We start from the raw sequence: 56938 nt of genomic DNA, 5'->3' as shown, positions 1-56938 counted from the left end.
GGCAGCGTGCGGGCCGCCACCAGCATGGTGGCGGTGTCCATGATGTCCTGGCTCGTCGCGCCGCGGTGTACGTAGGGCGCAGCATCGGCGGGAAGGGCGGCGGTCAGGTCGGCGACCAGCGGGATGACCGGGTTGCCGCCCTTGCGGGCGCGTACGGCGATGCCCCGTACGTCGAACCGGTCGGCGTGCGCGGCGGCCGTCACGGCGTGCGCGGCCTCCGCGGGTGCGTCACCGAGCGTGGCCTGGGCCCGGGTCAGGGCGGCCTCGGCGTCCAGCATGGCTTGCAGGAAGGCGCGGTCGCCGGTGGCCGCTTCGACGTCCGAGGCGACCCGGACCGGAGAGAGCAGGCCGACGTCCGCGACGGCGTCCAGAGGCGCGTCGGCCGGCCTGGTGGGAGCGTCAGTGGAAGTCAAGGAAGACCGTCTCCTCAGGGCCCTGCAGCCGGATGTCGAAGCGGTGGGTACGCGGGTCCTCCTGGGCCGCGAGGAGCGTCGCACGCCGGTCGGGGGTGAGGGCGGCGAGCAGCGGGTCGGTGGCGGCCGGGTGGAGATAGGCGCGGGTGTAGAGGTGGTGGAGCAGGCCGCGGGCGAACACGCAGACGGACAGGTACCGCACGTCGCCGGGCGGGAGCGTACGGATCGCCCAGTGTCCGTCGGCGGCGGTGGCGACGCGGCCGAAGCCGGTGAAGGTGACCCCGTCGCGGCCGGCGAAGCCACCGGTGACCGGATCGCGGCGCATCGAGCCGGGCTTGCCGGCCCGCCCGTGCCCCGGCTGCCAGAACTCCAGCAGCGCATCGGGGATCGGCGCGCCCGCGCCGTCGTAGACGTAACCGTGCACGGTGAGCGCGTCGGGCCGGCCGGCCGGGGCCATGTCGCCGCCGCCGGGGAAGGGCAGGGCGTAGCCGTAGAACGGTCCTACGGTCTGGGAGGGGGTGGGGAGCATCAGCGGCCCTCCTCGGTCCAGGTGGCGGTGGGGCCGTCGAGGACGATGTCCCAGTGGTAGCCGAGCGACCACTCGGGAACGGAGAGGTCGTGGTCATAGGCGGCGACCAGGCGGGCGCGTGCGGCGGGGTCGGTGACGGACTGCAGGATCGGGTCGTAGGGGAAGAGCGGGTCGCCGGGGAAGTACATCTGAGTGACCAGCCGTTGGGTGAAGGCGGTGCCGAAGAGCGAGAAGTGGATGTGGGCCGGCCGCCAGGCGTTGTGGTGGTTGCGCCAGGGGTAGGCGCCGGGCTTGATGGTGGTGAAGGCGTACCGCCCCTGGTCGTCGGTGAGGCAGCGGCCGACTCCGGTGAAGTGGGGGTCGAGCGGGGCCGCGTGCTGGTCACGCTGGTGGGCGTACCGTCCGGCGGCGTTGGCCTGCCAGATCTCGACGAGCTGTCCCCGTACGGGCCGTCCGCCGCGGTCGAGGACGCGGCCGGTGACGGTGATCCGCTCGCCGAGCGGTGCGCCGGTGTGCCGGCGGGTCAGGTCGGCGTCCAGCTCGGTGACGTCGGTGACGCCGAAAGCGGGGCCGCACAGCTCCGCCGCTTCCGGGTCCCGGACGGCGACGAGCGGCTGCCCGGGGTGACGCAGCCGGCTGCTGCGGTAGGGGGCGTAGCCGCGGGCCGGGTGGTGGGCGGCCTCGCCGGTGGCGGCGTGGGCCGTGGCCTGCTGGTCGATCTCCTGCGAGATGTCGTGCTGGGTGAGGGGCATCGGGTCTACCCTTCGAGAACGATCGCGAGGCCCTGTCCGACGCCGATGCACAGGGCGGCGAGAGCGGTGCCGGAGCCCGCCACGGCGAGTTGGTGGGCGGCGGCGCCGGTGATCCGGGCGCCGGATGCGCCGAGGGGATGCCCGAGGGCGAGCGCGCCGCCGCGCGGGTTGACCACCTCCGGGTCGAGGCCCGGCCAGGCGCGCAGGCAGGCCAGGGCCTGGGCGGCGAAGGCCTCGTTCAGCTCGAAGGTGGTGAGGGTGTCGATGTCCCGGCCCGCCTTCGCGAGGGCTCGGCGGACGGCCTCGACGGGGCCGGTGCCGAAGTACTGCGGTTCGACCGCGCTGACGGCGCAGGCGCTGATCCGGGCGAGCGGTTCGCGCGCGGTGGCCGCGAGTCCGGCGGCGTCGGTGAGCAGCAGCGCGGCCGCCCCGTCGCTGAGCGGTGAGGAGTTGCCGGCCGTGACGGAACCCGCCTGCCGGAAGGCCGTCGGGAGTGCGCCGAGGGCTTGGAGGGAGGTGGCTTCACGGATGGATTCGTCGCGGGCCAGGTCCACCCCCTCGACCGGGACGACCTCCCTGTCGAACAGGCCGTCCTGCCAGGCCCTGGCAGCCTTGCGGTGGCTGGACAGGGCGAAGCTGTCCTGGGCCTCGCGGGTGACGCCATGGCGGTCGGCGACCAGTTCCGCCCCCTCCCCCAGCGCGACCGTCCACCTGTCCGGCATCTTGGGGTTGACCATCCGCCAGCCCAGGGTGGTGGAGGAGAGCTGCTGAGGGCCGGCGGGGAAGGCACGTTCGGGCTTGGGCAGCACCCAGGGGGCGCGGCTCATCGACTCCACACCGCCGGCGAGGGCGACCGAGGCGTCCCCCACGGCGATCGCGCGGTAGGCCTGGATCACGGCCTCCATCCCGGAGCCACAGAGCCGGTTGACGGTCACGCCGGGTACGGAGACGGGCAGTTGGGCCAGCAGCGCCGCCATCCGGGCCACATTGCGGTTCTCCTCGCCCGCGCCGTTGGCGTTGCCGAGGAACACGTCGTCGATCCGGGCCGGGTCGAGCCGCGGCGTACGGTCGAGCAGCGCACGCAGCACACCGGCGCCGAGGTCGTCGGGGCGGACGGTGGCGAGTGCTCCGCCGTACTTGCCGACGGGTGTGCGCACGGCGTCGACGACGTAGACGTCGTTGAGGCGCTCGGTCATGGAAGCTCCTGTAGCTGTACGGGCTCGTCAGGGCGCGTGAGCCCGCGATCTGTCGGTGGTTCAGCTGCTCAGCGGCCCGGTGGGCAGGGCCACTCGGACGGGCGCGGCCGTCTTCGCCAGCACCTCGTCAGGGCTGACGCCGGGGGCGGTTTCGGTCAGGGCGAGGCCCTCCGGTGTGATGTCGAGAACGCCGAGGTCGGTGATGACCCGGTGGACGCAGGCTTTGCCGGTGAGCGGCAGGCTGCACTCGGCCACGAGCTTCGGCGAGCCGTCCTTGCTGGTGTGCTCCATGACGACGATGACCCTGCGGACGCCGTGGACGAGGTCCATCGCGCCGCCCATCCCCTTGACCAGCCGCCCGGGAACCATCCAGTTGGCCAGGTCTCCTCGCGCGGAGACCTGCATGGCGCCGAGGATCGCCGTGCCGATGTGGCCCCCACGGATCATGGCGAAGGAGAGCGCGGAGTCGAAGAACGACGCCCCGGGCACGGCCGTCACGGTCTCCTTGCCGGCGTTGATGAGGTCGGGGTCGACCTCGTCCTCGTACGGGTACCGGCCCACGCCCAGCAGCCCGTTCTCCGACTGGAGCACCACGTCCACGTCGTCGGGCAGGAAACCGGGCACCAGCGTGGGCAGTCCGATCCCGAGGTTGACGTAGGAGCCGTCGGCGAGTTCGGCCGCCGCGCGGGCAGCCATGTCGGTGCGCGTCCAGGCCATCAGGCTCGCGCCCCCTCTCGTGCTTCGGGGACGGAGACCGTCCGCTTCTCGACGTGCTTGTCGGCCGCCTGAGCGGGGGACAGCGCGAGGACCCGCTGCACGAAGACGCCCGGCAGATGGATCTCGTCGGGCCCCAGGACGCCGGGCTCGACCAGCTCTTCCACCTCGGCGACGGTGATCCGGCCGGCCATCGCGGCCAGCGGGTTGAAGTTGCGCGCGGCCTTGTTGAAGACGAGGTTGCCGTGCCGGTCGCCCCTGGCCGCGCGGACCAGGGCGAAGTCGGTGGTGAGGGCGCGCTCCAGGACATGGCTGCGGCCGTCGAACTCGCGGACCTCCTTTGCCGGGGAGGCGAGCGCCACGCCGCCGCCCGGGTCATGGCGCCAGGGCAGGCCGCCGTCGGCGACCGGGGTGCCGACGCCCGCGGGAACGAAGAACGCCGGAATGCCCGCGCCTCCCGCGCGCAGCCGCTCGGCGAGTGTGCCCTGCGGCGTCAGCTCGACCTCCAGCTCGCCGCTCAGGTACTGCCGGGCGAACTCCCGGTTCTCGCCGATGTACGAGCCGGTGACCCGGGTGATCCGCCCGGCGGCCAGCAGGATGCCGAGCCCGCTGCCGTCGACTCCGCAGTTGTTCGACACCACGCTCAGACGGCCCGATCCGCGCTCGTGCAGTGCCTGGATCAGCACGTTCGGCACGCCGCTGAGACCAAATCCGCCCACGGCCAGCGATGACCCGTCGGCGATGTCGGCAACGGCCTCGGCAGCGGTCTGCCGGACTTTGTCCATGGAGAACCCTCAACTTGTTCGCACAGTGAATCTTCGTTCATAATTCGAGGCGCCGAGAGTGTGCGCCCGAGTGCGGTGTTTGTCAACGCCGGCCGCGTCCGCCCGCCAGTACGGTTGCCCGAAGCCCGCTACGGAGAGCAGAGCACCATGCCGACCACCGACCTTCCCGCCCCCGCCGAAGCCGTGGGACCACTGATCCGCGGCATCGGCGTGCTGCGCGAACTCACCGAGGCGGACGGCCGCCAGAGCCTCGGCGGCCTCTCCCGCGGCACCGGGCTCGCCCGCTCCACGGTGGACCGCATCGCCGCCACTCTGACCCGCATGGGATACGTCCGGCAGATAGGCCGGGACGTCGCGCTCACTCCCCGTCTGATGGAACTGGGAAACGCCTACCTCGGTGCCACCGGGCTGCCCGACCTGCTCGGTCCGCACGCGGACCGGCTCGCCGACACGCTCGACGAGTCGGTGTCCCTCGCCGTGCCGGACCGGGACGGCATCCGGTTCATCCACCAGGCCACCCGCCGCCGCGCCCTGTCCCTCACCTTCCGCATCGGCGACCTGCTGCCCGCCGAACGGACCGCCCACGGGCAGGTGTTCGCCGCGGACTGGACCGAGGAGGAATGGGCGCGGTGGCGCGAGCGGTGGGAGGCGGACCCCCAGAACCTGCGCTTCCCGGCCATCCCGCCGGTGCGCCGGCCCGCCGACTTCCTCGCCGAGGCATCCGCCGCCGCCCGTACGCGGGGATGGGCGGTGGACGACCAGATGATCGAGCCGGGCCTGATCGCGCTGGTCGTGCCGGTCCGCGACTCCCAGGGGCGGCAGCTCTGCGGGGTCAGCGTGGTCAGCCACACCAGCCGGCACAGCGCCCGGTCTCTGCGTGAGGCCGTACTGCCCACCCTGCGCGAGACAGTGGCCGCCATGGAGCACGACCTGCGCCACGCTCCACCGGCCGAGCCGGCCCGGCGGAGCGCGGACGCCGCCGGTTCGGCGGCGTGGACGGAGGCGTCGAAGCAGGAACTCGGCAGGGAGTTCGTGGAGGCGCTCGCGCGGGGGCTGACCGTACTGACCGCGTTCGGCCCCGGGCGCGCCGAGTTGTCGCTCACCGCCGTCGCCGAGGCCACGGGCCTGGCGCGGGCCACCGCCCGGCGGGCCCTGATCACGCTGGAGCACCTGGGCTATGTCACCGCACACGGACGGGAGTTCAGCCTCACCCCCCGCGTGCTCGACCTCGGCTTCGCGCCGCTGGCGGACCAGCCGCTGTCACGGATCGCGGAGCCCCACCTCGCCGACCTGGCCGTCGCAGCGCAGGACTCCGCCTCTCTTGCCGTGCTCACGGGCGACGACATCCAGTACACCGCCCGCATCGCCGTCCGCCGCGTCATGAGCGTCAACATCACCGTCGGCACCCGGTTCCCGGCCTTCGCCACCTCGCTGGGACGCGTCCTGCTCGCCGGCCTTCCGCCCGCCGAACGCGCCGCCGGGCTGCAACGAGCCGACCGCCGGCCCCTGACCAGCCGCACCGTCACCGACCCGGCACGGCTGGCCCAGCTGCTCGAATCGGTCGCGCGGGACGGATACGCCCTCGTCGACGAGGAGGTGGAGGAAGGACTGCGCTCGATCGCCGTCCCGGTCCGCGACCACACCGGACGGGTGGTCGCCGCCGTCAACGTCGCCACGCACGCCGGCCACCGCAGCGTCGCGCAGTGCCGCGAGGAGCTGCTCCCCGCACTGCGCACCGCCGCTGCCCGGATCGAGCAGGACCTGCACACGTCCGGACGGTTCGTACGGATCGCCACCACCTCCTGACCCCGCCCGCGCAGCCGTCGGCAGTGGACAAGGCTCAGTGCCGGCCGGCTTCGTCAGGCCCGCGCCCCCGCGACCGTCACGGTGCCCTTCCGGGCGACGAGCGGTATCAGCGAGATGGCCATGGCACCGAGGAGGCCGGCCATGGCGAAGGTGGTGAAGCCCCAGCCCTGGTGGCCGCTCGCCGCGAGGACACCCCCCAGCCAGGGGCCGACGACCGCGCCGGTACGGCCGACACCGGTGACCCAGCCGAGCCCCGCGGCCCGCTCACTCTCGCGGTAGACGGTGTTGGCGGTGGCGTACACCATGACCTGCGCGCTGAACAGCCACACGCCCGTGACCGCCACCACCACGTACGTCAGCCCGAGCGACAGGTGCGACTTGAGCAGCAGCGCGCCGACGGCAGTCAGCACGAACCAGATCGCCGAAACCCGCACCGGCCCGAAACGGTCGGCCACCCGGCCCGCGAGCAGCAGGCCGACGATCCCACCCGCGTTGATCACCAGCAGGAAGCTGATGGAGGAGGTGAGACCGTAGCCGGAGGCCCGCATCAGCTGCGGCAGCCAGGTGCTCACCCCGTACACCAGCAGCAGCCCGCAGAAGCTGGCCAGCCACAGCAGCGGTGTCGCCCACCGCGCCTCGTGCGCGAACAGCGCCCGCACCACCGCCAGCCGCCCCTTCGCGCCCGCCGCCGGAGCCGCGTCCGCCGTCGGCCGGGGCAGTCCGTACCGCGCGGCGACGGCGAGGGCCCGATCAGGCTCACCCCGCGCGAGCAGCACACCGGGCGACTCGGGCAGCAGCTTCAACAGCAGGGGTACGGCAACAACGGCCGGCAGCACACCCGCCCAGAACGCCGCGCGCCAGCCCGCCGCCGGAGCAACCGTCAGGCCGAGCACCGTCGCGGCCATGCCGCCGGCGTGGTACGAGGTCATCAACAGCCCCGTGGCCAGGGCCGCCCGGCCGCGGGGCGCGAACTCCATCACCATGGCGAGCCCCAGCGGCATCAGTCCACCCAGACCGAGGCCCCCGATGAACCGCCCGGTACCGAGCATCACCGGACCGCTCGCCATCGCGCAGACCGCCGAGCCGAGCGAGAACACCGTCACGCTGCCGGCCAGCAGCGGCCTGCGCCCGAGCCAGTCAGTCAGATTGCCTGCTCCCAGCGCGCCGATGAGCATGCCGAAGGTGGTCCAACTGCCGATGGTTCCGGCGCCGGCCGAGCTCAGCCCGAACCCGGGCTCATCGAGTATGTGCGGCATGACGGCGCCGTAGATGTTGACGTCCATGCCGTCGAAGAACACGGCCAGCCAGCACAGGGCGAGCACTGGGAAAACCGTGCGGAAGGAGCGGGGAGGTGCGCCGGAGGAAGTCATGTCTGTCCCGGGGAGCGAAGGGAGAAGAGGAGCTGTTCGCCTGGTGAACTGACATTCACCGCGCGAGTCGCATGAGTGTCCGGCTGGGGCGTACGGGTGTCAATGGGCGGGCATCTGGAGTTTTCCGTGGGGGCGGCCGCGCCGGATCGGTCTTGTTGAGCGTCCGAGGGTGCTCAGTCCGCGTCTTGGGTTGGGCTGGGGTCGGGGTGGGGCAGACACCAGCCCCGACCCAGCCCCGCCATCGCCATCGCCATCGCCATCGCCATCGCCATCGCCATCGCCATCGCCATCGCCATCGCCATCGCCATCGCCATCGCCATCGCCATCGCCATCGACCGCATAGTCGCCGCGATTCCCGAACGCACCGGCCAACTTGCAGACAGAGCGGCCGGCCGACACCACCCACTTCGCCACCGGTCACCGGCCGTGCCCGCCATGGACTGCCGCACGGCACGGAGTTCCACCCCTGACCCATACGGGGATCTGCATAAGACAGTGGCTGTCGCATACCGCAGACTCGAAGGACAGTTTCTGTCACGCGTCCTTGCGAGGCCGGTATGCACGAGGTGCCACTGTGGCTGTGGCTGGTGTTCGCCGCCACCGTGGTGGTGTCCCTCGCGGTCGACCTACTGGCCCACCGGCAGGCTCACATCATCGGCTTCAAGGAAGCCGCCGCCTGGAGCGCGGTGTGGGTGGGTCTGGCAATCGCCTTCGGCGCCCTGGTCTTCCTGGTCGTCGGCACCGACGCCGGCGTGGAGTACACCACCGCCTGGCTGCTGGAGAAGAGCCTGTCCGTCGACAACCTCTTCGTCTTCGCGCTGATCTTCGGATACTTCCGAGTGCCGCGCGCCTATCAACACCGGGTGCTCTTCCTCGGGGTGCTGGGCGCACTGGTCTTCCGCGGAGTCTTCCTCGCCGCCGGCGTCGCCGTGGTCAGCCGCTTCACCGCCGTGCTCTTCGTCTTTGCCGCGATCCTCTTCTACAGCACGTACAAGATCCTGCGCGAGGAGGACGACAGCTTCGACCCGGGCAAGAGCTTCGCCGTACGCCTGCTCCGCAAGATCATGCCGGTCCGGGACGAGTACGCCGGAGCGCACTTCTTCGTCAAAGAGGCCGGCAAACGCGTGGCCACCCCCCTGCTGGCTGTCGTGGCCGCGATCGAGGCGGCAGACCTGGTCTTCGCCGTCGACAGCGTCCCGGCGGTCCTCGCCGTCAGCAATGACGCCTTCATCGTCTACACCAGCAACGCCTTCGCCATCCTCGGCCTGCGCGCCCTGTACTTCATGCTCGCCGGGCTACTGGACCGCTTCCACTACCTGAGCAAGGGCCTGGCCTTCATCCTCACCTTCATCGGCATCAAGCTGATCCTGCAGGCGTCCCACAAGATCATCAGCCCGGCCATCCCCGAGATCCCTTCCCTGGTCAGCCTCGCAGTCATCGTGGTCGTCCTGGCCGCCTCCGTCGCACTGAGCATCTGGAAGCCCCCACACACGGAGAAGCCCCCCGCACAGCCCCCGCCCGCAGCCTGACGTTCATACGGACGATGCAGCGGGCCGATACGAAGCACAAGCAGGACCCACCACAGACAATGGATCAAAGCCCGCCCCAAGCGCTGGTCAAATTGAGGTAAAATTGCCTGTATGTCCAGAGATGAGGCGTCCGCAGGCCGTCTGGGCGATCATGTCTGCCCAGCGTGCAAAAGGCCCGTGTCCGATGTGATCGAACGCCGCAAGTCGCTAGGGGTCGTCTTTCCCGTCTGGATAGCAGGCCCCTGCCACAACCCCGAGTGCCCCGACTACGTGCCGGAACAAGCACCCATCACCTCCGCACGCGCCAGCACATGGCGCCATGCAGCAGGCTGGAAACGCCACTGACCTGCACGACCACTCCCCCACAGACCTCGGGCGAAAGCCCGTCGGCCACCCCGCCTGCCCCTTAAGAGCGTTCCGGGGCCCCGAGGCCTGCCTGGCCGGGGCAATCGCTTCTTGGTCCCGGTGTGCCGTTACCAGACGCGCAGTGGACGCGGATCGAGCCGATACTCCCGACCGGACACCGAGGCGGGGCGGCCGCTGGCGGGATCACCGCCAGGCGATCGACGCGAGCGCCTTCAAGTTCCAGACCGGAAAGCAGTGGGTGCACCTGCCGGAGAAATACGGCAGATGCTCTGCGATCTGTCCAGTTCCGGCTCTATGCTCCTGGCCCTGGCCCGGCGGTCGAACGGGAAGGTAAATGTCCGACGAAGGTGGCTCAGAGGGCAGCGTCGCGTCAAAGGTTGCGGCGCGGGCAGGGACCTGGCTCGGGATCACGGTTTCCTTGCTGGCGGTGTTCGCGTTCTTTGGCATCAACAGCATTGGTGACTTCGTGACGACCGACAAGGAAGCGGACCGGGAAGCGTGCCGGATCGCTGATGAGGCAGCCAAGCATACGCTGTCAGTGTCGTTGGATCGGGAGAGCGCCTCTGAATACTCAGAGCAGATGAGTAGGGCAGCAGAGGAGGCTGAGAACGCAGAGCTGAAGGAAATCCTGGCCACTGAGGCTGAGGAGCTCGGTTCAAACGGGGGGGCGGACCCGCGGAGCAAAGTCGAGGACAGTATCAATGCAGACGTCCGTGACGAGTGGGAAGACTATTTCCGCCCCGGCTACTGGGGCGTTGAGACGCCTGGTGAGGAGCACTTCTAGGGGTCTTCGTACGCCGTCGGGGAACGCGCAGGCGAGCCATGACGTCCGTGAAGGCGGGCGCATCACCGGCCTGGCCTGCGGCGAGGAAGAACGCCAGAAGCCGGCAGCGGGCATCGGCGGCATGGTGAATCTTCGTAGTCCGTCCGCCACGGCAAGATCCTGCTTCGGCCGGTTCGCCGTCCGGGGTCCCCTTTTTGCCAGCCCCGGCTGCGTGCTGGTGAGCCCGCACCATCGTGGAGTCCACCGACACGGCCCGGGCCAGATCCTCGTCGTCGGCGGCGGCCTGGCCATCAACGCGGTGAACACCCGCTCCCAGGTACCGCCAGCGGCCCACATCCGCAGCCGATTGTGATGCCTGGCCAATTGCCCTACCTCTCCGGCAGGTTCACCCACTGCGTTCCGGTCTGGAATCGACGGGATCGGCCGCCTCGGACACTTGACCTTGACGCCCGTGTCAAGGTTCTAATGTCCGAACCATGTTGAAGGAGATCGAGATGCGGATCGGAGAGCTGGCGAACCTGACCGGCGTCAGCACCCGGTCACTGCGCTACTACGAGCAGCAGGGCCTCCTGGCACCCCTCCGCGCCGAGAACGGCTACCGCCTGTACGGCAAGTTGGACGCCGTACGGGCCGCGAACATCAAGGACGCCCTCGATGCCGGTCTCACCCTAGACGAAGTCCGTCCCCCGCTGGTCAACGGTTGCCTGGACGTGCCGCTGCGCGAAAGCCCTTACTGCGCTGAGGAGTTGCGGCGAGCCACCGACCGGCTCGCCGCGCTGGACGACCGGATCGCCGCGCTCCAGGAGCTGCGTGGCCGACTCGCGAAGCACATCGACGAGACCGTCACCCGCCGCCCCGTGGAGGGCACGGGCTGACGGCCGCCGCCGAAACGCGGGGCCCGGAACCTACGGTGCCACGCCGATCAGCCGTGTCCTACCACTGGCCCCGGGCCGCCTTCGACACCGACACTCACACCGACGACAGCCTCATCGCCCGGGCACTCCCCGAGACAAGACATCGTTGATCACGCGACCAGGCAGTCGGTCCCGACTCCGTCGGGAGCATCCAAGTGACAACGAGTCAAGCCGTGTTCGGCCTCAAGGCCGACGCCAGATGGACAACTACGTCTGGGTCAACTTCCCGATGGTGTCCTTCCAGGACCGCCGTCTCGCCCGACGACACGGCATGAGGCTCGATCGAGTTCGCGTCACAACCCTGAGCACCCATGAATCCGACAGGCGCTCAACAACCATTGGAGTACGAAGTGACACTTCTTGACACGGAACCAGGAACGGGAGCCCCGGATGCCGGCGTGCCCGCAGGTCGACGCCGGTGGGCGCTCGTCCTCCTTGCCGGAGCGCTTGCGCTGGATGTCAGCGGAGTTGCGGTCATCAACGCCGCGTTGCCCTCCATCGGTGATGAGTACAACATCGACGGCTCCACGTTGCAGTGGACGATGACGGCTTATGCCATTGCCTTTGCCGGGTTCCTCCTGTTCGGGGGCAGGGCCGCAGACGTCTTGGGCCGCAGGAAGATCTTCGGAGTGGGCATCGCGCTCTTCGCCGCGGCCTCACTGGGCGCTGCGCTCGCCCCGACCGTTGGTGTGCTCATCGCGGCTCGTGCACTGCAGGGGATCGGTGCAGCACTGTCCGGCCCTGCGTCGCTTGCTCTGCTCAGCCAGATCTTTCCTGAAGGGCCGCAGCGGAACCGGGCGCTCGGGGTCTATGCGGCGACCGGCGGGTCCAGCTTCAGCGCCGGGCTGGTCGCGGGCGGGGCCCTCACCGACTTCCTTGGCTGGCGCTCGGTGTTCGCCGTTAGTGTCCTAGCCGGAATTCTGATCCTGGCAGCGGTCCGGGCACTGCTTCCTGCGGGCCGGCGCCAGCCGTGCTCCCTGGACATCCCGGGCGCGATGCTGGTCACCCTGGGGATGGGCCTGGTCGTGTACGGCGTGAGCGAGGGCAGTGAAGTCGGTTGGACGTCCGTACAGGTCCTGATCTCACTGGTGTTAGCCGTAATCGGGCTGGCCGGCTTCGTCGTGTGGGAGAAGGGGCGTACGGAGCCACTGCTTCCGATGAGTATCTTCCGCAGCCGCCCGGTGAGGGTCGCCTCCCTCACCGGTGCTGTCTTCTACACCGGTGCCGGTGGTCTGCTGTTCTTCTCGCCGCTGTACGCGCAAGGGATACTCCATTACTCGCCGTTCGAGTCTGCACTGGCAGTCCTGCCCGTAGGCGTAGTCGTGATCATCAGCTCGCAGATCGCCGGACGGCTGATGTCGCCAGCGGCTTACAAGCCCCTGATGGCTGCCAGCCTGCTTCTCATCGGAACCGGCGTCACTCTGTGGGCGGGCACACCTGAGGACGGCTCGTACTGGGTGCACATGCTGCCCGGCATCGTGGTCATGAGCACCGGCCAGGGTTTGGGGTTCGGCGCGATGACGGCCGCCACGCTTGAAGGCCTGCCGACCCACCAGCACGGAGTCGCTGGTGCGGTCAACGTGACCGCGCAGCAGATCGGCAACAGCGTCGGCTTGGCCATCTTGGTTGCTGTTTCGACCGGTGTCAGCGGTGGTGCGACAGATCCAGCCGATCAGCTGTCAGGTTTCCACGCGGCATATTGGGTGGCGGGCGCTATCGGGCTCCTGGGTGGGCTGACCGTTCTGCTCACCAGGCTTCCCAAGGTGGACACCGCGCCGTCAGCCTCCGGGGAGAGACCGTGACAGCGCCGGCCGGACGTATCTGAACATGCCCGGCAGCCGTGCCCCTTCCCCTCGGATGAGGGCAGGGACACGCGTCACACTCCGCTTCGACTGCGAGGCCGGCTATCGCGACGTGGGTTTGACTCTCGGGGAGTAGCCGAACGGAAAGTAGCGGTAGGCGTCAGGTGGGCCCGGCAGGAGACCCTGTGCCGCTTCCGACTCCTGATCGTCAGCCGGGACGCCTGGCCATGACGACCACACCCGGCCCGCTGTACTCCTCCGGAGGGAGTCGGAGTTCGGCGACCGGTTGCAGGCCGGCCTCCTCGATCAGGTGGACGAGTTGTTCCGGCCGCCATTTGTGTGTCGTCCAACGAACGGGTAGACCCCCGTATGCCTCGGTGCGCACTGCATCCTCGTCACCGACGTGTGTCGCGGTGATGAAGTGCCCACCTGGCTTCAACGCGCGCGCGAACAGGGCGAGGACCTGAGGAAGGACGTCACGGGGGAGGTTGAACAGCGACCACCACCCGAGCACGCCGCCAAGGGACGCTTCGCCGAGGTCGAGGTCGGTGGCGGAGGCGACGCTGAAGCGGCAGTGCGGATGAAGACGGCGCGCGTTCTCAATCATGCGGGGAGAGAGATCGACCCCAGACACGTCGAGTCCGCGTTCGGCGAGGTAGGCGGTCACCGTTCCGGGTCCGCAGCCGACATCGAGGACGGGCCCGAGCTCGCTCACGGTGTCGGCGAAGGCGTCCAATGACGCCTTGTGCCAGGGGTGGCGACGGACGTCGCCGACTCCCGTGGTCACCACCATGTCGGCGTAGTTGTCGGCCACGCGGTCATAGGAATCACGGACCACGTCGAGGTCGGCTGGGCGATCAATAGGATGTACGCGCATCAGGCAACGATAGGACCATTCAGGGGACTTGGGGCTGGTAAGGCACTTAACTCGAAGCCGTTGATCATGGCTCGGCTTACTCGTGAGGGTGTTGACTCGGTTCTCGTACTCGCGGTGGATCTTGCGCTGTGCCGGTCCCGCCGGAACACCTTGGACGCCGTCGAGGGATTGGCAGCATACGAGGAGTTGGCCGTGTACCACTGCCTCACCTTGGAGCTGGGCCTCAGGCCTCATACATATGCAGGACCAGATCGCCGAGAGGGGAAGAGTTTGACGTCAGGCGCAGAGAGATCCGATGAACCGAGACAGGTCCACGCATCGGAGCCTGGTGAAGTAAGCGGGAATTCTGGAATATTTCACTGGATCGTCGATCCGCGAGGCATACTTGCGCATGAGGCATTCGAGCCTCGTCAATGGCCGGAGGTGGCATTGCGTGCGTGAGGTATGACCCAAGTTCAAGGCAGACATATTCCTGGATACTGGATTCCCCCATCCGGGAGAGCTGCGTGCGGGCTCGCAATGGGCTCATTGACGCGCAACTCCTAGCCAAGGTGATCGATGGGCTGGAACGCAATGGGATTCCCTTGGTTCCGGAGGAACTGGAGATCACTTCACTTCTTTCGGATGAGGTGGACCGCATCCGGGACTTGGCGCTTCAGCTGTCCAGGCATGAGCGCGACGGCTCAAGCGAAGTCTGGCAGTACTACTTCACGACTATCGCCGCGAATGAAATTCTCGACCCGGTAGCGAAATTTGAGATCCTCGACTCGATCTGGTCGGATCTGGGACATCCAGACGGAATGACTCGGACAATCTATCCGCAAGAGGGGCTGCCAGCGCATTTGCACCCATCGCTAGGCGAAAGAGCTCTCTCGGACTTCCTTGCAGAATGGGGCAACGCCCTTACGCAAAGGGGCCTTAGAGGCCGCTTGTTCGCCGGGGCGTGATGCCCAAGCCTGGAGGTCGCCGCTATCAGTGGCGACCCCCAGGTGTCTGACGGCGCCCGCGGCGGACCGACACAGCTGCATTCGTGCCGCGGCAGGTCAAGCCCACCGCGGCACGAGAGGTCAGCGGCGCCTGAGGTAGTAATGGGTGAGGCGTGAACGGGCGTCCTTCGCGGTTAAGCCGAGTGCCGTTCCGATCGCGTCCCATGACTCCGCATCCGCCTCAGCGGCGCAGGCGGCCTCACGGCCGGCGCGGCCGGTGGTGCGTTCCAGTGCCGCTACGGCTTTCAGTGCGGCCAGCGGTGCCTGGTCAGCCAGAGTGCTCAGCTGCTCCTCCAACTTGTCCAGCAGATCGGCCAGTTCAAGGGGAAGCGGCACCGAGCGTGACTCGACCTCGTCGAGGTGCGCCATCCAGTCCTCGTACGGCCCCGGGGGTTCGACGTCGTAGGAGCGGAAATCGCTCATCCGCTCCCAGTCGATCGGGTAATGGCGCGCACCGCGCCAACCGCATGAGCACGCACCCCGCATGAGGTCCGCCCGCTGCCTGCCCGGCCTTCCGTCGTAGGCCCACCACTGGCTGGTCTGATACACGTTGCTGCCGCTGCCGGCGTCCAGATACACCGGTCTGGGCTCGCTGCCATCAGCGAGAACCGCCCCCGCCATGCCTTCATGGGAAGACCCGAACTCCTCGCTCTGCCACTCCATGACATCTCCTTCGCAGACCATGGCGGCATATGCCAAACAGAAGATGCCCGAGCCGTGGAGCCAACAACCGACACATCCCCAAATGGGACACGCTCGTGTGGACTTCCGTCATTGTCGAGCGGGGGGGCGGGAGAGGGCCCAGTCGTAGCCCAAGGACATGGGGTGGGCGGATGTGGTGTGCGCCAGGGGATCGGGGGCTCCGCCAGGCCGCCGAGCGCATGCCGTCGACCCCGTAGGAAGCGGGCGAGGGCGTGATGGGAACAGGTAGGCGGGACCGTTGGCGCCACGGTCGCGTAAGCCTGTATGATCATGACGTAACTCCGCAGCAGCACACGGAGTCACGCGTCTGTGGTCCAAGGAAAGACGCCCACCAGCCGGTGGGAAATGCAGGTGCAAGGCCTGCCGGGCGCTCCACCAGTAAGGGTCCCTGTCTCGGGTGAGGCAGGGACCCTTCGACGTTCAGGGCAGGCCCCTCGTGAGTGGGGGCGGGTCCATACAGCCCACGACGCTCCCGTAGGCAGCTGGATGGGCGCGCGCCGGTAAGCGAGGACCTGAGCAGCCATGCCCCTTGCGCCCATGACGCGCCACGGTCCCGCACCCGAGACCTAAGGCCGCCATACCGCCCGGAACGAAGCCGCGAAAAGCCGGGTGGAGCGAGCCACCCAGCGGCCGACGGACACCCCCTAGAGAATGTGAGGCCGGGCGAGAAGGTCCTTCTGGGGGAACGGCCGGTGCAGTACGAGGAGGGCCTGATCGTCCTGGGGGGCGCCGCCGCTGTGGCGGCTGACGTCGCGTGCCAGGAGGTCGAGGACGGTCGAAGGGTCCGGGAGGTGGCCCGTCTGGCGCCGGTACGACTGCACCATGTGCGGGACCCGGTCCGCGGGGTTGTAGAAGACGCCGCCCGGGTCGCGCGCCTCGGTGACGCCGTCGGTGAAGCACAGCAGCATCGCACCGGGCAGGAAGGGGTACGTCTCGACCGGTGAGGCCCACTCCCCCAGGCCGGAGATGCCCAGCGGCGGCGCCTCCTGCTTCGGCTCCAGCACTCGCGCCCGGCCGTCCGCATGCAGCAGCACAGGGGCAGGGTGGCCTCGGTTGACGATGTGCACCTGGCTCAGATCGTCGGCGAACTGCACGATCAGGGCAGTGGTGAACCCCTCCGTCGCATCCAGGCCTTCCCGACGCTGACTTTCCCGCAGCAGTGCCTCTTCCATGCAGCCCACCAGGGCGGGAAGGTCATGTTCATGATCGGCGGCGTAGCGGAAGACACCGATGTCGACGCTGACCGCTGTCACGGCGGACAGCCCCTTCCCCCGTACATCGCCGACCATGGCGCGTACCCCGAAGGGAGTCTCCTGGATCACGTAGAGATCGCCGCCGATCAGCGCCATGTCTTCGGCCGGCACGTATCGGGCGGCGATCCGCAGGTCACCCAGCCGGCTCGGGGGGCTGGGCAGCACGGCGCGCTGAGCCACCTCCGCGGCATAGCGTGCCCGGCTCGCGCTCGCGTGTTGCATGCGCAGGGAACGGTTCAGGCCCACCGCCAGCACGGTGACGGACGCCAGCGTGATCTGCACGGCCGCGTCGCCCTGCCAGCTGTAGGACCCGTCGGCGAACGCCAAGCCCGCCTGCACCACCATCGCCGCAAGGCCGACTCCAATGACCCCCACCTGGCTGAGCAGCGAAACCGCCGTCACCGGCGCCACGGCCAACAGGGGCGCGGACGACACCGAGGTAGGCGTCAGCAGATCCACCAACGCCGCTAGAGCGATCACCAGGGCCGGAACCCCACGGCGCACCCGTGACCACACCGGCATCACCCTCATCAGACCATGATGCCTCCCGGCACGCCACGACGACGGATCTGGTCGCGACGACACCTCCGCCGCAGCCAAACAGCCGACAGTGCGGTGGGGTCGCACCCGGCGGTTGCCGCAGGTCGGGGGCACCGTCCTGGCGCAGTGGGCGGGGCAGGGATGCGGGTGGCTTTGTCTGCGGGGATGAATTGGCGGTGCAGGCGGTGCTGACGTGGCTCTTGGTCTGCGGGGCTTCAGTCAGGTCCCGCTCGGCGCGCTGCTGGGCCGGTAGGCGTGATCACGGCGCTCCGGTACAGCGGCGCGGGGGCGTCGCAAGGGCACTGGCGTGGACCGCACGGGCGCGGCGACCGCAGTGGCCGCGGTGGCCGCCGGAGCGTCGCGGGCCCCGCTCCAGAGGGCACGAGAGGAGCCCGGTGTGCGGCAGGCAGCCCGCGCCAGCCCCGTGCGCCCTCACCGACGGCGTACGGGGACACACCTGCGACCTCCGGAAACGAACTCAGCGGGCACAACCACCGGCCTCGATTCCGGTCGCCCCCTCGGCTCCATCTCCTTCGCCGCCTTCGTCGGCTCCATCGGCTCCATCGGCTCCATCGGCTCCATCGGCCGCAAGAACGACGTCGTCGACGTCCTCGACATCGCCATCCACGTCAGCGACGTCAAGGCCGACCAGCAGCCCAGCCAGCACCCGCCTCATAGCCCGCTCGAACAGCACCTGCAGGCCCTCCGCAGGGGCCGATCCCGCCTGCTCCGCCATAGCGGCCGCGACGTGTGGATGATGCCCTTGGGCAGCCGTCCGGCCCAGGTAGGCGGCCTGTGCGGCGTGGCGGTCGGTGGTTGCGTGGCTGCCCTGGACTTCCGTCCGGGCGAACTGTGCGACCAGGGCATTCATCATGGCGACGACTTCCAGCTTGGCCCGGCCCGGCAGACGGGTGGGGGCCATCGCCCGTAGCGCGTATTCCAGGTAGTCGACGCCTCGCGGGCCCAGGCGCAGAGGTTCCGGCGGGACGTCGGGGAGCCAGGGGTGCCGCAGATGGACGGCCTTCGTACGGGTCGCGAGGGCGAGCAAGTCCTGAACGGGGTCGCCGTGGAGCGGGAGGCTGAGGTCGATCTCCCCCGTCACCGCGTCCGTCATCAGGTCGAGGAGGTCCTCGCGACTGGAGACGTAGCGGTAGAGGGATGCCTGGCCGGTGCCCAGGCTCTTGGCCACCTGGCGCATGGACACCGCCGACAGGCCGCCCCGGTCCGCCAGCTCGACGGCGACGGCGGCCAGCTCCGCGTGACTGTGCACGCCTACGGGGCCGCGGGCACCGCGTTCGGCCCGCGCCCAGACCGTCACTGGTTCCTGAGCCACTCGTCCACCTGCCTCCTCCGCCTCCCTGACGTATGCCCTACCCTAAACTGCGAACAGTGGTCGCAGTTTTAGGAGGTTCTTGTGTACGCAACCTCGGAGCAGCTGTGGAGCCCGGTGCGCTGGGCTGAGAACGGTGCTGTACGGCTGGCCTTCGACTCGCTGACCGAAGGGGCCGGCGGCGAGCCGCTTCTGCTGGCCACGGGGCTGGGCGTCAACCGGTTCTGGGTTCCGGACGGGCTGTGCCGGATGTTGGCGGCGCAGGGCTTCGCCGTGACCCGGTACGACCAGCGCGACAGCGGGGAGTCGACCCACCTGCCGCCCACGCCCACCCGCAATCCCCTCTCGGCACTCTTCGGCAGGCGCGAAGAGGCCTACACGGCCGAGGACATGGCAGATGACACCGTCGCGGTCATGGACGCACTGGGCTGGCGGTCGGCACATCTGCTGGGCGTCTCCCTCGGTGGCGCCGTCGCACAACGCGTGGCGCTGCGGCACCCCGGACGCGTCCGGTCCCTCACCTCCATGGCTGCCGTCCCCGGAGACACGTCGGGGCTGCGGACCATGCGATACATACGGATGAGGACCCTGGCGAAGTTCGCCCGGTTGAGGTTTCCCGACACCCCCGATGGGGCCGTCGAGGCCGGGATCGCCGTCTCCCGCCTCCTGGCCTCGCCCCGCCGCCCCTTCGACGAGCCGGCCGCGCGCGACGCCGCCGTACGCAACGCCGACCGCGGCGTACACGACCAGCAGGCGCAGAGCCGCCAGATCGGCGCCCAATGGCACGGCCCGCCGATCAGCGCCATCGCGCGGCCCACGCTCGTCCTCCACGGGGAGGACGACCCCCTCATCAAGCCCGGCGCGGGAAAGGCGATCGCCGCACGAATCCACGATGCGCGCCTGGTCCTCCTGCCGCGCGTCGGCCATGAATTCCCCGAGTGCGCATGGCACCGCGTCGCCACCGAAATCCGCGGCCTGGCCGACAGCTCCCGTCAACTGCCGCTGCCGCCGGACAACTGAGTGCCTCAGGCCGCCTGCCCGTACCCTCCCGCCTGGAAGGTCAGGCAAGGACCCACGTGCCGAAATCGGATGGCCTGGCCGTGCGGTGCCCTCTGCTCTCGCGGCCGTGAGACTGGATGACCGGCACCCTCGTCTACTCCGACACCTTCTGGGCGCTGGACTGTGTGGGGCTTCGTGACAAGGAGGAGTTCAGCGGCTGAGTTCGCGTACTGACCGCGCACTCCCACGTGCAGACGATGTGGAGGCTTCGCGCACTCATAATTGCGTTGTGGGTCCGACGTGGTTCCGTCAGGCTCTCGGCCATGGAACAGCCCGCTGAAACCCTCCGCTCTGACCAGGTCGAACTACGCCGCTGGCGTGGGCAGGACGCCGAGGTCCTGCACCGGCTGATCACCGAGTCACGTGATCACTTGCTCCCCTGGATGCCCTTCGCCGCCGGCCATGACCGGAAGCAGGGCGCGGCGTTTCTGACCCTGTGTGAGGAGCAGTGGGCCTCGGAGCAGGGCTACTACTACGCCATCACCACGGGCGGTGTGGCGGTGGGCAGTTGCAGTCTGATGCGGCGCATCGGTCCGGGCGGGCTGGCCATCGGCTATTGGCTCCACCCCGCATGGACCGGGAAGGGGCTGGCCACCATGGCTGCGACCGCCCTGGTGCAGGTGGGGCGCCGGATGCCTGGTGTCGATCGCATCGAGATCCAGCACGACGAGGCCAACCCCGCCAGCGGAGCCGTCGCCCGGCGCCTGGGGTTCACCGAAGTTGAGCGCGTACGGGTGCCGGGCGGGCCAGTGGCGCCGGGTGAGACGGGCATGGACGTGATCTGGCGACTGGAGGTCGGTTGCTCGCCAGGATGCTGACGGAGGTGGGATACATCGACCGGTACGACCCCAACGGCTGGGTCCACGCCGCAGGCTGCGCGGGCGAGGCGCGAACCTCCCCAAAGCGCCGGCGGGCGGTCCCCGCGGTGTCAGCCGACCGGCACGACGTTGGTGGCGTCCACCGCGGGGCGCAGGGCGCGGGCGAGCCTGACGGCGTCGCCGACGGCCCAGAAGTGGACGAAGAACAGGCGGGGTTCGTCCGTCAGGCCATGGTTGTGCAGTTCGACGAGTTCGGCTCCGGCGCACCGCAGGGCCGCCAGGACTTCTTGGACCTCGCCGGCGATCATCGCGCAGTCGCCGCTGATCGCGGCTCGTCCGTCGCCCAGCGGCTGGAAGTTGAAGGCGCTGGTCGACCCCAGGCCCGCGGGCAGTACGAGGTGACCGTCGGCGATGGTCTCGCGGCGAACGAAGACGGACTTGTAGATGCCGTCGTCGACGGAGCCCTTGGCGCCCATCACGGCATCGATGCCGGCGGTGTCCAGGTCGACGGGCTTCCGTCGGGAGGGCGGCAGCGGGGGCGGGGTGCCGGTGCGGTTGAACGCGGCACGCAGACCACGGGCCAGGGACACCGGGTGGTGACCATGCGCATGGACGTGAATCCACCAGATGTCGGGAGTCTGGGAGAGCAGGTGCTTGTGGATCGCGGTCAGCCCGATCTTGTGCTGGTGCAGCACGTCGATGAAGGGCTGCATCTCCTGCTCGGTGACCACCACGTCACCCATCAACAGCGTGCTCTTGTCGGCGTATCGGACGAAGGAGACATGCGAGCCGAGAGCGAGCGCCGGTTTGACGAGGACGCGGTGCGAGCGCACCCGGAGGTCTCGGCGTGGGAACGCGGTGTGATACATCAGCTGCCGCTTCATATCGCCCTTCCGCCCGAGCACGTTCGCCACCTCCTCCCAGTCCGACAGGGCAGTGGTGACCGGCTTGACCAGCTGGCGGCTCCTCGTCCCGTGCGTGCCGGTGGACAGCGCACGCGCAGGGGTCGCGGCACCGGCGAACATCGGGGTCAGGGCAGCCGCGGCCAGTACCCGCCGCCGCGGCGCACCCATGTGCGGATGGCTGTCGTGCTGTGTGTCTGCGGAGCTCACGTAAGCACCTCCATGCCGAGATGGAACACGACGAACGGGCAGCAACGCGGTCTCCGCCACCCCCGTGGGGGCCAGGTGGGCTAAGCAATCAGCCCGGCCCGCCTACGGCGTCGGGTCAGCCCCCAGGACCGCGGCCGGCAAGTCGGCACGCACTTCTCACGACCCCATGCGACGCGGCCTCCGTGACCGCGGGAGCCTGGTGGTCGCCCCCGAAGAAAGGTGATCATGTTGAAGATCGTGGTGGATGACCTCTCCGGCCCTGAGATCGCCGCATTCCTCCAGGAGCACGTTGAGCAGATGCGGTCCCTCACGCCGTTGGAGAGCAAACACGCCCTCGACCTCGACAGTCTCCGTAGGCCCGGCATCACGTTCTGGTCGGCTACGGATGACGGCGCCCTGGTGGGCTGCGGCGCGATCAAGAGACTGGACACGGGCCACGCGGAGCTGAAGTCGATGCGTACCAGTCCGACGCGGCAGAGGAGTGGAGTCGCCTCCCAGCTGCTGCAGCACATCATCGCCGAGGCCCGGCGCATGGGGTTCACCCGGCTGAGCCTGGAGACCGGCGCCGCCGAGTTCTTCCTGCCCGCCCGGAGGCTGTACGAGAAGTTCGGGTTCCGGTACTGCGCCCCCTTCGCGGACTACCGGCCCGACGCCAACAGCGCGTTCATGACCAGGGGACTCTGAGGGCTCGACCGGAACGGGGGAAGCAGGCGGATCACGAGCCTGAGGCTCGATGCCCGGTTGGAGTCACATGAGTTGACGACACAGAGTCGCACATCAACAGGGGGTCGCCGGCAGCGCGGGACTCGTCATAGGACGGGCGGTCGTCAGCGACCTGTCCACCGGTACCCAGGCCGCCCGCCGACTCGCCACGCTGAGTGTGACAGCCATGACCGCGCCGGTGCTGGCGCCGGTCATCGGAGGCCTCATCCTCGGTGTCGGATCGTGGCGCCTGGTGTTTGTGGCGCTGGCCGTGGCCGGGCTGGTGTTGCTGACCGCGGTCTGGGCGTGGGTCCCCGAATCGCTCCCCGCCGAACGGCGCCGTACCGGCGGTCTGCGGGCCGTACTCGCAGCGGTGGGCGGATTGCTTCGGCGTCGCGAACTGATCGGATACGTCCTCATCATGGGGTGTGGACTGGCCGCCCTGTTCGCCTACATCTCCGGCTCACCCTTCGTCTTCCAGAACATCTACGGCCTGTCCCCCACGGGCTACAGCCTCGTCTTCGCCACGCACGCCGTCGGCACCGTAGGAGCCGGGGCCCTCTTCGGACGGCTGGCGGGGCGCGTGCGTCTCAACTCCCTGCTCGTCATCGGTGTGAGCGTCACCGTCGCCGCCACGATCACACTGATGACGCTGCTCGCCGTCGGCATCAGCACGCTCCCCACCACGTGGGCCTGCCTGTTCGGCCTGACCTTCGGGTTCGGGCTGCTGCTGCCCTCCGCCACCACCATCGTCCTCGCGGTCGGCAGCGACGCCCCTGGAGCCGCTTCCGGCATGCTCGGCGGCGCACAGTTCGCGCTCGGGGCCGCGGCCGCGCCTCTACCGGGGGTCCTGGGGAGCATCACCGCCATGTCGACGGCCGTCGTGGTGCTGGGCTTCGTTCTGCTCTCCGCGATGGCACTGATCGCGCTCGCCCGGCCATGGCAGGGCCACGGCGAGCCCGCCGACCACACCTGAGATGTACGGCAGGGGCCATGCACGCCGCCGGAGGCCCCCGGGCAACGCTCACGGCGAGCGCTCGCGGGAGGCCACCATCTCCCGTAACGGCAACCGGCCCCCGCCCAGGACATAGCCCGAACGGGGACCGGCTCCACGAGGCGGACCTCAGCCCGCGAACTTCATGAGAGGGGCCTCATAGCGCCCAGCGCTTCGCATCGCTGGTCTGATGGCGCCGGCCTGCCCCGCCCGGCCTCAGTGGGATTCCTTGAGCACCATGGCTGAGCCACCACCGCGGCGCTTGGGTTCGGCCACCGCCGAGAGCTTGCCGTTCGGCAGGAACTCCAGGGCGGCCACCGCTCCGATCTCCGGTGAGGGGGTGAAGGCCTTCGGGGCGAGGACGAACTTGTGGCCCATGGCTTCCAGCTTCTTCCGCTCGGGAGACTTGAGGAAGGCCGGTTCGGCTTCGGTGGCGGTCTGGTTCCGCTGGGAGAGACGCGGTGCGGCGACCGCGGCCGGGAGCGACATACCGAGGTCGACACGGTTGACCAGAGTCTGCAGCACGGTGGTGATGATCGTGGCGCCGCCCGGTGAACCCACCGCGAGCATCGGCTTGCCGTCCCGCAGGACGATCGTCGGCGACATGCTGCTGCGCGGGCGCTTGCCGGGGCCCGGCAGGTTCGGGTCCGGCGTCCCCTTGGTGAGGGGGGCGAAGTCGAAGTCGGTCAGCTCGTTGTTGAGCAGGAACCCGCGTCCGGGCACGGTGATGGCCGAGCCGCCGGTCTGCTCGATCGTCAGGGTGTAGGAGACGACGTTGCCCCAGCGGTCCGCGGCCACCAGATGCGTGGTCGAGGGCCCTTCGTGCGGCTGCTTGCCGCCGGTCTTGTGCTCGCAGCCCGATCCCGGGTGGCGTGGGTCTGCGGGAGCGAGTGGGCTGGTCAGGGCCTTGTCCGAACGGATCAGACAGGCCCGGTCCTTCGCGAACTCCTTGGCGAGCAGCGGCTTGGTGGGCACGTCCGAGAACGCCGGGTCGCCCACCCAGCGGTTGCGGTCGGCGAAGGAGATCCGGCTGGCCTCCAGGTAGTGGTGCAGGGCCTGGGCCTTGTCGGTCTTGGAGAGCCCGACGTCCTCCAGGATGTTCAGCGCCTCGCCCACGGTGGTGCCGCCGGACGAGGACGGTGCCATGGAGTAGACGTCCAGCCCGTGATGGGAGGTCCGGGTCGGGTTCCGGTGTACGGCCTTGTAGTCGGCGAGGTCCTTCGCCTTCATGAGACCTGGGCGCGCCTTGTGCGAGGAGCCGGGAGCCATCGGCGGCTTCTTGACGGTCCGCACCACATCGCGCCCGACCGACCCGTGGTAGAGCGCGTCGACGCCTTCCCGGGCGAGCTGCCGGTAGGTCCGGGCGAGGTCGGGGTTGCGGAAGCGCGAGCCGACCACCGGGAGCTTGCCCTTGGGCAGGAACAGGTCGGTGGTGGACTTGAAGTCGCGGAAGCGCTTCTCGTTCATGGCGGTCTGCGCCCGGAACTCGTCGTTGACCACGAAGCCGTCGCGGGCCACCTGGGTGGCCGGGCGCAGCGCCTTCGCCAGCGAGATGGTGCCCCAGTTCTTGAGCGCCTTGTCCCAGGTCGCCGGCGTGCCGGGGATGCCGACCGACAGACCGGAGTTGATCACGTCGTCGGTGGGCAGCGGCTTGCCGGTCGAAGGGTCGAGGAAGGAGTCCGACCGCATGCGGCGCGGCGCGGTCTCCCGGCCGTCGATGGTGCGCACCTACTTGGCCTTGGCGTCGTAGTAGACCATGTAGCCGCCGCCCCCGACTCCCGCGGAGTAGGGCTCGACCACGCCGAGTGCGGCGGCAGTTGCCACCGCCGCGTCCACGGCGTTGCCTCCCTTGCGCAGCACCTCGATTCCGGCCCGGGAGGCGTACGGATTGACGCTGGACACCGCGCCACCGCTGCCGGTGGCCACGGCCTTCTTCGCGGGCGGCCGGTCCGTGGCTTCCGCGGCGGACGCGGAGCCGTTGACATTGCAGGAGGTGGCCAGCAGGGAAAGACTGAGCGTAGCCGCAGACGCGGCGGCGACAGCGGCACGGCGGACAGCCATACGGCCTCCAGGTCTTCACTGTGTGGATGCGAGCGAATTCCGAAACACTGGCACCGCTCGACCGGCGGATCAACGCTGAGCTGCAAGGTTTGCGCGAGATCTGAGGTTTCCGCCCGGTAACCCCATGGGGACCTGGAAGCACGGAATCTGGATTTGGGGGTATTGCGGGCGCTGTGGGCAGGTGCCGGGTTGAGGTCGGCGTCGGTTCCGTCGGCGGGTATGCCGCGAGGCCCCGGCGTGAGGTGGTGGGAGCGTCACCCCCGGGTCGGGATGCCCGCGTTGGTGAGGATCTCGTGGGCGGGCAGGGCGGTGCTCTCGGTGGCGGTCAGGCCGGTGGCGGCCAGGTGGGCGTCGACGATGCGTAGTCCGGCCGCGTATCCGGCGAAGTCCGGCAGGCCCACGGGCTGCTGGCCCAGGAGTTGTGCGGTGGCGTCGCCCAGCACGTAGGCAGTCAGGTTCTGCATGCCGACCACGTCGATGTCGGCAGTGATCTTCTCGTAGGCGCTGTCCAGGGCGGCGCCGGTCAGCGCCTTCGGCCACGGGCCCATGGCCTGCTCGCCGGCGAGTTCCCGTACGAATGCCTCGGCCAGGCCCTCGGCGACGACGTACTCCCCCACGGTGACGTCCGTCGGGTTCCAGACCACATTCGCGTAGCGCACGTTGTGGTGGAGCTCGTGTGCGGCGCCGTAGGCGATCTTCCGCAGGCTGGTGTCGGTGGGCCACATCGTCAGGTGGATCGCGCCCGGGATGCCGCCCATCCCGAAGTAGCCGGCGCTGCGGACCGTCAGGTGACGGTCGTCGGGGTCGCCGAGTACGAGGACGACATGCACGGTCTCGGCGTGTCTGATGCCGGGGGTCGCGGCGCTGATCCGTTCCCAGGCGGTGGTGAGGGTTTCCTCGATGCGGGTCCATACCCCCGCCTGCTGCATCTGGCGGAGGGCGGGCAGGTAGCGCGGGTCCTCACGGTCGAGCCGGAAGCCGCTGCCCTGCTGATGTATCTGGACCGGGTCCATGCCACCCATCAGGGACATGGCGCTGCGGAGCGGACTGAGCATGTCGCGCAGGGCGTCGGGCCGCTGCTCCTGCGGGCGCTGCAGGAGGTCGAGCATGGCGGACGCCGTGTCATGAACAACGATCTTCATGGCCCGGACCGTAGGACCTCACGTTGCGGGAGGTGCAAGCCGTGTGGAGGCGGCGACCGGGGCCCGGGGGCCGGCCTTCCGGGTGCGGCCGGGCGCGTCGGTCCTTCTCAGGCTCAGGCGATCCAGTGCGGTGGTCGGGCGGTGGACGTCGGGGGGAGGCCGTCGGCGAGGGCGGTGGCCATGCGCTGGACGGCCTCGCGCAGGGTGTCCGGCGGCACGGTGTACGGGATGCGGAGGCGCTGTTCGAAGAGGCCCGGGTCGGGGGCGAAGTGGGCGCCGCCCTCGATGCGCACCCCGTAGTCCCGTGCCCGCTCGGCCAGCGCCGAGGCGATGGGTTCGCCGAGGTCGACCCACAACGAGAGGCCGCCGGGCGGCAGTTGCCAGGTCCACTGCGGCAGGTGCTCGACGAGTGCCGCCGTCAGGGCGGTGCGCTGCCGGCGCAGCTGTTCCAGGCGGGGCGGCAGCAGCTCTTCGGCCTGTGCCAGCAGGGCGAGGGCCAGCAGCTGGTCCAGGACCGAGCCGCCCATGTCGGTGGCGACCCGCTGGCCGGCGAGTTCGGTGACGAGCCGTGCGGGGGCGCGCAGCCAGCCGATGCGCAGACCGCCCCAGTGGGTCTTGCTCATCGAGCCGAGGGTGATGACCTGGCCGGTGCCGCCGGATGTGCCGTGGGAGGCGAAGGGCGGCGGGGCGGGGACGTCGAGGGCGAGGTCGGTCAGGGTCTCGTCGATGACCAGCCAGGTGCCGGCGCGCTGTGTGGCGCGCAGCACGCGGGCTCGGTCGTGCCCAGGCATGAGCGAGCCGGTGGGATTGTGGAAGTCCGGTATCAGGTAGGCGAGTTGGGGCACCACCTGACGCACGGTCGATTCGACGATCTCGATGTCCCAGCCGGTGTCGGTCACCGGGACCGATACCGTGCGCAGCCGGCCGCGGCGCATGGCCTCCAGCGCGTTCGGATACGACGGGTTCTCGACCATGGCCCGGTCGCCGGGCCGGCACAGCAGCCCCAGCACGAGGGTGAGGGCGTGCTGGGCGCCGGAGGTCACCAGGATCTGTTCGGGCAGGGTGGCGAGCCCGCGCCGGGTGAAGCGCTCGGCGATGGTGGCGCGCAGTTCCGGCAGACCGTAGGGGTGGTAGCCGGGGGTGTGCACGTGCTCGGCCAGCCGTGGGGCGATCCGGGCGAGCGCCTCGGTGAGCGTCCGTTCCGGCAGGCCGGGGGCGGCCCTGGCCAGGTCGATCGCGGTGTCCTGGGCACTGAGGAGGCGGGTGATGCCGCTGGGGGCCTGCCCGTCCGGCAGCGCGGTCCAGGTACCGGAGCCCTGGCGGCTGCGGGCGTAGCCGCTCTCGCGCAGCAGGTCGTACACAGCGGTGACGGTGGCCCGGCTGGTGTTGAGGGCCGTGGCCAGTTCCCGTTCGGCGGGGAGTCTGACGTGCAGCGCGATACGGCCGTCCAGGATGAGCGCGCTGATCGAACGGGCCAGGTGGCGGTAGGCGGGCCGGGTTCCCGCGGGGTCGGGCAGCATCGCGGCGAGCTGCCGGCTCCCGAGGGTCCGGTCGGTGCGGTCCACCCTGTCCACGGGCCGGAACGGATGCGGGTCCGCCATACCACTCCCCCTGGATTGGCCGTGTTGCCCAGGCCAATCACTGTACAGACTCGCCGCATTGGCCGCGCCCGAGAAGAGGCGGAGAGCGCGGGCAGCGACATCCGTGGAGGGGACCGGGCATGCAGCAGGACAGTGAAGGGCGCCAGGAGCGGGGAGTTGGGCCTGATCGTGGGGAGCGTGTGGCCACGAAGGCGCGGGAACGGGGTACCGGGCGGGAACGGGGTACCGGGCCGGACCGGGGCAACATTGGGCCGGGCGGGACCGCAGCGCCGGGACGAGGTGCTGAGCTGGGCGGAAGCGCCGGGCAGGGCGAAGGCACCCGGCGGGACGGCGGCGCCGAGCCCTCGCCGTGCCAGGGCTCGGCCGCCGCAGTGTCCCGTACCCGCCCGTCGCCGCCCCCGCTGGCCTATATCCCCGTCGGCGAGCGTCCGTTGCGGCGACTACCCCAACTGCTCGTCGGCCTGGCCCTGTACGGGTTCAGTCTCTCGGTCCTGGTGAGGGCCGGGCTGGGCGTCAATCCCTGGAGCGTCCTGTACGAGGGGCTGGAGCGCCACACTCCGCTGAGTTTCGGCACGATCAGCGCCGTCCTGGGGGTGCTCGTCCTGCTGTTGTGGATTCCGCTCCGTCAGCGGCCGACACTCGGCACCGTCGCCAACATCGTCGTCCTGGCCTGCTCGTCCGACCTCGGTCTCCTTCTCCTCCCCCACCACTTCGGGCTCCCCGCCCGCATCGGACTGCTCGTCGGCGGCGTCCTCCTCAACGGACTGTCGGTCGCCGTCTACGTCGGAGCGCGCTTCGGCCCCGGCCCCCGGGACGGGCTGATGACCGGTGCGTCCGCCATGACCGGGCGCTCCCTCCGGCTGGTCCGCACCGTGATCGAGGTCGCCGTGCTCGTGCTGGGCGGGCTGCTCGGCGGAAGTGTGGGACCGGGCACCGTGCTGTACGCGCTCGCGGTCGGTCCGGTCACCCAGTTCCTCCTGCCCTGGTGCGCCTGCCGGAGCGCTGCCGAACGCGGCGGCGACGGGGGCCGGGCGGCCGGTTGCCGCGCCCGACCGGACTCGTACCGCGGCCGGGCGTGAGCGGCTGCTCGGGCCCCGGCCACAGCGCTCGCTCCCCTCCGTGACCTGCAAGCCGGGGCCGCGTGCCGACCCGATCACGGGGGATGTGAGGATTACCGGCATGAGTAACGACGTGTACTTCGACATCACCATCAACGGCGACCCGGCCGGCCGGATCGTCTTCACGCTCTTCGACGACGTGGTCCCCAAGACCGCGCAGAACTTCCGCGAGCTCGCCACCGGCCAGCACGGCTTCGGCTACGAGGGCTCCGGCTTCCACCGTGTCATCCCCGACTTCATGCTCCAGGGTGGCGACTTCACCGCCGGCAACGGCACCGGCGGCAAGAGCATCTACGGCGAGAAGTTCGCGGACGAGAACTTCACGCTCAAGCACACCAAGCCGGGCCAGCTCTCCATGGCCAACGCCGGCCCGAACACCAACGGCTCGCAGTTCTTCATCACCACCATCGTCACCGACTGGCTCGACAACAAGCACGTCGTCTTCGGCGAGGTCGTCGAGGGCATGGAGCTCGTCAAGAAGATCGAGTCCCTCGGCTCGCGCAGCGGCGCCACCAAGGCCGACATCGTCATCGCGAAGTCCGGTGTGATCGGCGCCTGACCTGGTCAGACACCGAGGCGTGTCCGGTTGGTCGGCGCGGGACCTCCCCCGACCACCGGACAGCCCCTGACCCGTCAGCCGGCCTGCCAGCCGGACCAGCGGGTCACCTGGATCTCCACCACCGGGCCATCCGGTGCACGGCCGGCGTACTGCCGTGGGTACTTGCGCGTCAGCAGATCCACAAAGCGCGCGGAGGCCGATGACCGCTCGGCCGGTGGCAGCACGGAGGCCGTGCCGTCGGCGCGCGCCCACCACAGGCGGTCCCAGTCCTCGTCATAACCGTCGACGAGGAGACAGACCCGGGGGTTGGCGCGGATGTTGGCCAGCCGCGTGAGGCGGGCCGAGCGCTTCGGTTTGTGGTCCACCGCGAAGACCACCGTGTCACCGGTCAGCGCGAAGACGGCGGGCACCAGGTGCGGGCGGCCGGCGTCGTCGATGGTCGCGAGGCGGGCGATCCGGGCCCGGGTGAAGCGCTCCCGGGCCTCGCCCCCGGTCATCCTCGGCACTGCGGCGTCCGGCGGCTCACCGGAAACGTTCCGCGACGCCGGACAGCCGGTCCAGGTACGCGCGGGTCTCGGGCTCCGGCAGCGTCGGAAGATAGAACAGCAGGCGCTCCACGCCGAGCTGGGTGTACTGCTCGACGGTCGCGGGCTCGTCCTTCACCGCGTAGACCGTCACCGGCACGCTGCGGCCCGCGACGCCGCGCAGCCGGTCGATCTTCGGCCCCAGCTCCTGCGGCGGCAGGCTGTTGGCGAGCCAGGCGTCGCCCAGGGCGGCCACCCGGTCGAAGGCCGCCTCGCCACCGCCCACGTAAATCGGCGGATGCGGACGCTGGACCGGTTTCGGCCAGGAGTAGACCGGGTCGAAATCGACGAACTCCCCGTGGAACTCGGCCTTGTCCCGCGTCCACAGCTCGCACATCGCCCGCAGCCGCTCGTCCACGAGCCGTCCCCGGGTACGTGGGTCGGTGCCGTGGTTCGCCATCTCCTCCCGGTTCCAGCCGACGCCGATCCCGAAGACGGCCCGCCCGCCGGAGACCAGGTCCAGTGAGGCCACCTCCTTGGCCGTGATGATCGGGTCCCGCTGCGCCACCAGCGCGATACCGGTGCCCAGCAGAATCCGCTCGGTCACCGCGGCGGCCGCGCCGAGTGCGACGAACGGGTCGAGGGTCCGGTAGTAGACCTCCGGCAGTTCCCCGCCGCCTGGATAGGGGGAGCGGCGGTCCACCGGGATGTGGGTGTGCTCGGCGATGAGCAGGGAGTCGAAGCCGCGCTCCTCGACGGCACGCCCGAGCGCGGCGGGCGTGATGCCCTGGTCGGTGACGAAGGTCGATACACCGAACTTCACGGGGGCTCCCTGGGAATCGGGGTCGCGGGGTGCGGGCGTGTGAGTCCACGGGCCGGAATGGTGCGGAGGACCGGCCCCAGGGCAGGTACCCGGATCGGCCCGAGGCCAACAATCCGTGCGGCCGACCGGGCGAGCACGGGCGGCCGCGGGACGGCCGTCGGGGAATTCCTCACGAGACCGCGGGCCCTTGTGCGGAAATTCAGGAACAGAATCCGGAATCTGAGCGCTTGACCAGGACCCCTCTATGCCCGTCACAAAACCTCAAGAGAAAGGAACACCCACGGAATATCCACCTCCGCAGCCCACTCCGGAAGGTCCCCGCACTTTCACCGACTTGCACATTCCGGCCAACAGCCAGGCGTTGGGCGTGGTCGATCGCGACGGCTGACCAGCCATCCGTCGCCTGAAAGGGAGACAACTACGTGGCCGGAATTACTCGCGTACCGCGACCCGGTGGGGAAATGTTTTGCGGCGTCGTCCTGGGTGGGCGATATGGTCGCCCAGCAAGCGCGGGAAGGACATGCATTTCGCGGCGCGCGGCGTTGTCAGCCGTTCGACGCCCGCCCTCAGCAGAGAGGCAGATTCCGCACCATGACCGCAAACGCTCCCGGACGAGTGACACCACAGGGGCCGTGGAACGACGGTGGCGTCGTGGTGATCACCGGTATCCAGGCGGCCGGCAAGTCCACGGTGGCCCAGGCCCTCGCCGAGCGCCTGCCCCGATCCGTCCACCTGCGCGGTGACACCTTCCGCCGCAACATCGTCCGGGGCCAGATCGCCATGACGGCTGACGCGGCGGAGCCCGCCGTCGCCCAGCTCGAACTGCGTTACCGGCTGACGGCGCACTGTGCCGACGCGTACGCACAGGCCGGCTTCACCGTCATCGCGCAGGACATCCTCATCGGCCGGTACCTCGCCGAGATGACCGGGCTCATCAAGACCAGGCCGCTCGCGGTCGTCGTGCTGCTCCCCGATCCGGCGGCGGTCGAGGCCCGCGAGGCCTCCCGCCCCAAGACGGCGTACGGGCCCGACTGGTCCGTAGGGGACCTGGACGAGCTGATGCGGGCCGACACGCCCCGGGACATCGGTCTGTGGCTGGACACCTCGCGGCAGACGGTGGACGAGACAGTCGAAGAGATCCTCAGCCGGGCATGGACCGAGGGCGCCGTCGGCTGGGGATGACGGGGGTCTCACGGCGCCCGGACGGGACGGAGAGCAGCGGTTGTGGCGCGAGGGCCGGCCCGCGCCACACCGGCCGACAGCCCCCTCAGCCCCCCGGACCGACCGGACCGACAGGCTCGGGCGGCACGCGCAGTACGCCGTAGACGGACCAGGCCACCGAGACCATGGGGACGGCGACGACGGCGCCGAGTACGCCCGCGGTGATGCTGCCGCAGATGACCGTGAGGGCGACCACCACCGGATGCAGCTGGACCGCTTTGCTCATCACGAGGGGGTGCAGCACATGGCCTTCCAGCTGGCCGATGAGGACGATCAGCACGACGACGCCGGCGGCCACCACCGGCCCCTTCGCGGCCAGCGCCACCACGGCGGCCACGGCCAGGGCCACCGGCGAGCCCACCAGCGGGATGAAGGCGGCGAAGAACTCCAGTACGGCCAGGGGGAGGGCGAGCGGAATCCCCAGGACGAAGAGGCCCACTCCCACGAGAACGGCGTTGATGGCGGCCACCACCACGATGCCGCGGGTGTAGCCGGTGAAGGTGATCCACGCGGCGGCGCCGGCGGCCTGCACGGGATGCCGTCCGCGGGCCGGCAGCTGGCCGCCGAACCAGGTCCACATCCGGTCGCCCGAGTGCAGAAAGAAGATCGAGCAGAACAGCGCCAGCACCCCCACCGTCACGGCGGCCACCAGCTGGCCGAAGCCGCTCAGGGCGGTGCTGATCAGGGTGGCGCGATGGCTGGTCACAAAGCGCGACAGCCGGGACTGCACGTCGGAGAGCGTCCCCGGACGCAGATGGACCGGCGGCCCTTCGAGCCAGTGCTCGATTCTCTCCACGCCGCCGACGAACTCCCGGCGCAGCCCGTCCCACTCACCGGCGACGGTCGCCCCGATCAGGCTCAGGACGGTGAAGAGGAGCAGGATGCCCACCAGCAGGCCGACCACGACCGCCGCCGACCGTGGCATCCAGCGGCTCAGCAGACTGACCTCGGGCTCCAGGAGGGCCGTCAGCACCAGGGCCAGGAAGACCGCCAGCGTCACCAGGTGGAAGCGGCCCAGGGCCGCGAAGATCCCGTAGGCGGCCGCTCCGACGATGATCAGGCGCCAGGCGTATCCCGCGGCCACTCGCAGGGTCGGCGAGACCGCGATGCCCTCCCCCAGGTCACGGTCCGGTGCACGCCCCCTCGCCCGCCGCAGGCCCGGGGCACGCACCCCGCGGGCGGTACGCCCTGCCGTGCCCCGGGGCCGCCGGGGCCCGTTCCCGTGGGTGCCGGGGGACCGCTCGCGTTCCCCGCCGGGTCGGTTCCGCACTTGGCCGCCACCGCCTCCCGCCCCTCCCGTGGCCAGCGCCGGAAGGGGGACGACTGCCGCGCGCGAGGCCGGTGCTGACCCGCTGCGTATACCCAGAGGTGGTATCACCGCGGCGCCGTCTTCGAACGTGTGCGGCCGTGCATTCCCCCAATGGAGCAGGCCGCCGGCGTAGCCACCCGGAGACCTTTCCGCGGCCCGCCACGGGAATCGGCGAAGAAATCCGCGGGCGGTCGTGTCACGGTGTCGATCCGGGGCGGGGCCCTTCGTATAGAGGGTGAGAGGCCGGCCCGCGCCGGCGCGACGAACGGCCGAGGAGGCCCACCATGACGCACTACCTGCTCAGCATCTACCAGCCGGACGGGCCCCCGCCGTCGCCGGAGTTCCTGGAGCCGATCATGCGGGACGTCGAGGCCGTGAACACCGAGCTCAGGGCGGCCGGCGCCTGGGTGTTCGCCGGGGGTCTGCACCCGCCGGGCACGGCGACCGTGGTGCGGCAGAAGGACGACGAGACGCTCATGACCGACGGTCCGTACCTCGAGGGCAAGGAGCACGTCGGCGGGTTCACCGTCATCCAGGCCCCCGACCTCGATGCCGCGCTCGAATGGGGCCGCAAGCTCGCCCGCGCCACCACGCTCCCCATCGAGGTGAGGCCGCTGCAGCACGGGTCCTGCGGGTGACGTCCGGTGTGCCGGGGGCGGCCGCGGCCGAGGTCGGGCGCGTGTTCCGCGAGGAGTACGGGCGTGCGGTCGCCGTCCTGGTCCGCGTCTTCGGTGACCTCGACGTCGCAGAGGAGGCGGTCCAGGAGGCCTTCACCACGGCGGCCGAGCGCTGGCCGTCCGCCGGGCTGCCCCCGAGCCCGGCGGGATGGATCATCACCACCGCCCGCAACCGTGCGATCGACCGGCTGCGCCGGGAGGCGTCCCGCGACGACCGGCACGCGCAGGCCGCGCTGCTGCACGCCGGCGCCGAACCGGCCGAGGAGGGACCCGTGCGCGACGACCGGCTACGTCTGATCTTCACCTGCTGCCACCCCGCGCTCGCCCCCGCCGCCCGGGTCGCGCTGACGCTCCGGCTCCTCGGCGGACTCACCACCGCCGAGATCGCCCGCGCCTTCCTGGTCTCCGAGCCGACCATGGCGCAACGCCTCGTCCGGGCGAAGGGCAAGATCCGCGATGCGCGGATTCCCTACCGCCTCCCGACCGACGCCGATCTCCCCGACCGCCTGCGTGCCGTATTGGCCGTGGTCTACCTCGTCTTCAACGAGGGCTACACGGCCAGTTCGGGTGAGTCACTGGTCCGCGAGGACCTCTGCCGGGAGGCGATCCGGCTCGGACGGCTGCTCACCGAGCTGCTGCCGGACGAGCCCGAGGCGATGGGGCTGCTCGCCCTCATGCTGCTCACCGCCTCGCGGCGGGCCGCCCGTACCGGCCCGGACGGCGAACTCGTGCTGCTGGCCGACCAGGACCGCAGCCACTGGGACCACGCCCTCGTCGCCGAGGGCCAGGCGCTCGTCCGGCGGTGCCTGCGACGCGACGCGCCCGGCCCATATCAGATCCAGGCGGCCATCAACGCCGTCCACAGCGACGCGCCGTCCGCGGCGGCCACCGACTGGCGGCAGATCCTTCAGCTGTACGACCAGTTGTTCGCCCTCGACCCGAGCCCCGTCGTGGCGCTGAACCGTGCGGTGGCGGTGGCCGAGGTCGAGGGCCCGGAGGCGGCGCTCGCCCTCGTCGACGGCCTCCCCCTCGACCGGTACCACCTCTTCCACGCCGTCCGCGCCGATCTGCTCCGCCGCCTCCACCGCAACGGCGAAGCGGCCCAGGCGTACGAGAAGGCCCTCGCCCGGACCGACAACGCGGCCGAACGCCACTTCCTGGAGCGCGGCCTTCAGACACTCCCCCGGGACGGGCACGGCGAGTGAGCACGGGCCGGTGCCGTACGTGTCCCTGACACGGCTCCGCCCCCGGGCCTGCGCCCGCCCGAGGGACGGAGTGCCGCTGTCCTCGGGGCCGTCACGCCGGGGCGGCGGTGAGCGACGGAAGCGGGGTGGGTGGCGTGGGGGCGGCCGCTTCCCGGAGGCCCTGGCATTCGTCCGTCAGATGCGCGAGGGCGGCGGTGAGGGCTTCCTCCGCCTGGTCGTGCGGCGGGGTCTCCGGCAGCACGGTCACGGACAGCTGGCGCAGCAGTTCGGTGTGGGCCGTCAGCGCCTGCCGGGTGCGGGGGTCGGTGTGGTCGGTGAGCAGCAGCCGTGCCGCGGTGTTGGCGGCACGCAGCCGGGGCTGGTGCATACGGCGGTGCGAGCGGGGCAGGGCACGCCAGGCCGTGTTGGCGACGGTCACCAGGCGCCAGATCTCGTTGTCCGCGGGTTCGGTGTCGTAGAACCGCAGGCCGTACCGGCTGACCACCCAATAGGAGCCGGCCAGGACGAAGGCGGTCGCGGCGTCGAAGGCCAGCCAGAATCCCAGCAGATGGGGCTCCCCGCAGAGGGCCCGCACCGCCAGAGCCGCCCCCGCTCCGCCACCGCCGAAGACCACGGCCGCCGCGAGCACCAGAAGGAGCGCGGCCGGGAGGGCGCCGATCCCGTTGGCACTGTCGAGGCGCGCCATGCCCTTCCAGTGCGGCGCGAGATAGCGGGCGTAGCGGGCCCATCTGGGGGCGGGCTCGATCAGGGCGATACGCCCCGCCCAGCTGACGCTCTGCGGTCTCTTGGCGCTGTTGATGCCCGGGGCCGGGCTGCTACAGGGAATCACGTGAGCGACAACGAGCCGTACGGGAAAACGCGACATGCGAAGCCGAGGTTTACCGACCAGATTCCTCCCTCCGGCCGGGCGCACGCCGCCGCACTCCGAATGCGCCGGTGGCATACCCGGTCGATCATCCGATACATAGGCGCGGTGGGGGCGGTTCCTGAGAGCGGGTCAAAGTGAGGAACACGCCACGCCCGCGGACATGAGAGCGCGCGTCGCCGGCGCGGCGGGCGCGACGGGCTCCCCCTGAATCCCCACCCCCGTGGCGCCCTTGCAGGGTGGGGAGGTTGCGGTCAGGGTGGTCGCACGCGGCCGGTGGCCGTTGGCGTCGGTGGGTTTCGTTAGACGGTTGGAGTGAGCGTGGCTTCCTTCGTACTGCCTCATGAGGTGCACGGGACGGGATCGCACAAGGTCGTCCTCGTGCACGGGTGGTTCGCCGACCGGTCGGCCTTCGACCCGGTCCGGGCGGATCTCGATCAGGGGGCGTTTCAGTACGCGCTGGTCGATCTCCGGGGGTACGGGGCGGCGAAGGGGGCGGACGGCGCGTACACCACGGGTGAGGGGGCGGCGGATGTGCTGGCGCTCGCCAATCGGCTGGGCTGGGAACGGTTCTCGGTGGTCGGGCATTCGATGGGGGCGAGCGTGGTGCAGCGGGTGCTGGCGGCGGCGCCGCGGCGGGTGCGCCGGATGGTCGGGATCTCGCCGGTTCCCGCCTCCGGGCTGCCGCTGCCGCCGCAGGAGTGGGAGCTGTTCTCCTCCGCGGACCGCACCCCGGAGAACCGGCGGGCCATCATCGACCTCACCACCGGCGGGCGGCGCCCGGCCGCCTGGCTGGACCGGATGGTGCGGCGGTCGCTGGAGTGCAGCGACCCGAAGGCGTTCCGGTCCTGGCTGGACTCCTGGTCGAGGGAGGGCTTCGCGACCGAGGTGGAGGGCTCGCGGGTGCCGGCGCTGGCGGTGACCGGCACGCTGGACCCCGCGCTGACCGCCGAGCTGACGCGGCAGACCTGGATGCGGTGGTACACCCGCGGTGAGCTGGTCGAGCTGCCCTCGGCGGGGCACTACGCCATGGACGAGACGCCGCTGGAACTGATCCGGGCCGTGGAGGACTTCCTGCGCGCCGACGAGGACGGCGCGACGGCCGGATGACCGTGACCGCGGCCGGTGCCCCGGAGCGGGAGGGACCGGATGTCTTCGATCCGCGGGGCTACGCCGACGGGCTGCCGCACGCGGCGTACCGGCTCCTGCGTGACCGGCACCCGGTGGCGTGGCAGGAGGAACACGAGGTGCTGGGCTGGCCCGCCGGGCCGGGCTTCTGGGCGGTCACCCGGCACGAGGACGTCGTACGGGTCCTGAAGGACGCCCGCACCTTCTCCTCGCACCTGGGCGCCACCCAGATCCGTGATCCCGCCCCCGCCGATCTGCCGTTCATCCGGCGCATGATGCTCAACCAGGACCCGCCGGACCACGGGCGGCTGCGCCGTTCGGTCAGCCGGGCCTTCACCCCTCGTCAGGTCGGCCGTTTCGGTGCGGTGGTACGCGAGCGGGCGCGTGCCCTGCTGACGGCGGCGGTCGACGCGGCGCGCGCGGGGAACGGGGTGTGTGATCTCGTCACGGCGGTCACCGACGACTTCGCGCTGCTCAACCTCGCCGATCTGCTCGGTGTGCCGCCCGCCGAGCGCGGGCTGCTCCTGGAGTGGACCCGTCGTGTCATCGGCTACCAGGACCCGGACGAGTCGGGCCCGCCCGTGTCCGGCCCGGACGGGCGGCCCGCCAACCCGCGCTCGCCGGCGATGCTGCAGGACATGTTCGGCTTCGCGCGGGAGCTGGCCGCCCACAAGCGGCGGCATCCGGGCGACGACGTGATGACGGTGCTCGCCGCGGACCCCGAACTGGCCACGGCCGAGCTGGAGATGTTCTTCTTCCTGCTGACCATCGCGGGCAACGACACCGTCCGCAGCGCGGCGCCCGGCGGACTGCTGGCACTGGCCCGGCATCCGGACGCGTACCGCCGGCTGCGCACGGGCGCCGTGGGGACGGCGACGGCGGTGGAGGAGCTGCTGCGCTGGCATCCGCCGGTGCTCAGCTTCCGCCGTACCGCTGCCCATGACACCGAGGTGGCCGGGCGTCGCGTGCGCGCGGGCGACAAGGTGGTGGTCTTCCACGGTTCGGCGAACTACGACGAGCGGGTCTTCGCCGCCCCGCACCGGCTGGACCTCGCCCGGTCCGTGAACCCCCATGTCTCGTTCGGTGACGGTCCGCACGTCTGCCTGGGCGCGCATCTCGCCCGGCTGCAGTTGCGGGTGCTGTACGAGGAGACCTGCCGGCTGCTTCCCGCCCTGGCCGTCGCCGGTCCGCCGCAGCGGCTCGTGTCGAACTTCATCAACGGTCTGAAGTCGCTGCCGCTGCGGCTGGTGGACGGGCCGGCCGGCCACCGCTCCTGAGGTCGTGCGGGGGGTTGGTGTCCGACAGCCCGTGGGCAGTCAGGGGAGGGAGGCGGCCCCGACGTGTGGCGTCTGCTGCAACAGGGCGGCGGTGAGGGAGTGTTGAGGGGCGGAGAGCAGGTGGCCGGTGGGGCCTTGTTCCATGAGGTGGCCGTTGTCGAGGACGGCGATGCGGGTGGCAAGGGTCGCGGTGTCGTGGTCATGGGTGATGAGGACCAGGGACAGGTCGGGGTGGGTCCGTACGAGGCCGGCGAGGAGTGTGCGGAGGGCGCGGCGGGTGACGGCGTCCTGGCCGGAGGTGATCTCGTCGCAGATCAGGACCCGGGGGCGGGCCAGCAGGGCGCGGGCCAGGGCGGCGCGCTGGAGTTCACCGCCGGAGAGTTCCGTGGGCCGGCGGCGTACGAGGTCGGCGGGCAGTCCGAGGGTGCTGAGGGTGTGCTCGGCCTCGGCCAGGGCCTTGGGCGGCGGGACGGCGCGTAGCCGGACGGCGCTGCGCATCACCTGGTCGAGGACCGGGCGGTGTTCGTCGAAGGCGGCGCGGGCGTCCTGGAAGACGTACTGGACCGCGGCCAGTTGCGCACGGGTGCGGTCGCGGAGGCTGCGTGGCAGGGCGACCCCGTCCAGCAGGATCTCGCCGTCGTGACTCCGGTGGAGACCGGCGAGACAGCGGGCGAGGGTGGTCTTGCCGCTGCCGGAGCGGCCCACGACGGCCGAACAGCCGGGCGGGAGCGAGAGTTCGGGGATGTGCAGGACGGTGGACCTGCCGTGGCGGGCGGTGAGGGTGCGGATCTGGAGAAGGGGGGTGGTGGGGGTGGGGACGGGAGCGGGAGCAGGGCCGGGGATGTGGGCCGCTCCGGAGACGGCGGCCGGTCCGGGGGCGGTCTCCTCGGGCTCGTCGGACTCCTCGGGCTCCTCGGCCTCGGCGGTCCTAGCGGCCCGGCCCGCGGCGTCCGCTTCGTCCGTCACTCCCCTCCCAGCAGCCCCGTCCCCGTCCCCCTCCGTCACGGATTCCGTGCTCGCGGCAAGCCGGGCCCGGGCGTCCGACGGATCGGCAGGAGCGGCGGCAGCCGGCGTGAGCAGGGCCCGGGTCCAGGAGTGCTGGGGGCGGGTCCAGAGCTGGTCCGGGGGGCCGGATTCCACGAGGCGGCCGGCGCGCATGACATGGACCTCGTGGGCCAGGGCCCGGACGACCTCCAGGTCGTGGCTCAGGAGCAGTACGGCGATGCCCTCCTGTGCCACGGCGGCCAGGTGACCGGCGATCTGCTGCTTCGTCAGGGCGTCCTGACCGGTGGTGGGTTCGTCCGCGACGACGGTGCGGGCGCCGGTCAGCAGGGCCTGGGCGAGGACGACGCGTTGCTGCTGGCCGCCGGAGAGCTGGTGCGGGTAGCGGTGCAGCAGGGTCTCGCCGTCGGGGATCTGGGCCTGGGCGAGGGCGCGCAGGATGCGGTGCCGGATCGCGGGGCGGCGGGCGCGGCGGGGCAGATGGCGTACCTGGGTGCGGGCGATGTCCTGGAGGAGGGCGGCGACCGGCCGGGCGGGGTTGAGGACGGTGGCGGGGTGCTGGGGTACGTAGCCGACGAGGGTGTCGGGGACGCGGACCTCGCCGGTGACCGTGGCGCCGGGCGGATACTCGTTCAGCAGGGCGAGTCCGGTGGTGGTCTTGCCGCTGCCGGAGGCGCCGATCAGGGCGGTGATCCGGCCGGGTGGCACCCGCAGGCTCACTCCGTCGACGAGGGCCCGGCCGTCGATGTCGACGCGGAGGTCCCGGATTTCGGCGGCCTCGGTCAGATGCACGGGTTGCTCTTCTCGTCTCGTCCGGGGGTGGGGGGCGTGCGGTCGGTGGCGGGTGGGACGGGGGTGCGGCCGGTCGGTGAGGCAGGGTCCGGGGCGGGCCGGACGTCGCGATGGTTCCTTTTCGGTGTGCGGTCGCGCCGGGTGAGGGCGGCGTCGAAGAGCAGGTTGGTGCCCATGGTCAACGCCATGATCAGTACGGCGGGCAGCAGGACGGCCCAGGGCTGGACGAACATGCCGGTGCGGTTGCGGTCGACCATCACCGCCCAGTCGGCGGCGTCCGGTTCGGCGCCGACGCCGAGGAAGGCGGCCGTGGCGACCAGGTACAGCACACCCGTCAGCCGGACCCCGGCGTCGGCGGCGAGGGTGCGCAGCGCCGAGCGGCCCACGTAGCCGACGGCGGTCCGCCACCAGGTCTCCCCCTGCATCCGCAGGGCCTCGACCGCGGGACGGGCGGCCGCTTCGGCGGTGGCGGCCCGGACCGCGCGGACCGCGTCCGGGATGTTGACCAGTGCGACCAGCAGAGCGAGGCCGCCGGCGCCGGGCGTCAGGACGGCCGCCACCAGCAGGATGAACAGCAGCGACGGCACGGCGAGCAGCACGTCCAGCGGCCGCATCACCAGTTCCTCCAGCCATCCGCGGTGGGTCAGTGCGCCGATGAGGCCGAGCGGGATCGCCGCCGCGTAGGCCAGCGCCGTCGCCGCGAGGGCGGTCAGGACCACCGGGCGGCCGCCGAGCAGCACCTGCCGCCAGACGTCCCGGCCGACGAAGTCGGTGCCGGCCCAGTGCCCGCCTCCGAGGGTGAAGGAGGCGGCCCGTGGGCCGGGCTCCCCGGCGAACAGCGGCCCCAGCAGGGCGAGGAGCAGCGGGACGGTGATGATCAGCAGGGCGAGGGGGAAGCGGCCCGGTCCGGGCGCCGTACGGGGGCTCATGCCGCCACCGCCGTTCGGGGCACCAGCCGGTGTGTGGCCAGGTCCGCGGCGAGGTTGAGGAGGACGGCGGTGCAGCCGAAGACGACCGCCAGGCCCTGGATGACGGGGACGTCGCGTTCGGCCACGGCGTTCATCAGGACCGTGCCGAGTCCGGGGATCACGAAGAGGGCCTCCACGACGATGACACCGCACAGCAGCCAGTCGACCGTGCGGGCGAGCTGCTGGGCGGCGGGCGCGAGGGCGTTGGGGAGGGCGTGCGCATAGCGGAGGCGCGCGCCGGGGATGCCGTAGCGGCGGGCCTGCGCGACGTACGGCGAGGCCAGCGCGTCGATCATCCCCGCGCGGACCAGCCGCGCCAGCGAGCACACCGGCCGGGACAGCAGCACCAGTACGGGCAGCACCAGCGCCGCGGGGTGGGCGAGCAGGTCGTCGCCGTAGCCGACGGCGGTCGGCGGCAGCCAGCCCAGGCGCAGGGCGAAGACCGTCACCAGCAGCACCCCGAAGGCGAACTCCGGTACCGCGTACACCCCCAGGGTCACCGAGCTGATGAGGCGGTCGGCGAGCCGTCCTTCGTGGCGGGCGGCCAGCACACCGAGGCCGCCGGCCAGCGGCACCAGCAGGAGCAGGGTGAGCGCGGCGAGCAGCAGGGTCGGGCCGAAGCCGTCGGCGAGGTAGGAGCTGACCGGGCGGCCGGAGGTGAGCGAGGTGCCGAGGTCGCCGTGCAGCAGCCCGGCCGCCCATGCCGCGAGGCGTTCGTGGGCGGGCCGGTCCAGGTGCAGGGTCTCGCGAATGGCCGCGATCCGCGCGGGATCGGGCTGGTCGCCGGCGAGCGCCACCGCGGCGTCGCCGGGCAGCGCCTCGGTGAGGGCGAAGACGAGCAGCACGACGGCGAGGGTCTGTGCGGCGCCGAGCAGCAGCCGCCGGGCCGCCCATGACCGCAGCGCGTTCACGCGAGCCACACCTTGTCGAAGCGGGCCCAGTCGAGCGTGTTGGCGGGGGCCCGGTGCGCCACGCCGCGGACCGTGCGGGCGGTGCCCAGAATCCAGTCGGCGAAGCCCCAGACCAGGAAGCCGCCCTCGGCGTGCAGCCGGCGCTGCATGCGCGCGTACACGGCGGCCCGGTCCTTCTTGTCCTTGGTGGACTGGGCCTGCTGGTAGAGCGCGTCGAAGTCCTTGTGCTGCCACTTGGTGGCGTTGGTGGTGGAGCCGGACAGCAGGCGCTGGGAGAAGTGCGACTCGATGGGCATCGCGCCGGAGCGGTAGCAGCACAGCGTTCCGGAGTCGAGGGTGTCCTGCCAGTAGCTGTCCTTGCTGCCCATCGCCACCTTCACCCGCACGCCGGCCTTGGCGGCCTGGTCCCGGAAGATGGCGGCGGACTCGGTGAATCCGGCGGCGACGGCCGAGGTGTCCAGGGTGACCCGCAGTCCGTCGGCGCCGGCCTTCTTCAGCAGGTGGCGGGCCCGGTCCAGGTCCTGTTCGCGCTGCGGCAGGCCGTCCGCGTAGTACTCGTACCCCTTGCCGAAGAGGTCGTTGCCGACCTCGCCGGCGCCGGAGAGCGCGCCGTCGACCAGTTCCTTGCGGTCGGTGAGGAGGAAGAACGCCTCGCGCACCCGCTTGTCGTCGAAGGGCGGCCGGTCGGTCTTCATCGCGAACGCCTGCATGGCGCTGTTGCGCAGCCGGATGATCTCGATCTGTCCCTTGCCCTGGTGTGCGCGGGCGGTCGTCGGGCTCAGCTCGTGGGCGTACTCGACCTGGCCGCCCAGCAGGGAGTTGAGGCGTGCGGACTCCTCGTTGGCGACCAGGAGTTCCAGCTGCTCCAGGTGGGGCGCGCCGTCCCAGTAGTCGTCGTTGCGCCGGAAGACGGCGGAGCGTCCGGGGGTGAAGGAGACGAAGCGGAACGGGCCGCTGCCGACCGGCTCGGTGTCGAAGTCCGTCGCGCCGTCGGGGACGATGTAGGCGCCGAACGCGGCCAGGATGTTGGGGAATTCGGCGGTGGGGCGCTTCAGGGCGAACGTGATGGTGCGGTCGTCGACGGCCCGGCTCGCCTTGAGGTCGAGGGGCTCCAGTGAGGCCTTGGCGCGGAACGTCTTCCCGGGGTCGGCGATGCGGCGGAAGCTGTAGAGGACATCGCGGGCGGTGACCGGCTTCCCGTTGTGGAAGGTCGCCTTGCGCAGCTTCACCGTCCAGCGGTCCAGGGCGGCGTTCGGCTCCCAGGACGCGGCCAGCCGCGGCTCGGCGGCGAGGTCGGCGCCGAAGTCGGCGAGCTTGTCGAAGAGGGCCTTGGCGCGGGCGGCGTCGGCGAAGAGGTTGGCGAGGTGCGGGTCGAGGGTCTCGCTCGCGCCGCCGCCGGCGAAGGCGGCCCGCAGTCTGCCGCCGCGGCGGGGCTTGCCACCGCCGTCGGCGGCGTCCGGGGTCTGGCCCGTGCAGCCGGTGAGGGAGAGCGCGCCGAGGCCGGCCGCCGCGCCGGCCGCGGCGAGGAAGCCGCGGCGGCGCAGGCCGGGGAAGCGGAGGTCGTGGGCGGGGCCTTCGTACATGGCGGGTTCCTTGGTGTGCGCGGAGGGAGGAGGAGAGGCCGGGCGGCGTTCAGCCGTGCCGGGTGAGGCGGGCGACGAGGTGGAGCCGGTCCCCGTCGGCGGACTGTCCGGGCGTGGCGCCCTCGTGCCAGGGCGGGTCGGTGCGCGGCCCGGGCCCGTCGTGCAGTGCGAGGACCTCGAAGCCGTGCGTGGCAAGAAGGTGGCGCAGTTCCTGGGGGAAGAGCAGCCGCCATGCGGAGCGCTGCTCGTGTGGCGGGGAGCCGTCGTCGCTGGTCCAGACGCGGGTGCGGCGCAGGAGTTGGGCGGCGCGGTCGACGGTCAGCGTGGTGGTGGAGGTGTGGACGGTGCCCTGCCAGGTGATGTCGTGGACGGCGGGGGCGTCGAGCAGTTCCGTACGGCCGAGGAAGAAGGCGCCGTTGCGCATCTCGGCCACGAGCAGCCCGCCGGGGGTGAGGCTTCGCCGGCAGGAGGCGAGGAAGCCGTCGAGTTCGGCGTTGGTGTGGCAGTAGAGCAGGGCACTGTCCAGGCAGAGGACGGCGTCGAAGGGGCCTTGGCGGAGGTCGAAGTCGCGCAGGTCGGCCTGTACGTAGTCCGGTCCGGGGTGCCGGGTGCGGGCGTGGGCCAGCATCGCGGCGGAGAGGTCGGCGCCGACGACGCCGCGGCCCGCCCCGTGCAGGTAGGCGGCGTCGCGTCCGGTGCCGCAGCCGAGGTCCAGGACGCGGGGTCCCGCGCGGTGTTGGCGCAGGCAGTCCTCGGCCCAGCGACCGGCGAGGCGTGCGGTGTCGGGGAAGCGGGCCTCGTAGAGCTCCGGGTTGTCGGTGAGCAGGTTTGCGCTGGTCATCTGCGTTTCCATGGGTGTCAGGCCTTCTGCGCTGTCGTGGGTGCGGCGGTGGCCGTGGGCGCGGCGGTGGGGTGCCCCGGCAGGACGCGCAGCCGGTGCAGCCAGGCGACGCCGGCCGCGGAGACGATGCCGAAGGCCAGGCAGCACGCCCAGGGCAGCCACTGCGTACGGGTGTGCTCACCGGTGTCCATGGCCCAGCCGACGACGGTGTTGCCGGCCGCCGCGGCGATCCCGGAGACCACGTAGAACAGTCCGAAGTAGGTGCCGGTGAGTTCGGCGCGTCCGAAGGCGGGGATCAGCTCCATCACGAACGGCTGGGCGACCATGACGCCGAGGTAGAGCAGCAGCGCCCCGGCCAGTACGGGCAGTGCGCGCAGTGCGGCGTCCCCCGGGCCGCCGGACGGTGCTCCCAGGCCCGCGACCACCATCGGCGGGACGAAGGCGAGGCCCATCAGGCCGAGCCCGGCGCTGATCCACTGTGCCCGGCTCCCGCGCTTCGTGAGGGCGCGGGTGATCCGCATCTGGAGCGTGAGGTTGGCGACGGTGCCGATGAGGAACACCAGACCGGCCGCGCCGTCCCAGCCGGTGGCCCGCCGGACGCCGTCGGGCAGCAGCAGATACAGCTGGTTCTGCAGGGTGAACATGCCGACCATGGCCAGCGCGAACGCCAGGAAGACGCGGTTGCCGAGGACTTCGCGCCAGTCGCCGAGGACGCTGTTGGCGGCCGGTGCGACCGTGGAGGCGGGCAGCACGACGGCCTGGGCGACGGTGAGCAGGGCGAAGATCCCGGCAGCGGTGAGCGCGGAGACCCGGAAGTCGACCAGCAGCAGGGCACTGCCGAGCAGCGGTCCGATCAGGGCGCCGGTGGTCGCGAAGACGTTGAACAGGGCGAACGCCTCGGCCTTGCGCTCGCCCGCCTCCTGCGCGAGGTAGGCGCGTACGGCGGGGTTGAACAGCGCCCCGGCCAGCCCGCTGAGCACGGACGCGGCGAGGAGGACGGGCAGGCCGTCGCCGAGCGCGAAGAGGCCGAAGCCGACGGTCCGCAGGGCGCAGCCGGCGATGATGACCCCGCGCGCGCCGAGCCGGTCGGCGGCCGAGCCGCCGATGAGGAACAGGCCCTGCTGGCTCAGGTTGCGGACGCCGAGGACGACCCCGACGACCGCGGCGGACATCCCCAGGTCCTCCCCGAGGTGCACGGCGAGGTACGGAATGAGCAGGTAGAAGCCGGTGTTGACGCCGAGCTGGTTGATCAGCAGCAGCCGGATGGCGACGGGGAAGCGGCGCATCTCGTGCCAGGTTCTCATCGGGCCGCCTCCCCGTGCCCGGCCGGCTCCGGCGTCTCCTGGCCCGCTGTCCCGTGCCGTGCCGTCTCCTCGTCCGGTGGCGGTGTGCCGTCGGCGGGCCGTACGCCGAGGCCCGGTTCCCGGCCGGCCCGTACGGTGCCGTCGGTGCCGCCGATGCCGGTCCAGGGGTCGTGGGCGAGCAGCAGGTGGCCGTCCAGGTCGGTCCATCGGGCGCGGTCGGCGAGGTGGACGGCCGGGGCGAGGCCGAGTGAGCTGGCGGTGAGGCAGCCCAGCATCAGCGCGGTGCCGGTGCCGGCGAGCAGGTCGGCGATGCGCAGCGCCGCGGTGACCCCGCCGCACTTGGCGAGTTTGACGTTGATGCCGTGCACCCGCCCGGCCAGCCGCCGGGCGTCCTCGAAGCCGGCCGCGTCCTCGTCGGCGATGACCGGCAGCGGTGAGCGTGCGGCGAGTGCGGCCAGTGCCTCGGGGTCGCCGGGGGCGAGCGGCTGCTCGACCGCCTCGACGCCGAGACCGGCGTAGCGGGGCAGCAGGGTGTCGGCCAGGGCGGGGCTCCAGGCGCCGTTGGGGTCGAGGAGCAGCCGGGCGTGCGGGGCGGCGTTGCGGACCGCCAGGACCCGGTCGAGGTCGTCCTCGGGGTCCGGGGCACCGGCCTTGATCTTGAGGACGGTGAAGCCGAGCCGGGCCAGCCGGGCCGCCTCCTCGGCGGCCGCGCGGCACGAGGTGATGCCGATGGTGCGGGCGGTGGCGGCGGACGGCGCCTGCGGGGCGCCGAGCAGCCGGTGCACGGGGAGGGCGGCGCGCTTCCCGACGAGGTCGAGCAGCGCGGACTCCACGGCCGCGGTCACCGCCGCCGGCGTGCCGGGCGCGGGCAGTTCGCCCGCGCGCAGGGCGTCGAGGGCGCTCTCCGGGGTGGCGCAGCGGGCGAGTTCCCGCGCGGCCTCGTGCAGCAGCCGGCCGAGGGTGGCGGTGTCCAGGCCGTAGTACCTGCTGGTGACGGCTTCTCCGTAGCCCCGCAGGTCTTGGTGCTCGATGGCGAGCCAGACGGCGTCGCGGGCGGCCATCGTGGAGCGGGAGATGCGCAGCGGCTCGGTGAGGGCGAGTCGTACGGTGCGCTGGCTGACCTTCACGGGGCTTCTTCCCAGGTGGTGGGGCGGGTGGGGTGGTGCGAGGCGGTGGGCGGCGGGGCGTGCGGGCGTCCGCTCCCCGGGGCCGCGGGCGTGAGCGGATCGGTGACCGTCCCGCAGCGGGTCCATCCGGTCGCCTCGGCGGCCGCCGGGTGCGGGATCTCGACCGGGCGGGTGGCGGCGGTGGTCAGGTCCAGGCCGTGGGCGGTGGCGAAGTCGTCGTCGTAGACGCTGTTGAGGTAGCGCTGCGGCCCGTCGGGGAAGACGGTGGCGACCACGGCTCCGGGGTGGACCCGGGCGGCCCATGCGGAGACCAGGGCGACCGCGCCGGTGCTCCAGCCGCCGCTGACGAAGTTGCCGGTGGCGAGCCTGCGGCAGGCGTCGGCGGACTCGGCCGGGCCGACCCAGTGCACCTCGTCGAAGGCGTCGTAGGCGACATTGCGCGGGTGGATGCTGCTGCCGAGGCCCCGCATCAGCCGGGCCCGGGCGGGCTGGCCGAAGATCGTCGAGCCGGTGGCGTCGACGCCGATCAGCCGCAGGCGCGGCCAGTGCCGGCGCAGCGGGCCGATGACGCCGGCACTGTGCCCGCCGGTGCCGACGCTGCACACCAGGACGTCGAGGTGGTCGAGTTCGGCGGCCATCTCGGCGGCGAGGGAGGCGTAACCGGCGACGTTGTCGGGGTTGTTGTACTGGTCGGGCCAGTAGGCGCCGGGCAGTTCGGCGAGCAGCTGCCGCAGCCGGGCGAGCCGGGCCGCCTGCCAGCCGCCCTCGGCCGCCGGCCGGTCGACGAGTTCGAGCCGGACCCCGTGGGTCCGCAGCAGCCGGCGCATGGACGGCTCCAGCTCGGTGTCGCCGACCAGCACGACGGGATGGCCGAGCGCCTGGCCCGCGAAGGCCAGACCGATGCCGAGGGTGCCGGAGGTGGACTCCACGACGGGGGCGCCGGGCCGGAGTTGGCCGCGTTCGCGGGCGCCGAGCAGCATGGACACGGCGGCCCGTGCCTTCATGCCGCCCGCGCCGAGCCCTTCGAGCTTGGCCCAGAAGCCGGGGTGCGGACAGGGCAGGTCGGCGGTGACCCGGGCGAGCGGGGTGCGGCCGAGCAGGCCCAGGAGCGCGCGGTTGCCGGTGGGGTGCCGGACGGCGGTGGTCACCGGGCGGCTCCCGGTGCCTGGTAGCGGTGGACGGTGCCGGGTCCGCCGTCGAGCCAGAAGAACGGGTACGGCTCCGCGCACACCGCGCTCACTCCGGACCCGAGGAACCGCGGCAGCACCGCGCTGCCCGTCTGGGCGAACATCACCAGCGGCTTGCCGTGGCGCAGGGCGTGCTCCCGCAGCGGTTCGAAGCTGCCGTTGCCCAGCGTCATTCCGGAGGCGAGCACCGCGTCGCAGTGGGCCAGTTCGGCGAGCGCGTCGGTGCGGACCGGTTCGCCCCACTCCGTCGTGCCGCCCTTGAGGTCGCAGGGCACGTACGACAGTCCGCGCGCACGCAGCGCCTCCAGCAGCGAGTTGACCACGCCGACCACGAGCACCCGGGCGCCCGGCGCGGCGTCGACGAGTCCGGCGACGGCCCGCGCCCTGGCCTGGGACTTCCGCAGGGAGGACCCGGCCGGCAGCGACCAGGCCCGGGCGCCGTGGGCGGGTGTGTGCGGGAGGACGTGCATCAGATAGGTGTCGAGGGCGGCCACCCGCACCGGGCGCAGTTCGTGTGCCAGGAGGCGGGCCAGGTCCGCGCCGACGCAGTCCTCGATCGCGGCGTCCGGCAGGGCACCGGGCTCCACCGCGCAGGAGCCGACCGCGCCGGCCAGCCGCAGGCTGAGCACCTCGTTGCGGTAGCCGCCGCTGCGGCCCTGGTGGCGTACGGCCTGCCGGGTGCTGAAGGCGACGGCGACCCGCTGGGTGCGTGGGTCGGGCCCGAACTCGCCGTCGAGGACGCGGGCCACGAGGTCGTCGTAGGAAGCGGCGGGTGCCGGGAGGCCGGTGGTGGGGGTGGTCATCGGTTCACCACCCGCGGGCGCAGTTCGGACAGCAGCGCCTCGACGCTCCGGCGCGCGGCGGGCCCCTCGGCGTCGCCGGCCATGACGTGGCCGAGGTACTCGTTGTTGCTGCCGGCCGCCTTGACCGCGGTGCCCGGCTCGGCGAGCCGGAGTTCGAGCACGCCCGGCGCGTTCCGTACGCGGTCCGCGCTCTCGATCTCCTCCAGTACGCCCGCGGTCTGCGGGACGAGGAAGCCGATCGCGGCGCTGTGCAGCCCGGTGTCCCGTATGCGCAGGTCGGGCCGCTGGCCGAGCGCCAGGTCCACCGCGGCGGCGGCGATGTCGACGCCGGTGACATGGCGGATGAGTTCGGTGATGCGGTTGCCCGCCGGGCGGGGGTTGACCTCGATCAGCCGTGGTCCGTCGGGCGTCAGCTTGATCTCCGTGTGGGCCACGACGCCGTCGAGCCCGAGGGCCTCGATCGCCTGACGGGCCGTCTCCCCCGCCGCCGTCGCGTCGGCCGCCGGGAGCGCGGCGGGGAACATGTGGCCGGTCTCGATGAAGGCCGGTGCCCCGCCGACGCTCTTGTCGGTCACCCCGATCACCTCGGTGCGGCCGTCGGACGTCACGGTCTCGACGCTGACCTCGGGGCCGTGGAGCAGCTCTTCGAGGAGGACCACGGGCGCCCGGCGCTGGCCGCGGGCGTTGACGGGGAAGGCGTCGAGCGCGCGGTAGGCGCGGGCCAGCTCCGCTTCGTCGTCGACGCGCCGTACGAACATGCCGGCGCACAGGTCGACGGGCTTGAGCACCAGCGGATACCCGATCTCCGCTGCCGCCGCGGCCGCTTCGGACCGGTCCGCGCAGACCGCGAAGCGCGGCCCGGGGAGCCCGGCGGCGGCGAGCACCTGGCGCGTCATGTCCTTGCGGCAGGCGTTCTCGACCGCTTCGGGCGCCGGGCCGGGCAGCCCGAGCCGGCCGGCGATCCGTGCGACGGCCGGGAGGTAGTAGTCGCAGGAAGTGATCACGCCGTCGAAGCCGAGCGCGGGGTGCAGCCGCTCGACGTACGGGAGCAGCGTTTCGAGGTCGTTGGTGTCGGCGGTGAGCACATTGCGGGCGCCGAGCAGCGGGTGGGCGCTGCCCTCGGGCGCGGAGCGCAGGTAGTGGTGCAGGTCTCGGGTGAGAAAGGTGAACTCGTGTCCGCCCTCGCGGATCGCACGCGGGAGCAGCCTGCTCATCGCTCCGACCCAGCTCTCGACCATCAGCAGATGAGCCACGGTGTCCCTTCTTCGCAGCGTTGTCCGGGCTTTGTTGCGGCGGTAGTTGACGGCACGGCGCCCCGTGGGCGGGGGCCGTCCGCTTGACCGGGCCACACTGTAAACGATAATCATTTTCACTACAAAGTCCTGTGGCCCCTCCGCCGCACTCCCGAATGCGAGACCCGTGATTCCTGCCGTACGCCGCACCGGCCTGCTCTGCGCCCTGACCGCCACCGCCGCCCTGCTCCCGGCCTCCCCCGCGCCCGCCGCTCCCCCGCCCCCGGCGCTCCGCTTCGGCGCCTGCCCGGACTCCGTACCGGACCCGCCCGCGCCCGCCCGCGTCGAGTGCGGCCGGCTCCGCGTCCCCCTGGACCGCGGCCACCCGCACGGCACGCACCTCGACATCGCGGTGTCCCGCGTCCGCGCCTCCGGAACGGCCGCCGAGCGGCGTGGCGTCCTGCTGGTCAATCCGGGCGGGCCCGGCGGATCGGGCCTCCCGTACGCGGTGACCAAGCGCGCCAAACTCCCGGAGCAGGTGCGGCGTTCGTACGACGTGATCGGCTTTGACCCGCGCGGCACCGGTGCGAGCGCGCCCGCGGACTGCGGCCCGATGGGCGGCCTCTTCGACAGCCCGGGGCAGGACCCGGTGCTGGCCGGGCCGACGGCCGAGCGCACGTACCTCGACGGGCTGCGGCGCACCGCCGACGACTGCGCCCGGCACGTCAAGGAGGCCCTGCCGCACCTCTCGACGACCGAGACCGCACGCGACATGGACGCCCTGCGCGAGGCGCTCGGTGAGCGCCGGATCGGCTATCTCGGCGTCTCCTACGGCAGCTACCTCGGGGCCGCCTATGCCGCCCAATTCCCGCAGCGGGTGGGCCGGATGGTGCTCGACAGCGTGGTCGGCCCCGAAGACTGGTACGACTTCGACCTGCTCCAGAGCCGGGCGCTGGTGCGTCAGCGGAAGGTGTTCTTCGACTGGGCGGCCCGGCACCCGGAGCGCTTCGGGCTCGGCGCCGACGGAGCATCGGTCCGCGCCGCCTACCAGCGGGTCAGGGACGGCCTCGCCGGGCACCCGGTGGACGGCTTCGGCGCCGCGGAGTTCGACCGCACCGTGTACCGGGCGCTGGGCCGCACCGAACGCTGGGCGGGCCTCGCCGACGGCCTGCGCACCTATCTGCGCGACGGCACCACCGGCCCGCTCCGCCCCACCGAGCCCTTCGACGGCCCCGCGTCACGTACGTTCGAGGCCGCCAACCGCACGGTCAAGTGCGCGGACGGACCGGCACCCTCGCCCGCCCGCGTCCTCGCCGACATCCGGCGGATGCGGCGGCTCGACCCGCAGCCGGTGATCACCGGGATGGAGGCCTCGGTGTGCGCGTACTGGCACCACCGGCCCGCGCACGGTACGCCGCTCGGCAGCCCGGACGCGCCACCGGTCCTGCTGATCGCTTCCGAGCACGACCCCGTCACCCCGATCGCGGGCGCGCGCGCACTCCAGCGGCGACTGCCCGGCTCCCGCCTCGTCTCGCTCCACGACGACTACTCGCACGGGGTGTTCGCCAGCCGGGGCAACGACTGTGTGGACGGGACGGCCGCGGCCTATCTGACCGACGGCACCGTGCCCCGCGCCGATGTGCACTGCACCGGGCCCGGACTGCCCACCCCGTGAGGCGCGTCGCCTGACCACCGCAGGTCCGGCCCGCACCCCGGGGCCCGGGCCTGCGCCTCGTCTGCCCGGCGGTCACCCTCCGCCCGCGCCCGCCTCCGCGCATATCGCGCAGCGGTCCCTGCCGTCCCAGCCGTCCCAGCCGAACGCCGCGGGCGACAGGGCCAGCCCCTCCAGTTCGCCACGCACCGCCACCCGGTACGCCCACACCGCCGCCAGGTAGGGGTGGTAGGCGTCGTGGAAGGCGGGTGAGGCCGAGGAGGCGCCCGCCGCGACCACCCGCTGGAGGATGCGGAGATGCTCGAACATCGTCTGTCCCGCACTGGCGACGGTGGTGGTCGCATCGATGAACAGCCGCTCACGCACCTCGTGGATCGCGGCCTCGCTCACGGCCGCACGGGCGGCCGCCGCGAGATCGGCTTCCGCGTCCGGGTCCTGGGCGATCTGCCGCAACCGCGCATGGCACACCCCGGCGGCCTTGATGAACTCGATGTACACCGTCCGCCGCCGCGCCTCGGCGCCCCGGTCGTTCTCGTGCCGATGCCGCAGTTGGTCGGCGAGCACGGTGCCGGAGATGGCGATGCCACCCCCGCCCAGCGTCGCGACGAGCGTCCCCCAGTCCACCCTGCTCCTCCCGTAACCGAGCCGCCGAGGCCGGGAAGCCACCCACGACCCGCCGGCCGAACAAGTGCCGTGTGTACGTGGGTAGTTGATGCTACCGAGCACCGCCCCGCGCACGATCCCGCGCGTCGGTGACGCTACTCCTTCCCCGGGGCCACGGCCTCAAGAGCGTCGATACTGCCGGACATGACCGTCGGGAGGTGCTCGGTGAGGTGCTCGAGGGGCCAGTCCCACCAGGCCAGCGCCAGCAGCCGGGCGATGTCCGCGTCGTCGTGGCGGCGGCGGATCAGCCGGGCCGGGTTCCCGCCGACGATCCCGTAGTCCGGTACGTCATCGACGACCACGGCCCCGGACGCGATCACCGCGCCGTGGCCGATGCGGACACCCGGCATCACCATGGAGCGGTATCCGAACCAGACGTCGTTGCCGACCACGGTGTCCCCGCGGCCAGGAAGGCCGGTGATCAGATCGAAGTGCTCCGCCCAGGAGCCGCCCATGATGGGGAACGGGAACGTGGAAGGGCCGTCCATACGGTGGTTGGCGCCGTTCATCAGGAACCGCACGCCCTCGCCCAGCGCGCAGAACTTCCCGATGACCAGCTTCTCCGGCCCGTAGTGGTAGAGCACATTGCGGGTCTCGAAGGCCGTCGGATCGTCCGGGTCGTCGTAGTAGGAGAACTCCCCGACCTCGATCAGCGGTGAGGTCACCAGGGGCTTCAGTAACACCACCCGCGGCTGCTCGGGCATCGGATGCACGACGGTCGGATCGGCAGGAACAACAGGCATCGCACATCAGCTCTCTCACCCGGCACGGACGGACCCAGCCATGATCGCAACCTGCCCACGCCCGAGCCACCGACTTTCGCCGGGCAGGCGGAGGTCACCACCGCCCCGGCCGACCGGCGAGGCTACGACCGGCGCCGGGGCTTGCCTCGCCTACCGCCCTTGGGAGCGCCGGAACCGCCGGAGCCGCTCCGTGCCCCCTTACCGGCCGGCTTCCCTGCCGTCCGGCCCGTCGCCTTGCCCGCCGCGGTCTTCCGCCGGGCGCCGCCCGCCTCGGGCCGCTTGGCCTTGGACTGCGCCGGGGCCTCGGCCTGGGTGCGTCCCCGTGAGCTGTTCACCGTCCGCCCGCGGACGATCCCGATGAAGTCCTCCACCATGTCGGTGGTCTCTTCCTGCGGCCAGGACAGCGCGACGCGCGACCTGGGGGCGTCCGTGACCGTCCGGTAGGTGAGGTCCTTGCGGTGGTGCAGACGGGCGAGTGACTGCGGGACCACGAGGAGTCCCACCCCGGCCGCCACCAGCTCGATGGCGTCCGCCGTCGTGGCGGGGCGGTCGATCGCGGGCAGTCCGGGCCGCTGCTCCCAGTCGAGGGTCTCGTCGAGCGGATGCAGCACGATCTCGTCGGCCAGCTCCTCGATGGACACCTCGTCGGCCGCCGTCACCAGGTGATCCTTCGGGATCACGACCACGGTCGCCTCGGTGTAGAGGGGGATCGCGGCGAGATCCGCCCGGTCGACGGGCATCCGCACGAAACCGGCGTCGGCGCCACCGCCCCGCAGCAGCTCACAGGCTTCGGCGGCGGGCACCGCGACCAGGGTCAGGGGGATGTCGGGCAGCCGCTCGTTCCAGATCCGCACCCACTTCGTGGGCGTCACTCCCGGGACATAGGCGAGCCGGAACGACGGGGAGGATTCCGAGCTTGTCACGCCGCCAGGTTACCGGTCGTGGTCGGAGGTAGCGCACATGCTCGATACCCTTGACCTCATGAAGTCGCACCAGACCCCCCAGACGATGAAGCCCGCGACCGCGGCGAAGAAGCTGGGGGTGTACCTCGAGGCCACCCCCGCCGAGTTCCGGGAGGGTGTCGTCTCGCGCACCGAGCTCAACGCACTGCAGGCCGATCCGCCCGAGTGGCTCGTGGACCTGCGACGCAACGGCCCGCACCCCCGGCCGGTGGTCGCGGCGAAGCTCGGCGTCTCCATCTCCGGTCTCGCCCGCGCCGGAGTCACCGAAGCGCTGACCACGGAGCAGATCGACGCGCTGAAGGAGGAGAACCCCGAGTGGCTCCAGCAGGAGCGCGCCACCCAGGCCGATGTCCGCAAGGAAACGGCGCGGATCAAGGAGAAGAACGCGGAGCGAGCCGAGCAGCAGCGCCAGCCGCGCTCCTGACCTCTGTCCTCCGCCCCTGAACGCCGGCCACGGGCGCACGGGTGCCCACCCGTCCGCCCGGCCCGGCAGGAGGGCGCCTCCACCCGTAGCCGGCCGTCACGAACAGGGCACCCTGAGCGAGTCCGGCTACTCGAACCGCGAGGGATCTCCCGCCCCTCGCCGCACGATCTCGGCACCGCCGCCGGAGAAGTCGATGACCGTGGTCGGCTCGGTGCCGCAGTCGCCCGAGTCGAGCACCGCGTCCACCACGTGGTCGAGCCGCTCCTTGATCTCCCAGCCCTGCGTCATCGGCTCCTCCTCGTCGGGCAGGAGCAGAGTGCTGGAGAGCAGCGGCTCACCCAGCTCACCGAGCAGGGCCTGCGGCACGACATGGTCCGGGATACGGACGCCCACCGTCTTCTTCTTCGGGTGCAGCAGCTGGCGCGGCACCTCCTTCGTCGCGGGAAGGATGAAGGTGTAACTGCCGGGCGTGGCCGCCTTGATCGCACGGAACACGTCGTTGTCGATGTGCACGAACTGGCCCAGCTGGGAGAAGTTCTGGCACACGAGGGTGAAGTGGTGACGGTCGTCGAGGTTCCGGATCGACCGAATCCGCTCGAGGCCGCTGCGGCTGCCCAGCCGGCATCCCAGCGCGAAGCAGGAGTCCGTCGGGTAGGCAATGAGTGCGTCGGAGCGGATGCTGTCGGCCACCGTGCTGATGGTGCGCCGCTGAGGATTCTCGGGGTGTACGTCGAAATACTTCGCCATCCGTCGAGCCTACGTGATCAGGCCTTCCACTCCGGATGACCCGGTCGCCGACGCTCCGCCCCGTGACCTTGCCGACCGCCGCCACCGCGCACGGAGGGCCCCCGGAAAGCGCATCCCGATGGCCGCGACGCCGACCGGCTCACGCTCACCGCTCCAGCAGCAGCCGGGCGATCGCGAGCTGCTCCTGCTCCAGCGCGTCCTCCCCGTCCTCGATGTTCCACAGCAGGTTCTGCAGCGCCCGCCCCAGCGTCCATGCGGCCGCCCGCTGCCGGTCGAGGCCCAGCACCTCCGTCATCAGGTCGAAGCGGTAGCGCACTTCGGACGGGTCGAAGTCATTGGCGAGCGCGGGCATCAGGTCGAAGCCCGGGTCGCCGGCCAGCGGCTTGGGGTCGATGGCGAGCCAGGGCTCCCTTTCCCCGGCGAGGATGTTGTCGTGGTGCAGATCCCAGTGGAGCAGCCGGTCACCGGGTTCGCCGACGACCTCGCGTACGGCCGCCGCACAGCTCTTCAGGACCGCACGCTCGGCCGGGTCCGCGACCGTCCGGACCGCGTCCGGCACCGAGTCGATCATCTGCTGCGCGATGTCGCCCAGCCGCCGCAGCCCGTCCGGCGCGGGCACACTGCTGAGCCTGGCCAGCAGCTCGGCGAGGATACGCACGGCCTCACGGGAGTCGTCGAGCGTCGACAAGTGGCGCTGCTCGTCGAGGCGTTCGAGCAGCAGCGTGTTGGTGTCCGCATCATGGTCGAGCAGCCGGACGACGCCGTCGCCGCCCCAGACCCGCAGGGCGACCGGCTCCCCTTCGCTCTCCTCGTCGAGCAGCTGCATCTTCAGTGCGGCCGGTGTCCCGTCGGCCCGCTCGACGGGCAGGACGAGCGCCGCCATCCCGCACATCGAGGGCCCGGTCAGCTTCAGCCCCCAGCGGTCGAGGAACTCCTCGGCCCGCTTCGGCAGCGCCGCGATGAACTCGCGACCCGCCGTACCGTTGAACCTGGTCTGCGTGGCGACGAGTTCGCCGGGGATTTCGATCACGCCGCCGATCCTAGGACCTGTCGTCAAACTCCCGCCTGCCCCGCGGCGCCTGGCACGCACGCTCGCCGCGTTGTCGGGTTCACCCCGATACACCCAGTATCGGG

The 56938-nt window shown here is 71.4% G+C and carries 51 protein-coding genes and 3 pseudogenes (1 of these 54 cut by a window edge); 19 read left to right on the top strand and 35 right to left on the bottom strand.

Going from position 1 to position 56938, the window contains the following annotated elements:
• The 6 genes in view from pcaB to ACWC9R_RS11695 are tightly spaced (at most 60 nt apart) and all read right to left on the bottom strand, a layout consistent with a single transcriptional unit that may run on beyond the window.
• Positions 1-413, bottom strand: partial view of a 3-carboxy-cis,cis-muconate cycloisomerase gene (gene pcaB / locus ACWC9R_RS11720; RefSeq protein ID WP_450730732.1) — the start only. 991 nt of this gene lie to the left of the window's left edge; the window shows 413 of its 1404 coding nt (coding positions 1-413); the start codon lies at positions 411-413; its stop codon lies beyond the left edge, outside the window.
• Entirely contained in the window at positions 400-942 is a 543-nt protein-coding gene (gene pcaG, locus ACWC9R_RS11715; RefSeq protein ID WP_450730731.1) for a protocatechuate 3,4-dioxygenase subunit alpha, read from the bottom strand. The genes pcaB and pcaG overlap by 14 nt, the downstream gene beginning before the upstream one ends.
• Complete coding sequence (gene pcaH / locus ACWC9R_RS11710) at positions 942-1694, bottom strand: protocatechuate 3,4-dioxygenase subunit beta (protein ID WP_450730729.1); 753 nt, start codon at positions 1692-1694, stop codon at positions 942-944. Before pcaH ends, pcaG begins: the two co-directional genes overlap by 1 nt.
• A gap of 5 nt (positions 1695-1699) precedes the next feature.
• Entirely contained in the window at positions 1700-2890 is a 1191-nt protein-coding gene (locus tag ACWC9R_RS11705) for a thiolase family protein (RefSeq protein ID WP_450730727.1), read from the bottom strand.
• Positions 2891-2950: 60 nt separating this feature from the next.
• Positions 2951-3607: a 3-oxoacid CoA-transferase subunit B gene (locus ACWC9R_RS11700; protein WP_450730725.1), complete on the bottom strand. Its 657-nt coding sequence runs from the start codon at positions 3605-3607 to the stop codon at positions 2951-2953.
• Positions 3607-4389 (bottom strand): CoA transferase subunit A, encoded by a 783-nt coding sequence (locus tag ACWC9R_RS11695; protein WP_450730723.1) that lies wholly within the window; start codon positions 4387-4389, stop codon positions 3607-3609. Before ACWC9R_RS11695 ends, ACWC9R_RS11700 begins: the two co-directional genes overlap by 1 nt.
• 147 nt (positions 4390-4536) lie before the next feature.
• Here ACWC9R_RS11695 and ACWC9R_RS11690 point away from each other — a divergent pair, with 147 nt between their 5' ends.
• A complete protein-coding gene (locus tag ACWC9R_RS11690; protein ID WP_450730721.1) occupies positions 4537-6195 on the top strand; it encodes an IclR family transcriptional regulator domain-containing protein in 1659 nt (552 codons plus the stop codon).
• Positions 6196-6248: 53 nt separating this feature from the next.
• Here ACWC9R_RS11690 and ACWC9R_RS11685 read toward each other — a convergent pair whose 3' ends face one another.
• Together ACWC9R_RS11685 and ACWC9R_RS11680 are read right to left on the bottom strand one after the other, a co-directional pair.
• A complete protein-coding gene (locus tag ACWC9R_RS11685; protein WP_450730719.1) occupies positions 6249-7517 on the bottom strand; it encodes an MFS transporter in 1269 nt (422 codons plus the stop codon).
• A gap of 221 nt (positions 7518-7738) precedes the next feature.
• The gene (locus tag ACWC9R_RS11680) at positions 7739-7906 is read right to left on the bottom strand and encodes a hypothetical protein (RefSeq protein ID WP_450730717.1); all 168 of its coding nucleotides are present in this window, start codon (positions 7904-7906) and stop codon (positions 7739-7741) included.
• A gap of 216 nt (positions 7907-8122) precedes the next feature.
• On the opposite strand from ACWC9R_RS11680, the gene ACWC9R_RS11675 reads away from it, so the two are divergent.
• The 4 genes from ACWC9R_RS11675 (at position 8123) to ACWC9R_RS11660 (ending at position 12960) form a co-directional block, all read left to right on the top strand.
• Complete coding sequence (locus tag ACWC9R_RS11675; RefSeq protein ID WP_450730715.1) at positions 8123-9094, top strand: TerC family protein; 972 nt, start codon at positions 8123-8125, stop codon at positions 9092-9094.
• 700 nt (positions 9095-9794) lie between these two features.
• Positions 9795-10244, top strand: a complete 450-nt coding sequence (locus tag ACWC9R_RS11670; protein WP_450730713.1) for a hypothetical protein — start codon at positions 9795-9797, stop codon at positions 10242-10244.
• Between the two features lie 476 nt (positions 10245-10720).
• Entirely contained in the window at positions 10721-11119 is a 399-nt protein-coding gene (locus tag ACWC9R_RS11665) for a MerR family transcriptional regulator (RefSeq protein WP_450730712.1), read from the top strand.
• Between the two features lie 389 nt (positions 11120-11508).
• Positions 11509-12960 carry an MFS transporter gene (locus tag ACWC9R_RS11660; RefSeq protein ID WP_450730710.1) on the top strand — a complete coding sequence of 484 codons (1452 nt, stop codon included), beginning with the start codon at positions 11509-11511 and terminating at the stop codon, positions 12958-12960.
• Between the two features lie 208 nt (positions 12961-13168).
• Here the strand turns inward: ACWC9R_RS11660 and ACWC9R_RS11655 are convergent, their stop codons facing one another.
• Positions 13169-13837 carry a class I SAM-dependent DNA methyltransferase gene (locus tag ACWC9R_RS11655; RefSeq protein ID WP_450730709.1) on the bottom strand — a complete coding sequence of 223 codons (669 nt, stop codon included), beginning with the start codon at positions 13835-13837 and terminating at the stop codon, positions 13169-13171.
• 551 nt (positions 13838-14388) lie between these two features.
• Here ACWC9R_RS11655 and ACWC9R_RS11650 point away from each other — a divergent pair.
• A complete protein-coding gene (locus tag ACWC9R_RS11650) occupies positions 14389-14784 on the top strand; it encodes a hypothetical protein (protein WP_450730707.1) in 396 nt (131 codons plus the stop codon).
• Between the two features lie 120 nt (positions 14785-14904).
• Here the strand turns inward: ACWC9R_RS11650 and ACWC9R_RS11645 are convergent, their stop codons facing one another.
• From ACWC9R_RS11645 to ACWC9R_RS11635, 3 genes and pseudogenes are all read right to left on the bottom strand, one after another.
• Positions 14905-15486 (bottom strand): hypothetical protein, encoded by a 582-nt coding sequence (locus ACWC9R_RS11645; RefSeq protein WP_450730705.1) that lies wholly within the window; start codon positions 15484-15486, stop codon positions 14905-14907.
• Between the two features lie 683 nt (positions 15487-16169).
• Entirely contained in the window at positions 16170-17237 is a 1068-nt protein-coding gene (locus ACWC9R_RS11640; RefSeq protein ID WP_450730704.1) for a PP2C family protein-serine/threonine phosphatase, read from the bottom strand.
• Positions 17238-17967: 730 nt separating this feature from the next.
• Positions 17968-18651 (bottom strand): annotated as a pseudogene (locus tag ACWC9R_RS11635) (TetR/AcrR family transcriptional regulator); the annotation flags it as partial.
• Positions 18652-18732: 81 nt separating this feature from the next.
• Here ACWC9R_RS11635 and ACWC9R_RS11630 point away from each other — a divergent pair.
• Positions 18733-19668 carry an alpha/beta fold hydrolase gene (locus ACWC9R_RS11630; RefSeq protein ID WP_450730702.1) on the top strand — a complete coding sequence of 312 codons (936 nt, stop codon included), beginning with the start codon at positions 18733-18735 and terminating at the stop codon, positions 19666-19668.
• Between the two features lie 302 nt (positions 19669-19970).
• Positions 19971-20525 carry a GNAT family N-acetyltransferase gene (locus ACWC9R_RS11625; RefSeq protein ID WP_450730700.1) on the top strand — a complete coding sequence of 185 codons (555 nt, stop codon included), beginning with the start codon at positions 19971-19973 and terminating at the stop codon, positions 20523-20525.
• 110 nt (positions 20526-20635) lie between these two features.
• On the opposite strand, the gene ACWC9R_RS11620 is transcribed toward ACWC9R_RS11625, so the two are convergent.
• Complete coding sequence (locus ACWC9R_RS11620) at positions 20636-21637, bottom strand: DUF1259 domain-containing protein (protein ID WP_450730699.1); 1002 nt, start codon at positions 21635-21637, stop codon at positions 20636-20638.
• Positions 21638-21865: 228 nt separating this feature from the next.
• On the opposite strand from ACWC9R_RS11620, the gene ACWC9R_RS11615 reads away from it, so the two are divergent.
• Positions 21866-22321 carry a GNAT family N-acetyltransferase gene (locus ACWC9R_RS11615; protein ID WP_450730861.1) on the top strand — a complete coding sequence of 152 codons (456 nt, stop codon included), beginning with the start codon at positions 21866-21868 and terminating at the stop codon, positions 22319-22321.
• 109 nt (positions 22322-22430) lie between these two features.
• Positions 22431-23315: pseudogene (locus tag ACWC9R_RS11610) on the top strand (MFS transporter); the annotation flags it as partial.
• A 234-nt stretch (positions 23316-23549) separates the two neighbouring features.
• On the opposite strand, the pseudogene ggt reads toward ACWC9R_RS11610, so the two are convergent.
• From ggt to yczR, 3 genes and pseudogenes are all read right to left on the bottom strand, one after another.
• Positions 23550-25394: pseudogene (ggt, locus tag ACWC9R_RS11605) on the bottom strand (gamma-glutamyltransferase).
• 254 nt (positions 25395-25648) lie between these two features.
• Positions 25649-26536: a DUF2268 domain-containing protein gene (locus ACWC9R_RS11600; RefSeq protein WP_450730697.1), complete on the bottom strand. Its 888-nt coding sequence runs from the start codon at positions 26534-26536 to the stop codon at positions 25649-25651.
• Positions 26537-26649: 113 nt separating this feature from the next.
• The gene (gene yczR, locus ACWC9R_RS11595; RefSeq protein WP_450730696.1) at positions 26650-28137 is read right to left on the bottom strand and encodes a MocR-like transcription factor YczR; all 1488 of its coding nucleotides are present in this window, start codon (positions 28135-28137) and stop codon (positions 26650-26652) included.
• Positions 28138-28508: 371 nt separating this feature from the next.
• Between yczR and yczE the strand changes: the two genes are divergently transcribed.
• Together yczE and ACWC9R_RS11585 are read left to right on the top strand one after the other, a co-directional pair.
• Positions 28509-29216 carry a membrane protein YczE gene (yczE, locus tag ACWC9R_RS11590; protein ID WP_450730695.1) on the top strand — a complete coding sequence of 236 codons (708 nt, stop codon included), beginning with the start codon at positions 28509-28511 and terminating at the stop codon, positions 29214-29216.
• A gap of 100 nt (positions 29217-29316) precedes the next feature.
• Complete coding sequence (locus ACWC9R_RS11585; RefSeq protein WP_362614196.1) at positions 29317-29814, top strand: peptidylprolyl isomerase; 498 nt, start codon at positions 29317-29319, stop codon at positions 29812-29814.
• A gap of 74 nt (positions 29815-29888) precedes the next feature.
• Here the strand turns inward: ACWC9R_RS11585 and ACWC9R_RS11580 are convergent, their stop codons facing one another.
• On the bottom strand, positions 29889-30311 hold the full coding sequence (locus tag ACWC9R_RS11580) for a TIGR03668 family PPOX class F420-dependent oxidoreductase (protein ID WP_450730693.1): 423 nt from the start codon (positions 30309-30311) through the stop codon (positions 29889-29891).
• A 25-nt stretch (positions 30312-30336) separates the two neighbouring features.
• Complete coding sequence (locus tag ACWC9R_RS11575) at positions 30337-31161, bottom strand: LLM class F420-dependent oxidoreductase (RefSeq protein ID WP_450730691.1); 825 nt, start codon at positions 31159-31161, stop codon at positions 30337-30339.
• Between the two features lie 591 nt (positions 31162-31752).
• Here ACWC9R_RS11575 and ACWC9R_RS11570 point away from each other — a divergent pair.
• On the top strand, positions 31753-32343 hold the full coding sequence (locus tag ACWC9R_RS11570; RefSeq protein WP_450730689.1) for an AAA family ATPase: 591 nt from the start codon (positions 31753-31755) through the stop codon (positions 32341-32343).
• An 85-nt stretch (positions 32344-32428) separates the two neighbouring features.
• Here ACWC9R_RS11570 and ACWC9R_RS11565 read toward each other — a convergent pair whose 3' ends face one another.
• Positions 32429-33553, bottom strand: a complete 1125-nt coding sequence (locus ACWC9R_RS11565; RefSeq protein ID WP_450730687.1) for an AI-2E family transporter — start codon at positions 33551-33553, stop codon at positions 32429-32431.
• A gap of 422 nt (positions 33554-33975) precedes the next feature.
• On the opposite strand from ACWC9R_RS11565, the gene ACWC9R_RS11560 reads away from it, so the two are divergent.
• Together ACWC9R_RS11560 and ACWC9R_RS11555 are read left to right on the top strand one after the other, a co-directional pair.
• The gene (locus tag ACWC9R_RS11560; RefSeq protein ID WP_450730685.1) at positions 33976-34329 is read left to right on the top strand and encodes a YciI family protein; all 354 of its coding nucleotides are present in this window, start codon (positions 33976-33978) and stop codon (positions 34327-34329) included.
• Between the two features lie 8 nt (positions 34330-34337).
• Positions 34338-35573, top strand: coding sequence for an RNA polymerase sigma factor (locus tag ACWC9R_RS11555; protein WP_450730859.1), 1236 nt, complete (start codon positions 34338-34340; stop codon positions 35571-35573).
• Between the two features lie 91 nt (positions 35574-35664).
• On the opposite strand, the gene ACWC9R_RS11550 is transcribed toward ACWC9R_RS11555, so the two are convergent.
• Positions 35665-36402, bottom strand: a complete 738-nt coding sequence (locus ACWC9R_RS11550; protein WP_450730684.1) for a hypothetical protein — start codon at positions 36400-36402, stop codon at positions 35665-35667.
• A gap of 357 nt (positions 36403-36759) precedes the next feature.
• Between ACWC9R_RS11550 and ACWC9R_RS11545 the strand changes: the two genes are divergently transcribed.
• Together ACWC9R_RS11545 and ACWC9R_RS11540 are read left to right on the top strand one after the other, a co-directional pair.
• Positions 36760-37548 carry an alpha/beta fold hydrolase gene (locus ACWC9R_RS11545; protein ID WP_450730682.1) on the top strand — a complete coding sequence of 263 codons (789 nt, stop codon included), beginning with the start codon at positions 36760-36762 and terminating at the stop codon, positions 37546-37548.
• On the top strand, positions 37545-38843 hold the full coding sequence (locus ACWC9R_RS11540; RefSeq protein WP_450730680.1) for a cytochrome P450: 1299 nt from the start codon (positions 37545-37547) through the stop codon (positions 38841-38843). Before ACWC9R_RS11545 ends, ACWC9R_RS11540 begins: the two co-directional genes overlap by 4 nt.
• A gap of 39 nt (positions 38844-38882) precedes the next feature.
• Here ACWC9R_RS11540 and ACWC9R_RS11535 read toward each other — a convergent pair whose 3' ends face one another.
• From ACWC9R_RS11535 to ACWC9R_RS11490, 10 genes are read right to left on the bottom strand one after another with little or no spacing between them, the layout of a single operon-like run.
• The gene (locus tag ACWC9R_RS11535; RefSeq protein ID WP_450730679.1) at positions 38883-40637 is read right to left on the bottom strand and encodes an ABC transporter ATP-binding protein; all 1755 of its coding nucleotides are present in this window, start codon (positions 40635-40637) and stop codon (positions 38883-38885) included.
• Complete coding sequence (locus tag ACWC9R_RS11530) at positions 40628-41566, bottom strand: ABC transporter permease (protein WP_450730677.1); 939 nt, start codon at positions 41564-41566, stop codon at positions 40628-40630. The genes ACWC9R_RS11535 and ACWC9R_RS11530 overlap by 10 nt, the downstream gene beginning before the upstream one ends.
• Positions 41563-42516 carry an ABC transporter permease gene (locus ACWC9R_RS11525; protein WP_450730675.1) on the bottom strand — a complete coding sequence of 318 codons (954 nt, stop codon included), beginning with the start codon at positions 42514-42516 and terminating at the stop codon, positions 41563-41565. Before ACWC9R_RS11525 ends, ACWC9R_RS11530 begins: the two co-directional genes overlap by 4 nt.
• Positions 42513-44099, bottom strand: a complete 1587-nt coding sequence (locus tag ACWC9R_RS11520) for an ABC transporter substrate-binding protein (protein WP_450730673.1) — start codon at positions 44097-44099, stop codon at positions 42513-42515. Before ACWC9R_RS11520 ends, ACWC9R_RS11525 begins: the two co-directional genes overlap by 4 nt.
• A 49-nt stretch (positions 44100-44148) precedes the next feature.
• The gene (locus ACWC9R_RS11515; RefSeq protein WP_450730671.1) at positions 44149-44940 is read right to left on the bottom strand and encodes a class I SAM-dependent DNA methyltransferase; all 792 of its coding nucleotides are present in this window, start codon (positions 44938-44940) and stop codon (positions 44149-44151) included.
• A 17-nt stretch (positions 44941-44957) separates the two neighbouring features.
• The gene (locus ACWC9R_RS11510; RefSeq protein WP_450730669.1) at positions 44958-46244 is read right to left on the bottom strand and encodes an MFS transporter; all 1287 of its coding nucleotides are present in this window, start codon (positions 46242-46244) and stop codon (positions 44958-44960) included.
• Positions 46241-47371 carry a dipeptide epimerase gene (locus tag ACWC9R_RS11505; protein ID WP_450730667.1) on the bottom strand — a complete coding sequence of 377 codons (1131 nt, stop codon included), beginning with the start codon at positions 47369-47371 and terminating at the stop codon, positions 46241-46243. The genes ACWC9R_RS11510 and ACWC9R_RS11505 overlap by 4 nt, the downstream gene beginning before the upstream one ends.
• Entirely contained in the window at positions 47368-48519 is a 1152-nt protein-coding gene (locus tag ACWC9R_RS11500) for a PLP-dependent cysteine synthase family protein (protein ID WP_450730666.1), read from the bottom strand. The genes ACWC9R_RS11505 and ACWC9R_RS11500 overlap by 4 nt, the downstream gene beginning before the upstream one ends.
• Positions 48516-49361: a Rossmann-like domain-containing protein gene (locus ACWC9R_RS11495; RefSeq protein ID WP_450730664.1), complete on the bottom strand. Its 846-nt coding sequence runs from the start codon at positions 49359-49361 to the stop codon at positions 48516-48518. Before ACWC9R_RS11495 ends, ACWC9R_RS11500 begins: the two co-directional genes overlap by 4 nt.
• A complete protein-coding gene (locus ACWC9R_RS11490; protein WP_450730662.1) occupies positions 49358-50614 on the bottom strand; it encodes an ATP-grasp domain-containing protein in 1257 nt (418 codons plus the stop codon). Before ACWC9R_RS11490 ends, ACWC9R_RS11495 begins: the two co-directional genes overlap by 4 nt.
• 166 nt (positions 50615-50780) lie before the next feature.
• On the opposite strand from ACWC9R_RS11490, the gene ACWC9R_RS11485 reads away from it, so the two are divergent.
• A complete protein-coding gene (locus tag ACWC9R_RS11485) occupies positions 50781-52268 on the top strand; it encodes an alpha/beta hydrolase (protein WP_450730661.1) in 1488 nt (495 codons plus the stop codon).
• A 72-nt stretch (positions 52269-52340) separates the two neighbouring features.
• On the opposite strand, the gene ACWC9R_RS11480 is transcribed toward ACWC9R_RS11485, so the two are convergent.
• The 3 genes from ACWC9R_RS11480 to ACWC9R_RS11470 all read right to left on the bottom strand — a co-directional run bounded on the left by ACWC9R_RS11480 (position 52341) and on the right by ACWC9R_RS11470 (position 54594).
• On the bottom strand, positions 52341-52889 hold the full coding sequence (locus ACWC9R_RS11480; protein WP_450730659.1) for a CchlQ: 549 nt from the start codon (positions 52887-52889) through the stop codon (positions 52341-52343).
• Positions 52890-53023: 134 nt separating this feature from the next.
• Positions 53024-53671 carry a CatB-related O-acetyltransferase gene (locus ACWC9R_RS11475; RefSeq protein WP_450730657.1) on the bottom strand — a complete coding sequence of 216 codons (648 nt, stop codon included), beginning with the start codon at positions 53669-53671 and terminating at the stop codon, positions 53024-53026.
• 122 nt (positions 53672-53793) lie between these two features.
• Complete coding sequence (locus ACWC9R_RS11470; protein ID WP_450730655.1) at positions 53794-54594, bottom strand: LysR family substrate-binding domain-containing protein; 801 nt, start codon at positions 54592-54594, stop codon at positions 53794-53796.
• A gap of 58 nt (positions 54595-54652) precedes the next feature.
• On the opposite strand from ACWC9R_RS11470, the gene ACWC9R_RS11465 reads away from it, so the two are divergent.
• Positions 54653-55057: a DUF5997 family protein gene (locus tag ACWC9R_RS11465; protein ID WP_450730654.1), complete on the top strand. Its 405-nt coding sequence runs from the start codon at positions 54653-54655 to the stop codon at positions 55055-55057.
• 126 nt (positions 55058-55183) lie between these two features.
• Here ACWC9R_RS11465 and ACWC9R_RS11460 read toward each other — a convergent pair whose 3' ends face one another.
• Both ACWC9R_RS11460 and ACWC9R_RS11455 read right to left on the bottom strand, forming a co-directional pair.
• Positions 55184-55804 (bottom strand): L-threonylcarbamoyladenylate synthase, encoded by a 621-nt coding sequence (locus ACWC9R_RS11460; protein WP_450730652.1) that lies wholly within the window; start codon positions 55802-55804, stop codon positions 55184-55186.
• Positions 55805-55949: 145 nt separating this feature from the next.
• Positions 55950-56843: an aminoglycoside phosphotransferase family protein gene (locus ACWC9R_RS11455; protein ID WP_450730857.1), complete on the bottom strand. Its 894-nt coding sequence runs from the start codon at positions 56841-56843 to the stop codon at positions 55950-55952.
• Positions 56844-56938 lie beyond the last annotated feature (95 nt).

Source organism: Streptomyces sp. NPDC001219, from assembly GCF_053597915.1.
This window is presented reverse-complemented; position numbering and strand designations above follow the sequence as displayed.

Coding starts and splice junctions, on each gene's coding strand:
- ACWC9R_RS11655 (WP_450730709.1), bottom strand. CDS start 13,837: ATGCGCGTACATCCTATTGATCGCCCAGCCGACCTCGACGTGGTCCGT.
- ACWC9R_RS11520 (WP_450730673.1), bottom strand. CDS start 44,099: ATGTACGAAGGCCCCGCCCACGACCTCCGCTTCCCCGGCCTGCGCCGC.
- ACWC9R_RS11460 (WP_450730652.1), bottom strand. CDS start 55,804: ATGGCGAAGTATTTCGACGTACACCCCGAGAATCCTCAGCGGCGCACC.
- ACWC9R_RS11600 (WP_450730697.1), bottom strand. CDS start 26,536: ATGAAGATCGTTGTTCATGACACGGCGTCCGCCATGCTCGACCTCCTG.
- pcaH (WP_450730729.1), bottom strand. CDS start 1,694: ATGCCCCTCACCCAGCACGACATCTCGCAGGAGATCGACCAGCAGGCC.
- ACWC9R_RS11560 (WP_450730685.1), top strand. CDS start 33,976: ATGACGCACTACCTGCTCAGCATCTACCAGCCGGACGGGCCCCCGCCG.
- pcaG (WP_450730731.1), bottom strand. CDS start 942: ATGCTCCCCACCCCCTCCCAGACCGTAGGACCGTTCTACGGCTACGCC.
- ACWC9R_RS11510 (WP_450730669.1), bottom strand. CDS start 46,244: ATGAGAACCTGGCACGAGATGCGCCGCTTCCCCGTCGCCATCCGGCTG.
- ACWC9R_RS11580 (WP_450730693.1), bottom strand. CDS start 30,311: ATGACCGGGGGCGAGGCCCGGGAGCGCTTCACCCGGGCCCGGATCGCC.
- ACWC9R_RS11625 (WP_450730700.1), top strand. CDS start 19,971: ATGGAACAGCCCGCTGAAACCCTCCGCTCTGACCAGGTCGAACTACGC.
- ACWC9R_RS11695 (WP_450730723.1), bottom strand. CDS start 4,389: ATGGACAAAGTCCGGCAGACCGCTGCCGAGGCCGTTGCCGACATCGCC.
- ACWC9R_RS11570 (WP_450730689.1), top strand. CDS start 31,753: ATGACCGCAAACGCTCCCGGACGAGTGACACCACAGGGGCCGTGGAAC.
- ACWC9R_RS11705 (WP_450730727.1), bottom strand. CDS start 2,890: ATGACCGAGCGCCTCAACGACGTCTACGTCGTCGACGCCGTGCGCACA.
- ACWC9R_RS11585 (WP_362614196.1), top strand. CDS start 29,317: ATGAGTAACGACGTGTACTTCGACATCACCATCAACGGCGACCCGGCC.
- ACWC9R_RS11670 (WP_450730713.1), top strand. CDS start 9,795: ATGTCCGACGAAGGTGGCTCAGAGGGCAGCGTCGCGTCAAAGGTTGCG.
- ACWC9R_RS11680 (WP_450730717.1), bottom strand. CDS start 7,906: ATGCGGTCGATGGCGATGGCGATGGCGATGGCGATGGCGATGGCGATG.
- ACWC9R_RS11530 (WP_450730677.1), bottom strand. CDS start 41,566: ATGAGCCCCCGTACGGCGCCCGGACCGGGCCGCTTCCCCCTCGCCCTG.
- ACWC9R_RS11475 (WP_450730657.1), bottom strand. CDS start 53,671: ATGCCTGTTGTTCCTGCCGATCCGACCGTCGTGCATCCGATGCCCGAG.
- ACWC9R_RS11540 (WP_450730680.1), top strand. CDS start 37,545: ATGACCGTGACCGCGGCCGGTGCCCCGGAGCGGGAGGGACCGGATGTC.
- ACWC9R_RS11700 (WP_450730725.1), bottom strand. CDS start 3,607: ATGGCCTGGACGCGCACCGACATGGCTGCCCGCGCGGCGGCCGAACTC.
- ACWC9R_RS11690 (WP_450730721.1), top strand. CDS start 4,537: ATGCCGACCACCGACCTTCCCGCCCCCGCCGAAGCCGTGGGACCACTG.
- yczR (WP_450730696.1), bottom strand. CDS start 28,137: ATGGCGGACCCGCATCCGTTCCGGCCCGTGGACAGGGTGGACCGCACC.
- ACWC9R_RS11515 (WP_450730671.1), bottom strand. CDS start 44,940: ATGACCAGCGCAAACCTGCTCACCGACAACCCGGAGCTCTACGAGGCC.
- ACWC9R_RS11675 (WP_450730715.1), top strand. CDS start 8,123: ATGCACGAGGTGCCACTGTGGCTGTGGCTGGTGTTCGCCGCCACCGTG.
- ACWC9R_RS11465 (WP_450730654.1), top strand. CDS start 54,653: ATGAAGTCGCACCAGACCCCCCAGACGATGAAGCCCGCGACCGCGGCG.
- ACWC9R_RS11495 (WP_450730664.1), bottom strand. CDS start 49,361: ATGACCACCCCCACCACCGGCCTCCCGGCACCCGCCGCTTCCTACGAC.
- ACWC9R_RS11665 (WP_450730712.1), top strand. CDS start 10,721: ATGTTGAAGGAGATCGAGATGCGGATCGGAGAGCTGGCGAACCTGACC.
- ACWC9R_RS11645 (WP_450730705.1), bottom strand. CDS start 15,486: ATGGAGTGGCAGAGCGAGGAGTTCGGGTCTTCCCATGAAGGCATGGCG.